General features: G+C 65.0%; 52 protein-coding genes and 1 pseudogene (1 of these 53 cut by a window edge). 39 read left to right on the forward strand and 14 right to left on the reverse strand.

The window, feature by feature from the left end; genetic code table 11:
• The first annotated feature begins 104 nt into the window (after positions 1-104).
• The 6 genes from G3N94_RS12900 (at position 105) to G3N94_RS12925 (ending at position 5,600) form a co-directional block, all read left to right on the forward strand.
• Positions 105-434: a hemerythrin domain-containing protein gene (locus tag G3N94_RS12900; protein ID WP_241021801.1), complete on the forward strand. Its 330-nt coding sequence runs from the start codon at positions 105-107 to the stop codon at positions 432-434.
• Between the two features lie 18 nt (positions 435-452).
• Positions 453-1,433 (forward strand): quinone oxidoreductase, encoded by a 981-nt coding sequence (locus G3N94_RS12905; protein WP_205792773.1) that lies wholly within the window; start codon positions 453-455, stop codon positions 1,431-1,433.
• A 10-nt stretch (positions 1,434-1,443) separates the two neighbouring features.
• Positions 1,444-2,292 carry a TauD/TfdA family dioxygenase gene (locus G3N94_RS12910; RefSeq protein WP_205792774.1) on the forward strand — a complete coding sequence of 283 codons (849 nt, stop codon included), beginning with the start codon at positions 1,444-1,446 and terminating at the stop codon, positions 2,290-2,292.
• 158 nt (positions 2,293-2,450) lie between these two features.
• The gene (locus G3N94_RS12915) at positions 2,451-3,506 is read left to right on the forward strand and encodes a 3-keto-5-aminohexanoate cleavage protein (protein ID WP_205792775.1); all 1,056 of its coding nucleotides are present in this window, start codon (positions 2,451-2,453) and stop codon (positions 3,504-3,506) included.
• A 149-nt stretch (positions 3,507-3,655) separates the two neighbouring features.
• On the forward strand, positions 3,656-4,999 hold the full coding sequence (locus tag G3N94_RS12920) for an MFS transporter (protein ID WP_205792776.1): 1,344 nt from the start codon (positions 3,656-3,658) through the stop codon (positions 4,997-4,999).
• A gap of 25 nt (positions 5,000-5,024) precedes the next feature.
• Entirely contained in the window at positions 5,025-5,600 is a 576-nt protein-coding gene (locus G3N94_RS12925; protein WP_205792777.1) for an alpha/beta fold hydrolase, read from the forward strand.
• 93 nt (positions 5,601-5,693) lie between these two features.
• Here G3N94_RS12925 and G3N94_RS43195 read toward each other — a convergent pair whose 3' ends face one another.
• Positions 5,694-7,409: a prolyl oligopeptidase family serine peptidase gene (locus G3N94_RS43195; RefSeq protein WP_205792778.1), complete on the reverse strand. Its 1,716-nt coding sequence runs from the start codon at positions 7,407-7,409 to the stop codon at positions 5,694-5,696.
• Between the two features lie 462 nt (positions 7,410-7,871).
• Here G3N94_RS43195 and G3N94_RS12935 point away from each other — a divergent pair, with 462 nt between their 5' ends.
• From G3N94_RS12935 to G3N94_RS12955, 5 genes are all read left to right on the forward strand, one after another.
• The gene (locus G3N94_RS12935) at positions 7,872-9,038 is read left to right on the forward strand and encodes an extracellular solute-binding protein (protein WP_205792779.1); all 1,167 of its coding nucleotides are present in this window, start codon (positions 7,872-7,874) and stop codon (positions 9,036-9,038) included.
• A gap of 122 nt (positions 9,039-9,160) precedes the next feature.
• The gene (locus G3N94_RS12940; RefSeq protein WP_205792780.1) at positions 9,161-10,240 is read left to right on the forward strand and encodes an ABC transporter ATP-binding protein; all 1,080 of its coding nucleotides are present in this window, start codon (positions 9,161-9,163) and stop codon (positions 10,238-10,240) included.
• Complete coding sequence (locus tag G3N94_RS12945; RefSeq protein ID WP_205792781.1) at positions 10,237-11,112, forward strand: sugar ABC transporter permease; 876 nt, start codon at positions 10,237-10,239, stop codon at positions 11,110-11,112. The genes G3N94_RS12940 and G3N94_RS12945 overlap by 4 nt, the downstream gene beginning before the upstream one ends.
• On the forward strand, positions 11,112-12,062 hold the full coding sequence (locus G3N94_RS12950; RefSeq protein ID WP_205792782.1) for an ABC transporter permease: 951 nt from the start codon (positions 11,112-11,114) through the stop codon (positions 12,060-12,062). The genes G3N94_RS12945 and G3N94_RS12950 overlap by 1 nt, the downstream gene beginning before the upstream one ends.
• 150 nt (positions 12,063-12,212) lie before the next feature.
• Positions 12,213-12,659, forward strand: a complete 447-nt coding sequence (locus G3N94_RS12955; RefSeq protein ID WP_205792783.1) for a hypothetical protein — start codon at positions 12,213-12,215, stop codon at positions 12,657-12,659.
• A 146-nt stretch (positions 12,660-12,805) separates the two neighbouring features.
• On the opposite strand, the gene gcvA is transcribed toward G3N94_RS12955, so the two are convergent.
• Positions 12,806-13,723, reverse strand: coding sequence for a transcriptional regulator GcvA (gene gcvA, locus G3N94_RS12960; RefSeq protein WP_205792784.1), 918 nt, complete (start codon positions 13,721-13,723; stop codon positions 12,806-12,808).
• Between the two features lie 176 nt (positions 13,724-13,899).
• On the opposite strand from gcvA, the gene G3N94_RS12965 reads away from it, so the two are divergent.
• The 5 genes from G3N94_RS12965 (at position 13,900) to G3N94_RS12985 (ending at position 17,243) form a co-directional block, all read left to right on the forward strand.
• A complete protein-coding gene (locus G3N94_RS12965; protein WP_205792785.1) occupies positions 13,900-14,673 on the forward strand; it encodes an SDR family oxidoreductase in 774 nt (257 codons plus the stop codon).
• 60 nt (positions 14,674-14,733) lie between these two features.
• Positions 14,734-15,075: a carboxymuconolactone decarboxylase family protein gene (locus tag G3N94_RS12970; protein ID WP_205792786.1), complete on the forward strand. Its 342-nt coding sequence runs from the start codon at positions 14,734-14,736 to the stop codon at positions 15,073-15,075.
• 74 nt (positions 15,076-15,149) lie between these two features.
• Positions 15,150-15,830, forward strand: a complete 681-nt coding sequence (locus G3N94_RS12975) for a hypothetical protein (RefSeq protein ID WP_241021802.1) — start codon at positions 15,150-15,152, stop codon at positions 15,828-15,830.
• A gap of 189 nt (positions 15,831-16,019) precedes the next feature.
• Positions 16,020-16,232, forward strand: a complete 213-nt coding sequence (locus tag G3N94_RS12980) for a hypothetical protein (RefSeq protein ID WP_205792787.1) — start codon at positions 16,020-16,022, stop codon at positions 16,230-16,232.
• A 723-nt stretch (positions 16,233-16,955) separates the two neighbouring features.
• A complete protein-coding gene (locus tag G3N94_RS12985; RefSeq protein WP_205792788.1) occupies positions 16,956-17,243 on the forward strand; it encodes a DUF4148 domain-containing protein in 288 nt (95 codons plus the stop codon).
• Positions 17,244-17,306: 63 nt separating this feature from the next.
• Here G3N94_RS12985 and G3N94_RS12990 read toward each other — a convergent pair whose 3' ends face one another.
• Complete coding sequence (locus tag G3N94_RS12990) at positions 17,307-17,939, reverse strand: 5-formyltetrahydrofolate cyclo-ligase (protein ID WP_205792789.1); 633 nt, start codon at positions 17,937-17,939, stop codon at positions 17,307-17,309.
• Between the two features lie 267 nt (positions 17,940-18,206).
• Here G3N94_RS12990 and G3N94_RS12995 point away from each other — a divergent pair, with 267 nt between their 5' ends.
• The 4 genes from G3N94_RS12995 to G3N94_RS13010 all read left to right on the forward strand — a co-directional run bounded on the left by G3N94_RS12995 (position 18,207) and on the right by G3N94_RS13010 (position 20,361).
• Positions 18,207-19,133, forward strand: coding sequence for a LysR family transcriptional regulator (locus G3N94_RS12995; RefSeq protein WP_205792790.1), 927 nt, complete (start codon positions 18,207-18,209; stop codon positions 19,131-19,133).
• Between the two features lie 124 nt (positions 19,134-19,257).
• Entirely contained in the window at positions 19,258-19,632 is a 375-nt protein-coding gene (locus G3N94_RS13000) for a GFA family protein (RefSeq protein WP_205792791.1), read from the forward strand.
• Positions 19,629-19,787 carry a hypothetical protein gene (locus tag G3N94_RS13005; protein ID WP_205792792.1) on the forward strand — a complete coding sequence of 53 codons (159 nt, stop codon included), beginning with the start codon at positions 19,629-19,631 and terminating at the stop codon, positions 19,785-19,787. The genes G3N94_RS13000 and G3N94_RS13005 overlap by 4 nt, the downstream gene beginning before the upstream one ends.
• 106 nt (positions 19,788-19,893) lie before the next feature.
• A complete protein-coding gene (locus tag G3N94_RS13010; protein ID WP_205792793.1) occupies positions 19,894-20,361 on the forward strand; it encodes a MarR family transcriptional regulator in 468 nt (155 codons plus the stop codon).
• Between the two features lie 285 nt (positions 20,362-20,646).
• On the opposite strand, the gene G3N94_RS13015 is transcribed toward G3N94_RS13010, so the two are convergent.
• From G3N94_RS13015 to G3N94_RS13025, 3 genes are all read right to left on the reverse strand, one after another.
• The gene (locus G3N94_RS13015) at positions 20,647-20,988 is read right to left on the reverse strand and encodes a DUF4148 domain-containing protein (RefSeq protein WP_205792827.1); all 342 of its coding nucleotides are present in this window, start codon (positions 20,986-20,988) and stop codon (positions 20,647-20,649) included.
• Between the two features lie 89 nt (positions 20,989-21,077).
• The gene (locus G3N94_RS13020; protein WP_205792794.1) at positions 21,078-21,497 is read right to left on the reverse strand and encodes an organic hydroperoxide resistance protein; all 420 of its coding nucleotides are present in this window, start codon (positions 21,495-21,497) and stop codon (positions 21,078-21,080) included.
• A 234-nt stretch (positions 21,498-21,731) separates the two neighbouring features.
• Positions 21,732-22,196, reverse strand: coding sequence for a RidA family protein (locus G3N94_RS13025; protein ID WP_205792795.1), 465 nt, complete (start codon positions 22,194-22,196; stop codon positions 21,732-21,734).
• A gap of 303 nt (positions 22,197-22,499) precedes the next feature.
• Here G3N94_RS13025 and G3N94_RS13030 point away from each other — a divergent pair, with 303 nt between their 5' ends.
• A complete protein-coding gene (locus G3N94_RS13030; RefSeq protein ID WP_205792796.1) occupies positions 22,500-23,432 on the forward strand; it encodes a LysR family transcriptional regulator in 933 nt (310 codons plus the stop codon).
• 50 nt (positions 23,433-23,482) lie between these two features.
• Here the strand turns inward: G3N94_RS13030 and G3N94_RS13035 are convergent, their stop codons facing one another.
• Positions 23,483-24,190 carry an SDR family oxidoreductase gene (locus G3N94_RS13035; protein ID WP_205792797.1) on the reverse strand — a complete coding sequence of 236 codons (708 nt, stop codon included), beginning with the start codon at positions 24,188-24,190 and terminating at the stop codon, positions 23,483-23,485.
• 287 nt (positions 24,191-24,477) lie between these two features.
• Here G3N94_RS13035 and G3N94_RS13040 point away from each other — a divergent pair, with 287 nt between their 5' ends.
• On the forward strand, positions 24,478-25,524 hold the full coding sequence (locus G3N94_RS13040) for a methylated-DNA--[protein]-cysteine S-methyltransferase (protein ID WP_205792798.1): 1,047 nt from the start codon (positions 24,478-24,480) through the stop codon (positions 25,522-25,524).
• A 56-nt stretch (positions 25,525-25,580) separates the two neighbouring features.
• Here G3N94_RS13040 and G3N94_RS13045 read toward each other — a convergent pair whose 3' ends face one another.
• The 4 genes from G3N94_RS13045 to G3N94_RS13060 form a co-directional block, all read right to left on the reverse strand.
• Positions 25,581-26,765 carry a thiolase family protein gene (locus G3N94_RS13045; protein ID WP_205792799.1) on the reverse strand — a complete coding sequence of 395 codons (1,185 nt, stop codon included), beginning with the start codon at positions 26,763-26,765 and terminating at the stop codon, positions 25,581-25,583.
• A 129-nt stretch (positions 26,766-26,894) separates the two neighbouring features.
• Positions 26,895-27,803 (reverse strand): LysR family transcriptional regulator, encoded by a 909-nt coding sequence (locus G3N94_RS13050; RefSeq protein ID WP_205792800.1) that lies wholly within the window; start codon positions 27,801-27,803, stop codon positions 26,895-26,897.
• A gap of 114 nt (positions 27,804-27,917) precedes the next feature.
• Positions 27,918-28,370: a MaoC family dehydratase gene (locus G3N94_RS13055; RefSeq protein ID WP_205792801.1), complete on the reverse strand. Its 453-nt coding sequence runs from the start codon at positions 28,368-28,370 to the stop codon at positions 27,918-27,920.
• A gap of 360 nt (positions 28,371-28,730) precedes the next feature.
• Positions 28,731-29,342, reverse strand: a complete 612-nt coding sequence (locus tag G3N94_RS13060) for a TetR/AcrR family transcriptional regulator (protein ID WP_205792802.1) — start codon at positions 29,340-29,342, stop codon at positions 28,731-28,733.
• A 118-nt stretch (positions 29,343-29,460) separates the two neighbouring features.
• Between G3N94_RS13060 and G3N94_RS13065 the strand changes: the two genes are divergently transcribed.
• From G3N94_RS13065 to G3N94_RS13120, 12 genes are all read left to right on the forward strand, one after another.
• Positions 29,461-30,213, forward strand: coding sequence for an SDR family NAD(P)-dependent oxidoreductase (locus G3N94_RS13065; protein WP_205792803.1), 753 nt, complete (start codon positions 29,461-29,463; stop codon positions 30,211-30,213).
• A 484-nt stretch (positions 30,214-30,697) separates the two neighbouring features.
• Entirely contained in the window at positions 30,698-32,305 is a 1,608-nt protein-coding gene (locus G3N94_RS13070; RefSeq protein WP_205792804.1) for a multicopper oxidase family protein, read from the forward strand.
• A gap of 66 nt (positions 32,306-32,371) precedes the next feature.
• A complete protein-coding gene (locus tag G3N94_RS13075) occupies positions 32,372-33,997 on the forward strand; it encodes a multicopper oxidase family protein (protein ID WP_205792805.1) in 1,626 nt (541 codons plus the stop codon).
• 17 nt (positions 33,998-34,014) lie between these two features.
• The gene (locus tag G3N94_RS13080) at positions 34,015-42,597 is read left to right on the forward strand and encodes an Ig-like domain-containing protein (RefSeq protein ID WP_205792806.1); all 8,583 of its coding nucleotides are present in this window, start codon (positions 34,015-34,017) and stop codon (positions 42,595-42,597) included.
• Positions 42,594-43,097: a hypothetical protein gene (locus G3N94_RS13085; protein ID WP_205792807.1), complete on the forward strand. Its 504-nt coding sequence runs from the start codon at positions 42,594-42,596 to the stop codon at positions 43,095-43,097. Before G3N94_RS13080 ends, G3N94_RS13085 begins: the two co-directional genes overlap by 4 nt.
• A 63-nt stretch (positions 43,098-43,160) precedes the next feature.
• The gene (locus G3N94_RS13090) at positions 43,161-44,000 is read left to right on the forward strand and encodes an outer membrane lipoprotein-sorting protein (RefSeq protein ID WP_205792808.1); all 840 of its coding nucleotides are present in this window, start codon (positions 43,161-43,163) and stop codon (positions 43,998-44,000) included.
• 5 nt (positions 44,001-44,005) lie between these two features.
• Positions 44,006-44,842 (forward strand): hypothetical protein, encoded by an 837-nt coding sequence (locus tag G3N94_RS13095; RefSeq protein WP_205792809.1) that lies wholly within the window; start codon positions 44,006-44,008, stop codon positions 44,840-44,842.
• Positions 44,839-46,536, forward strand: coding sequence for a c-type cytochrome (locus G3N94_RS13100; RefSeq protein WP_205792810.1), 1,698 nt, complete (start codon positions 44,839-44,841; stop codon positions 46,534-46,536). Before G3N94_RS13095 ends, G3N94_RS13100 begins: the two co-directional genes overlap by 4 nt.
• Before the next feature lie 161 nt (positions 46,537-46,697).
• Complete coding sequence (locus G3N94_RS13105; protein WP_205792811.1) at positions 46,698-48,083, forward strand: cytochrome C; 1,386 nt, start codon at positions 46,698-46,700, stop codon at positions 48,081-48,083.
• Between the two features lie 156 nt (positions 48,084-48,239).
• Positions 48,240-48,911 carry a c-type cytochrome gene (locus G3N94_RS13110; protein WP_205792812.1) on the forward strand — a complete coding sequence of 224 codons (672 nt, stop codon included), beginning with the start codon at positions 48,240-48,242 and terminating at the stop codon, positions 48,909-48,911.
• A gap of 154 nt (positions 48,912-49,065) precedes the next feature.
• Positions 49,066-50,304 (forward strand): c-type cytochrome biogenesis protein CcsB, encoded by a 1,239-nt coding sequence (ccsB, locus tag G3N94_RS13115; protein ID WP_205792813.1) that lies wholly within the window; start codon positions 49,066-49,068, stop codon positions 50,302-50,304.
• Positions 50,305-50,480: 176 nt separating this feature from the next.
• The gene (locus G3N94_RS13120) at positions 50,481-50,990 is read left to right on the forward strand and encodes a DUF1269 domain-containing protein (RefSeq protein ID WP_205792814.1); all 510 of its coding nucleotides are present in this window, start codon (positions 50,481-50,483) and stop codon (positions 50,988-50,990) included.
• Positions 50,991-51,084: 94 nt separating this feature from the next.
• On the opposite strand, the gene G3N94_RS13125 is transcribed toward G3N94_RS13120, so the two are convergent.
• Positions 51,085-51,717, reverse strand: a complete 633-nt coding sequence (locus G3N94_RS13125; RefSeq protein ID WP_205792815.1) for a lytic transglycosylase domain-containing protein — start codon at positions 51,715-51,717, stop codon at positions 51,085-51,087.
• Positions 51,718-52,265: 548 nt separating this feature from the next.
• Here G3N94_RS13125 and G3N94_RS13130 point away from each other — a divergent pair.
• Entirely contained in the window at positions 52,266-53,051 is a 786-nt protein-coding gene (locus tag G3N94_RS13130; protein WP_346778691.1) for a response regulator transcription factor, read from the forward strand.
• Positions 53,052-53,066: 15 nt separating this feature from the next.
• Here G3N94_RS13130 and G3N94_RS13135 read toward each other — a convergent pair whose 3' ends face one another.
• On the reverse strand, positions 53,067-54,197 hold the full coding sequence (locus G3N94_RS13135; RefSeq protein WP_205792816.1) for a histidine kinase: 1,131 nt from the start codon (positions 54,195-54,197) through the stop codon (positions 53,067-53,069).
• Positions 54,198-54,367: 170 nt separating this feature from the next.
• The gene (locus tag G3N94_RS13140) at positions 54,368-54,976 is read right to left on the reverse strand and encodes a hypothetical protein (protein WP_205792817.1); all 609 of its coding nucleotides are present in this window, start codon (positions 54,974-54,976) and stop codon (positions 54,368-54,370) included.
• 67 nt (positions 54,977-55,043) lie between these two features.
• Between G3N94_RS13140 and G3N94_RS13145 the strand changes: the two are divergent.
• The 4 genes and pseudogenes from G3N94_RS13145 to G3N94_RS13160 all read left to right on the forward strand — a co-directional run.
• Positions 55,044-55,514 (forward strand): annotated as a pseudogene (locus G3N94_RS13145) (SCO family protein); the annotation flags it as partial.
• A gap of 99 nt (positions 55,515-55,613) precedes the next feature.
• Positions 55,614-56,288 carry a response regulator transcription factor gene (locus G3N94_RS13150; protein ID WP_241021804.1) on the forward strand — a complete coding sequence of 225 codons (675 nt, stop codon included), beginning with the start codon at positions 55,614-55,616 and terminating at the stop codon, positions 56,286-56,288.
• 183 nt (positions 56,289-56,471) lie between these two features.
• Entirely contained in the window at positions 56,472-56,921 is a 450-nt protein-coding gene (gene gspG / locus G3N94_RS13155; protein ID WP_205792830.1) for a type II secretion system major pseudopilin GspG, read from the forward strand.
• Between the two features lie 53 nt (positions 56,922-56,974).
• Positions 56,975-57,427: the 5' end (the start) of a type II secretion system F family protein gene (locus G3N94_RS13160; RefSeq protein WP_205792819.1), read on the forward strand. Its footprint extends 750 nt past the window's final position; only the first 453 of its 1,203 coding nucleotides appear in the window; it begins with the start codon at positions 56,975-56,977; its stop codon lies beyond the right edge, outside the window.

Genomic DNA, 57,427 nt, shown 5'->3' on the forward strand with positions numbered 1-57,427 from the left:
TCCTTCTTATCATCATGATCCCGCTCCCACCGCGATCTCCCCCCGTTCCGACCCTCTTTCCCTACACGCCGCTCTTCCGATCTGGCGCGGGCGCCGAGGCACGATTGTTCGCCGCGTTGCGCTCGCGCACCGAAAGCGTCGAGGCCGAACTGGACGAACTCGACCGCCAGCATCGCCGCGATGCGCAAGCGCTCGACGCGCTCGCGCGGATGGCCGACGCCGCGCTGCCGTCCGCCGCGTTCGACACGGCGCTCGCCCGCTACGCGCGCGGCGTGTTCGAGCAGATGGGACGCAAGGAAGGCGTGATTTTCCCGGCGGCGCGCCGCTACCTGAGCGACGCCGACTGGACGAAACTGGACGAGGGCCCGGCGGGCGACACAGCCGCGACGCCGGGCACGGATGAACCCGAGGGTGCGCAACGCGCATCCGACTGACATACCACGGAGAAACACATGGCACATGCAGTGCGATTCCATCAGACCGGCGGCCCGGAAGTGCTGCGCTGGGAAACCGTCGAGGTCGGCGATCCGGGGCCCGGCGAGGTGCGCGTGAAGCACGCGGCGGTCGGCCTGAACTTCGCGGACACCTATTTCCGCAGCGGGCTTTACCCGGTGCCGCTGCCGTCCGGCATCGGCGTGGAAGCGGCGGGCGTGGTCGAGGCGATCGGCGACGGCGTGACGAATGTCGCGGTCGGCGACCGCGTGACCTATACGGGCTTCATCAACACGCTCGGCGCGTACAGCACCGAACGCCTGGTGCCGGCCGCGCCGCTCATCAAGCTGCCCGACGCGATCGCGTGCGACACCGCGGCCGCGATGACGATGCGCGGCCTCACGTCCGCGTACCTGATGCGCCGCATCCATCCGTTCAACGCAGGCGACAGCATTCTGCTGCACGCGGCGGCCGGCGGCGTGGGCCTGATCGTGTCCCAGTGGGCGAAGCTGCTCGGGCTGACCGTGATCGGCACGGTGTCGAGCGAAGCGAAGGCGGAAGTCGCGCGGGCCAACGGCTGCGACCACGTGATCCTCTATCGGCAGGAAGACATCGCGGGCCGCGTGCGCGAGCTGACGGACGGCAAGGGTGTCGACGTCGTGTTCGACAGCGTCGGCAAGGACACCTTCGACGCGTCGCTGGATTCGCTGAAGCGCCGCGGCCTGATGGTGTGCGTCGGCACCGCGTCGGGCCCGATCCCGCCGTTCAATCCGCAGCTGCTCGCGATGAAGGGCTCGCTCTATCTGACGCGCCCCGCGCTCGCGGACTACATCGCCGACCCGGCCGAGAAGGCGGCGCTGGCCGGCGAGCTGTTCGATCACGTCGCCGCGGGCCGCATCCGGATCGAGATCAACCAGCGCTACGCGCTCGAGGATGCCGTGCGCGCGCACCGCGACCTCGAGGCGGGCAAGACCACGGGTTCGTCGGTATTCGACGTGTGAGGAGCCGGCCATGCGAGTCGAACAACTGACGTATGCGATCGGCGCCGAACTGTCCGGCGTCAGCCTCGCGGACGCCGTGCACGACGACGGCCTGTTCGCCGAGATCCGCGCGCTGCTGCTGAAGCACCGTGTGCTGTTCCTGCGCGACCAGGACATCACGCGCGCCGAGCACGTCGCGTTCGCGCGGCGCTTCGGCGAGCTGGAGGACCATCCGGTCGCGGGCAGCGATCCCGAGCATCCGGGCCTCGTGCGGATCTACAAGTCGCCGGACCAGCCGAACGACCGCTACGAGAACGCGTGGCACAGCGACGCGAGCTGGCGCGTGGCGCCGCCATTCGGCTGTGTGCTGCGCTGCGTCGAGTGTCCGCCGGTGGGCGGCGACACGATGTGGGCGAACATGGTGCTCGCATACGAGAACCTGCCCGCGCACGTGAAGCAGCAGATCGAGGGCTTGCGCGCGCGCCACAGCATCGAGGCGAGCTTCGGCGCGGCGCTGCCGATCGACAAGCGGCTCGCGCTGAAGGAGAAGTATCCGGACGCCGAGCATCCGGTCGTGCGCACGCATCCGGAGACGGGCGAGAAGGTGCTGTACGTGAACGGGTTCACGACGCACTTCACGAACTTCCACACGCCGGAGCGCGTGCGCTTCGGGCAGGACGCGAACCCGGGCGCGGGCCAGCTGCTGCAGTACCTGATCAGCCAGGCCTATATCCCCGAATACCAGGTGCGCTGGCGCTGGCAGAAGAACAGCGTCGCGATCTGGGACAACCGCAGCACCCAGCATTACGCGGTGATGGACTACCCGCGGTGCGTGCGCAAGATGGAACGCGCGGGAATCGTCGGCGACGTGCCGTTCTGAGCCCGCCAGCGCCACGCATCCGGCACGAAACACAAAACACGAAACGCGAAACGCGAAATACGCAATCCGCAATACAAGGCACGAGGCACAAGGCACGAGGGACACGGCGCGACGCAATGACGGCGCGGCGTTCACAACGATTCAATCTGGAGGACGACATGCAATTTCTCGACGATTCGCTGCACCCGGAGAACCAGGACAAGGTAGTCATCACGGTCGCGCCGTACGGCCCGGAATGGATGCCGGAGGATTTCCCGGAAGACATTCCGGTGACGATGGACGAGCACGTGCAGAAGGCGGTGGACTGCTACAACGCGGGCGCGACGGTGCTGCACATGCACGTGCGCGAGCTGGACGGCAAGGGCAGCAAGCGGCTGTCGAAATTCAACGAGCTGCTCGGCCGGCTGCGTGAAGTGGTGCCCGACATGATCCTGCAGGTCGGCGGCTCGATCTCGTTCGCGCCGGAAGGCGAGGGCGCCGACGCGAAGTGGCTGTCCGACGACACGCGCCACATGCTCGCCGAGCTGACCCCGAAGCCCGACCAGGTGACGGTCGCGATCAACACCGTGCAGATGAACATCACCGAGCTGATGAACCGCCAGGAGATCGCCGGCACGTCGCTGAACGAAGCCGCATACTGGGAAGCGTATCGCGAGATGACGGTGCCGGCCGGCCCCGGCTGGGCCGACGAGCATCTGCGCCGGCTGCAGGCATCCGGCATCCAGCCGCACTTCCAGCTTACCGGCATGCATGCGCTCGAAACGCTCGAACGGATGATCCGCCGCGGCGTGTACCGCGGCCCGCTGAACGTCACGTGGGTCGGCATCGGCGGCGGCTTCGACGGCCCGAACCCGTACAACTTCATGGAGTTCGTGCGGCGCTGCCCGGACGGCTCGTGCATCACGCTCGAAACGCTGATGAAGAACGTGCTGCCGATCAACACGATGGCCATGGCGATGGGCCTGCATCCGCGCTGCGGGATCGAGGACACGATCATCGACCAGAAGGGCAACCGGATGACGTCGGTGCAGCAGGTCGAGCAGTGCGTGCGGATCGCGCGCGAGCTGGGCCGCGACATCGCGACCGGCAAGGAAGCGAAGGCGATCTACAAGATCGGCGTGCAGTACGACAGCGTCGACGAGACGCTCGCGCAGCTCGGGATGGCGCCGAACCGCCGGCCGGGCCAGGTGAACGTGCCGCTTCGCGCGGCCTGACGCGTCGCGCAGCCGGACGGCGGCTCGCGAGCGCCGCCGTCCGCCGATCGAATACTCCATGGCGCGCCCGCGACTCCGGCCAACGGAGCAGGGTGAACCGAGCGGCGTCACGAAGCGCCGCCGCGCGCCGGACACTGGAGGAGACATTCATGCTGATTCATCACGCCGAGCCGACGATGCAGGACGTGCCCGCGCAACGCAGCCGCACGTCCGCGTTCGCCTGGATCGTGTTCGGATTGACCGTCGGGCTGCTGCTGTCCGATTACATGTCGCGGCAGGTGCTCAATGCCGTGTTTCCGCTGCTGAAGCACGCGTGGGGGCTGTCCGACACGCAGCTCGGCTCGCTGAGCGGCGTCGTCGCGCTGCTGGTCGGCGTGCTGACGTTTCCGCTGTCGGTGCTTGCCGACCGCTTCGGCCGCGTGCGCAGCATCGTGCTGATGGCCGCGCTGTGGAGCGTTGCCACGCTCGGCTGCGCACTGTCGACCAACTACACCGAAATGCTCGTGTCGCGCGGGTTCGTCGGGCTCGGCGAGGCCGCGTACGGCAGCGTCGGGATCGCGCTGATCCTGAGCATCTTCCCCGCGCATCTGCGCGCGACGCTGACGGGTGCGTTCATGGCCGGCGGCGCGTTCGGCTCCGTGTTCGGCATGGCGCTCGGCGGCGTGGTGGGCGCGCATCTCGGCTGGCGCTGGTCGTTCGGCGTGATGGCCGCGCTCGGGATCGTGCTGCTCGTCGCGTACCGCGGCGTCGTCACCGAGCAGCGCCTCGCGGCCTGCCGGGTCGAGCCGTGCCGGCGCGACGCGGCTGCCCACGTGCATGCGCCGCGCGGGATGCGCGGCAGCCTCCGCGTGCTGATGTCGGGCCTGTTCTCGTCGCGTTCGGTGATCTGCGCGTATGTCGGCAGCGGGCTGCACCTGTTCGTGCCCGGCGCGATGTTCGCGTGGCTGCCGAGCTACCTGAACCGCTATTACGCGATGGCGCCCGACCGGGCCGCGGTGAGCGCGGCGGGTTTCGTGCTGCTTGCCGGCGTCGGCATGGTCACGTGCGGGATCGTCACCGACCGGATCAGCAAGGCCGACGGCGCGCGCAAATGGATGACCGCGATCGCGTACTGCCTGCTGACGTGTTGCTGCCTGGCGATCGCGTTCCGCCTGCCGCCGGGGCCGCTGCAGCTCGCGCTGATCGGTGTGGGGATGATGGTCGGCGCGGGCGCGTCGGGTGCATCCGGCGCGATGGTCGCGAACCTCACGCCCGCCGCGATCCACGCGTCGGCCTTCGCGACGCTGACGCTCGCGAACAATCTGCTCGGCATGGCGCCGGGACCGCTGCTGACCGGCTGGGTGGCCGATCACGTCGGGCTCGTCGGCGCGCTGCAATGGATTCCTGCCGTGCCGCTCGCGGCTGCCGTGATCTTCGTGATCGGGCGCGCGAGCTATGCGGCCGATCTCGGGCGTCTGTCGCAGTTGCGGCAGGTGCCGGTCAATTCCCGTTGATTCCCTTTGGATTTTTGGAGGCAGCATGACCTTGGCGAACCCGCCCACCATCCTGATCGTGCCCGGCTTGCGCGATCACGTCGAAGACCACTGGCAAACCCATCTCGAACGGCACCTGCCGAACGCGCGCTCGGTCGCGCCGCTCGAACGCGACAAGCTGAGCCGCGACGCACGCGTCGCGGCGCTCGACGCGGCGCTGGCGGCGATCGACGGCCCGGTCATTCTGGTGGCGCACAGTGCCGGCGTGATGATCACCGTGCACTGGGCGCAGCAGGCGACGCGCCCGATCCTGGGCGCCGTGCTCGCGACGCCGGCGGATCTCGAGACGCCGCTGCCCGCAGGCTATCCGACGCCGGAGGCGCTCGCCCCGCACGGCTGGACGCCGGTGCCGCGCCGGCCGCTGCCGTTTCCGAGCATCGTCGCGGCGAGCCGCAACGATCCGCTCGCGCGCTTCGAGCGCGTCGAGGCAATGGCGGCGGAGTGGGGCAGCGGGCTCGTCGACCTCGGGGAGGTCGGGCATCTGAATCCGGCGTCAGGCTATGGCGAGTGGCCGGGAGCACTTGCGTTGATCGCCGAGGTTCAGGCGGTGAGCGCGGGTTGAGCGGCAGTCGCGCGCGGGGCGGGTGGCTCGCCGCGGCGCGGGCCGGGTCGCCTGCCCGACGACGCCACGCGCCAGGCGGTGGTCGCGGATTGCCTAGGCGACCGAAACCGGACTCAGCGCCTGCAACCACGCGACGATGCGTCCGAACGCGTCGCGCACGTTGGCCGGACTCGCGAAGATGTGCTCCTCGCCCCAGTAGCGGATGAACTCGACGGGTTTGCCGAGTCGATGAAGCGCATGAAACATCGCTTCGGACTGCGTGATCGGCGGATACGAATCGAGATCGCCATGCAGCATGAGCAGCGGCGCGTCGATCGATGCGGCGCGGAACAGCGGACTGTTGCGGATGTAGGCGTCGGCATGTTGCGCGGGCGGCCCGGGGAGCGCGAAGCTGTTCTCGCAGGGTTCGTCGAGCGCGATTGCGTCGCAGCGGTCCCGGTAACGCCAACGGCCGTCCAGTTGGCCATGCAGCGCGATCAGATCGGAGAACCCCGCGAGCGAGATGCCTGACCGGAATCTCGCCGTCATCGCCAGCAATCCCATCGCCGCCCATCCGCCCCGGCTGTGCCCGAGTACGTGAACGTGCGCGCGGTCGATCAGGCCGGCTTCGGCAGCGGCGTCGAGCGCCGGTTCCACACCCGCGGCAAGCGAATCGATCAGATCGGACTTGCCGTCGCGACAGAAGGGCAGGCTCGGTTCGAGCACCACGTACCCTTGCGCCGCCAGAAGATGCAGATTCAACCATCCGGGCTGGTCCGGCATCCGGTGCTCTGGCGACCCGACGTGGCGGCAGATTTCCGGATAGACGAACACGATAGCCGGACGCCGTTGCCCCTCTTGCCAGTCTGGCGGCAGGATGCAGCGGGTCACGGCGGTTGAGCCGTTTTGCAGGCGATAGGTCAGATCCCGAACGGCGCTTTTCCGGACATCGGCCAGATGGACATTGCACCGGATCAGTGCGAAGTCGTCGCTCGCGCCGCTCGGGCGCCACTTCAGTGTGGTCGTGCCGTCCCCGGACCGGGCGACGCTCAAGACCTGTCCGGTCGCAGCATCCGAGAACAGGATTCTGTCCTTTGCGTGGAGGTCCTCGATCTGCGCATCCACTGATGTGAACGGAATCGGTCGATTCGCAAAATCTGCCACCGCATCCGGCATCGCATTTTCGTCGGGGAACGACTCGATCGAGCCTGTTGCAATGTCGATCACCGTGATGTCGCCGCGCTCTTCATCGGCGCCCATCTGTAATGCGCTGGCTGTCGCCTGCTGCCCCTGATGTTGCTGACGCCACGCAGCAGACGCCCGTTTGCGCGTGTCGTGCGTCAGGTGAATCGCGTCGATCTGCGCGCCGGGCGGCAACAGCCGGCAGACGAGTGCGGCCTCGCTGATCCAGCGCATTCCCGCCACCGGGCTGAAGTCGATGCGCAGATCCTGCTCGCCGAGCAGGCGAGCGTGTCCCGATACGACGTCCACCACGCAGAGCCGCGTGCTTTCGCCGTTCGATGCGGCCGCGGCAATCCGCGTTCCGCGGGGCGACCAGACCGGCGAAAAAAGGCTGTAGCCGTCGGGGCCGTTCAGATGCCGGACCTCGCGCGTCGTCAGGTCGATCACGCACAGGTGCGCTCGATCGACGCCTGTCAGCAGCGGCGGGCTGGCACGCGGCACGGACGATAGCCCGCCGGTCAGTGCAATTGCCACATGCGTTCGGCACGGGGAGAAATCGAACAGCGGGCCGTAGGTCCGGCTGAATCCTTCGATCGCGAGTACGTCTTCGACATCAAGTACCCGCGCGGGCATGTTTGTATGGGTCACCGTGTATCCATCCGGTCGGTTGGGCAGGGCAGCGGAACACGGCGCCGTTCGTCAGGCGCCCGAAGCGGCAACGGTGTGCCTGACGTTTCGCTTTCGGCGAGCATAGCGTGTCGGTGCGCGCGGACTCAAGGTTGACGCAGTTGCGCAGCCGAACGCCGACGAGCGCCGTGCGAACGCCACCACGGACACGCGCGCAACACCGTGCCGATGCCGTCGTCACACGACGAAGCTGAACCGGTTCCACATCGACGCCTTTGATGTCTGACGTCTTAACACATCGATTCATCCGCGACCAACGCTGCGCGAATTACGTCCCGAACGTGAATCATCACACGGCGGAAGGGTTTTTGTTAGGGAAACTCCCGCCCCGTTCGTCACGGTTTTTTGTTGACCGACATCGTATAACAAAGTCATGATTTCCCGAAAGAAAGGTCCCATCCACCTGACCGCAAGAGAGGAGACATGAACTCATCCAGGATCGCGCGCCGCATCCGCCGCATCGCATTGGCGCTGGGCTTCACGCTGTCGGCCGCCGCGGCTGTCGCCGCGCCGGTTTCGATCAACATCGTCGACGTCGCAGGCAATCTGCAGCTCACGCAAAAGGCGATCGAGGCGTTCAGGGACAAGAACCCGAATCTCGTGTCGACCGTCACGTTCACGAACGCGCCGGCGCCGCAGCTGCCCGGCAAGATCAAGGCGATGCAGGCGGCCGGCCGCTCCGACATCGACCTTGTGCTGACCGGCACCGACGCGCTCGCGGCCGGCATCGAGCAGAACCTGTGGCTGAAGCTCCTGCCCGACAACGCGGGCGCGTTCCCCGGCGTGCTCGACAAGTACGCACCAGGCCCGCGCAAGATGCAGGACCTCGCGCAGGGCTTCGGCCTCGAAGTCACGTATATGCCGGCCGGGCCGCTGCTCGAATACAACCCGGCGAAAGTCAGCGATCCGCCGAAGACGCCCGCGCAACTGCTCGCGTGGTGCAATGCGCATCCGAACAAGCTGATCTACGCGCGCCCGGCGAACTCGGGCCCGGGCCGCACGTTCCTGATGGGGCTGCCGTACGTGCTCGGCGACAAGAATCCGCAGGATCCGATCAACGGCTGGGACAAGACGTGGGCGTTCCTCAAGCAGCTGAACGACTGCATCCCGTATTACCCGGGCGGCACGTCGGCCGTGATGAAGGAGCTCGGCGAAGGCACGCGCGACATGACGGTGACCGTCACCGGCTGGGACCTGAACCCGCGCGCGCTCGGCATCGTGCCGGCCGACTTCAAGGTCCAGGCGTTCGACAACATGACGTGGGTCAACGACGCGCACTACATGGTGATTCCGAAGGGCGTGCCGAAAGAGAAGCTCGACGTGCTGTTCAAGCTGATGACCTTCCTGCTCGAACCGCCGCAGCAGGCGATGACCTACGACGACGGCTACTTCTATCCGGGTCCGGCCGTGAAAGGTGTGACGCTCGAAATGGCGCCCGCGCACAGCCAGGAAGCCGTCAGGAAATTCGGCCGTCCCGAATACGCGAAGCTGCTCGCCGACCGTCCGCACGTACAGCCGCTCAACGCGCAGGCGATGGTCGCCGCGTTCCAGAAGTGGGACCGCGAGATCGGTTCGCAGAAATCGAAATAGCGCACTGAAGTCATGCGCTGAAGTCATGCATTGAAGTCACGCAGCGAAGTCACATACCGAAGCAGATACCACCTGGCGGGCGCTGCGGCGCCCGCGTCATCGGAGGCAGTCAGGAACCCGTGATGAAGCACACTTTCGAACAGCTGCGTCTCGATTCGGTATGCCGCAGCTTCACCAATACGGAAGGCGCGCAGCTCGCAGCGCTGAGCGGGCTCGACCTCGACATCCGGCGCGGCGAGTTCATCGCGCTGCTCGGCCCGTCCGGCTGCGGCAAGTCGACGGCGCTCAACTGCATCGCGGGCCTGCAGCCGCTCACGAGCGGCGGCATCTGGCTCGACGACGAACGCATCGACGTGCTGCCGCCCGAGCGCCGCGGGTTCGGCATGGTGTTCCAGAACTACGCGCTGTTCCCGCACATGTCGGTGCTCGACAACGTCGGCTTCGGCCTCAAGATGCGCGGCGTGTCGAAGCAGGCAACCCGTCAGCGCGCGCAGCAGGCGCTCGAGCTCGTGCAGCTCGTCGGCCACGAGCGCAAGCTGCCCGGCCAGCTGTCGGGTGGTCAGCAGCAGCGCGTCGCGATCGCGCGCGCAATCGTGATCGAGCCGCCGCTCGTGCTGATGGACGAGCCGCTGTCGAACCTCGACACGAAGCTGCGCATCGAGATGCGCGCGGAGATCCGCCGCATCCACACGCAGCTCGAACGCGCGACGATCTATGTGACGCACGACCAGGACGAGGCGCTGTCGATGGCCGACCGGATCGTCGTGATGAAGGAGGGTGTCGTGCAGCAGGTCGCGTCGCCGAAGGAGGTCTATACGCGGCCGCACAACCTGCACGTCGCGCGCTTCATGGGCTATCGCAACGTGCTGCCGTTCACGCTCGAAGGGATGGCCGGCGACTACGTGACAGTCGCAGCTTCAGGCGTGCGGCTCACCGGCGTGCCGATGGCCGGGTTCGACCGCAAGGATGTCGCGGTCGCGCTGCGCCCCGACGATTTCGCGCGCGCGGACGCGGCGGACGACAATGCGTTCGACGCGATGGTCGAGACCGTCGAGTACGGCGGCCGCGATTCGCTGCTGCGCGCGGTCGCGCCGTTCGGCAAGATCTGGGCGCGCGTGGCCGGCGAATTCGGCGAAGGCGAGCGCCTGCGGCTGCGCGTGGCGCCGGAGCGCACGCTGGTCTATGCAGGAGAAACTGAATGAGCACGCTCCTCGCGCCCGGTGGCGCGCCGCGCGACGCGAAAGGCTGGCTCGTCACGCCCGCGCTCGGCTTCATCGTCGCGCTGTTCATCTATCCGTTCGCGTACGGTCTCGTGCTGTCGTTCCAGCCGATGAACGGCGGCGGCGCGCTCGCGAACTACGTGCAGTTCTTCACCGACACCGCAATGTGGCCGACCGTGATCGTCACGCTGAAGCTCGCGGTGCCGGCGACGCTGATCAACGTCGGCGTGTCGGTGCCGGTCGCGTTCGCGCTGCGCCGCAGTTCGCCGTACCAGAAGCTCGTGACGACGCTGCTCGTGATCCCGGTCACGCTCGGCACGGTGCTCGTCGCGGACGGGATGCTCACGTACTTCGGCCCGAACGGCTGGTTCCCGCAGGCGCTGCAGGGGCTGCATCTGTACACCGACGAAGTGCGCCTCACGCACAACTACTGGGGCGTGCTGCTGTCGCTGATCGTATCGGGCTTTCCGTTCGCGTTCCTGCTGATGCTGTCGTACATCAGCGGCATCGACCCGACGCTCGCACGCGCGGCCGCGACGCTCGGCGCGAACCCGTGGCAGCAGTTCCGCCGGATCTACCTGCCGCTCCTCGTGCCGGGGCTCACGATGGCCGCGTGCCTGTCGTTCGTGCAGGCATTCTCGGTGTTTCCGTCGGCCGTGCTGCTCGGCGCGCCGGCCGGCCCGACGCGCGTGATCTCGATCGCCGCAGCCGAAGCCGCGTTCGAGAGCTACGACTATTCGCTCGCGTCGGCGATCGCGATCGTGATGGGTTTCGTGCAGTTGCTGGTGGTCGCGTCGATGCTCGGCGCACGCCGCTTCTTCTATACCGGGCCGGTGACGGGAGGCAAGGGCTGATGGCAACCGACAATCATGCCACGCGGACGTGGCCTTCTCGGCACGGCCAGCACGGCCAGCACGAAGTGCGACGCGACGACGGCACGCGGCCCGTCAACGCGATGAAACCGCAAAAGGTGCGCGGCAACGCGGGCGCCCGCGCGTGGAAGGCGCTCGTCTGGGGCGTGATGGCGTTCTTCCTGCTGAACGTGATGCTGCTGATCGCAACCGTCGCGGTCAATTCGGTCGCGACGCGCTGGTTCGGCACGCCGCTGCCGCAGGGCTTCACGCTGCACTGGTACGCGAAGGCCTGGGAGGACTTCCAGCTCGCGAGCGTGCTGTGGGTGACGGTCGAAGTGGTCGGCGCGGTCGTGCTGCTGTCGATCGCGCTCGGCGTGCCGGCTGCCTATGCGCTCGCGCGCGCGCAGTTTCCCGGCAAGCGCTTCGCGTTGCTCGTGTTCCTGCTGCCGCTGATGGTGCCGCCGGTCACGTACGGGATTCCGATGGCGACCGTGATGTACAAGGTCGGGCTCGCGGGCACGTTGTCCGGCGTGATCCTCGCGAACCTCGTGCCGGCGCTGCCGTTCGTGATCCTCGTGATGACGCCGTTCATCGAGCAGATCGACCCGAACCTCGAATCGGCGGCACGGATCTTCGGCGCGAACACGTGGCGCTATTTCCGCTACGTGCTGCTGCCGTTGCTGGTGCCGGGCATGCTCGCGGCCGCGCTGCTCGTGCTCGTGCGCACGATCGGGATGTTCGAGCTGACGTTCTTCACGGCCGGGCCGAGCACGCAGACGCTCGTCGTCGCGCTGTATTACGCGGTGTTCTCGACCGGCGTGCGCGCGCCGCAGTCGATCGACGCGATGGCGATGATCTACATGGCGATCACGCTCGTGTGGGTCGTGATCGCGCTGCAGTTCGTGAGCCCGACGCAGCTCGTGAGCCGTGTGAAGCAGGAGCGGCAGTAACGGGCTGCGTGCTTCGTGCAATTGGTTACAAATGGATACCGCGTACGGGGCGCGATCGTTGCAGACTACGCGACATACCGGCGCACGGCCGGCGTCTTGCGGGGCGCGGGCGCGGTGCGCTTTCCGACGCTCACCGAATCACGAACAACCATGAAGCTCCACACGCTGCTGACGCTTGGCGTCTCGACGATGCTCGTCGCCGCCTGCAACCTGTTCCATGACGGCCCCGGCACGCGCGACATCGACGCGGCCGTGCGCCGCTCGCTCGAAGCCGAAAACCACGGTGGCCTCAACGCGCTGCTCGGCCAGCCGCTGCCGGTGTCGGCCGACGTCGTGTCGATCCAGCCCGACGGCGACTGCAAGAAGGTCAGCGAGCGCACCTACACGTGCAACGTCGTGTTCACGTGGCGCGACCCCGACAACGCGCCGACGCACGCGCAACTGACGTTCGTGCAGGGCGCCGACGGCGCGTGGCAGACGTCGAACGTCGACGCGGCGCTCGCGACGGGCGCGGCGAAATCGCTGATCGACCGGATCGGCAAGGCGTGGCCGGGGAACGCAGCGAGCTCGGCGAGCTCGGCGACTGCGCCGCAGTAAGCAGCCGAGCCGCGCCGGCCCGCGACGAACACGCGAGCGCATCGCCGTTGACGGGGGCGGGCGCGTGAGGGCTTCCCACCCGGTTCGGCGCATAGAGGATCGCCCGACTCGTGTCGGTTTTGCGCGAGGCTTCTCCAGTGTGACGCTCAACCGCTAAACATCGCTTCTTTCAGCAACCAATTGCGAAAGGCCACGAGTTTCGCGAGGCCGGAACACTCGTCGCGATACACGATGTAATAGGCCAACGGCGAAGCGAACGTTATTTCCGGGAAAAGTCGCACCAGACGCCCGGTTGCCAGATCGTCGCGCGCCATGACGCTACGCGCGAGCGCGACGCCGTGGCCGTCGATGGCGGCCTGCAGGACCGCCGCGGAGTTGTTGATCTGCATCCCGCGCCCGGTAGCGACATCCGTCACGCCGGCTTTCTGCAGCCACGTATCCCAGGCGGGAAAGCCCGTACGGCTATCCATCGACAGGTCGTGGATCAAGGTCTCCCGGGCCAGGTCAGCCGGTTTTTGCAGGCGCGAACGACCGCGCAGCAACGCGGGCGAGCACACGGGATAGACATCTTCGTCCATGAGCTTGTCCGCGACGAGCCCCGGCCAACTGCCCGTTCCGTAGCGCACGCCGATATCGATCTGCTGGGTAACGAAATCCACCGGTTTGAGGTTGGTGTCCAGACGCACATCCGTATCGGGCCACGCGTTCTGAAAGCTTTCGATCCGCGGCAACAGCCACTTGGCTGCAAAGGCCGGGCTGACCGCCACGGTGAGTACCCCGCTCGCGGATCCCTCCTTGAGCCGTTCCAGACCGACCGTCAGTCTGTCGAAACCTGCACGGATATCCGGCAGCGCGCGTTCGGCCGCCTCGGTCGGCACGAGTCGAAGGCGCCCGCTGGCGCCGCGATGGAACAGCGGCGTACCCAGCCAATCCTCCAGCGCACGGACCAGTTGACCGACAGCGGCAGGCGTCACATGAAGTTCGGCCGCAGCCGCCGAAAAGCTCCGATGACGGGCACTGGCCTCGAACGCACGCAATGCATTCAGGTGAACGGGCGACTTCATATCGGCAAAGATTTTCTTTCAATTGAGAACACATTATCTCGTTTGCCGGCGAAAGTGAACCAGCGAAAAATCCACGATGTACTGGTTGCCGGCCCTACAAGGTAATGGATAGATCCGCAGCATGATCCAACCCCGGCCATCTTCATCAATAGCTTTTCTTCCAAACGGATTTCACCATGAACAATCAATTCAACGGCAAGAAGCTGCTGGTCGTCGGCGGCACGAGCGGAATGGGGCTGCAAACGGCCCGTCTGGTTCTCGCCGAAGGCGGTAGCGCGGTCATCGTGGGGCATCGGGCGGACAAAGCCGAAGCGGCGCGCAAGGAGCTGGCCGCGCTGGGCCCGGTCGTGGCGCTGACGGCGGACCTGTCCGGCGACGACGGCCTCGCGGCACTGCTCCAGACCCTCGATGAGCAGCATCCGGACATCGACCTGCTGGTCAACGCCGCGGGCGTGTTCTTCCCCAAGCCGTTCCTCGAGCATCGGGACGCGGACTACGACCAGTACATGAAGCTGAACAAGGCGTTCTTCTTCATTACGCAGAAAATCGCCGCCAATCTGGTCGCCAACGACCGCCCGGGCGCGATCGTCAATATCGGCTCGATGTGGGCGAAACAGGCGATCGCAGCGACGCCGTCGTCGGCGTACTCGATGGCGAAGGCGGGCCTGCACTCGCTGACCCAGCACCTGGCCATGGAGCTGGCCCCGAAGCGCATTCGCGTCAACGCGGTATCGCCAGCGGTCGTCCAGACGCCGATCTACGAAGGCTTCATCCCGAAGGCCGACGTGCACGACGCGTTGCAGGGCTTCAACAGCTTCCATCCGATCGGCCGGGTCGGCACGCCGCAAGACGTTGCGGAAGTCGTCGCGTTCCTGTTGTCGGAAAAGGCGAGCTGGGTCACCGGCGCGATCTGGGACGTGGACGGCGGCGTAATGGCCGGCCGCAACTGACGGATGGCGAACAGAAGCACGACTCGCCCGCCTTCAACTTAATTGGGATACCTTGACAAGATGAACGACTGGAACGCTTACCGCGCTGCCCTGCTGGAGCGCGTCGGCGACTACGCGAAACAAAGCCCCGACGTGGTGCGCGGCCTGACGGCGATCGACAACGCCGCCGCGAAAACAGGCCGTCTGGATCCGAGGATCCACGAACTGATCGCCCTGGCCGTGGCCGTGACCACCCGTTGCGACGGCTGCATTTCCGTGCACACCAAAAAGGCGGTCGAGCTCGGCGCCACACTGGAGGAAATCTCCGAGGCGCTGGGTGTCGCGATCGCGCTAAACGCGGGGGCTGCGCTGACCTACTCGGCGCGCGTCATCGAAGCCCACGCGCAACTGTCCAGTCAGTAATTCGCACTGCGGTCCGCCAGCTGCCGATTGCCGGTGGGCCGGCCACGTGCCCATCAAGCCCAGGAACAACATCCATGCTCATCAACGCCGATTTCTCGCGCCGTGTCGTTGGCGCGGGCCTGAGCGGCCTGAGCGGCCTGTCCGCGGCCTTCCTGCTGGAGAAGCAAGGCATCAGCGACTACGTGCGCTCGACGCGCGCGATGTCACGGTCAGAAAATGAAATCGGGCGATGTCAGATTCCGCATGGTGCTCACGATGACCCACGAGCCGTCATATGGAACAAGCAATGGCCCGCTGCGGGAACAGGTATGACAAGCACGAGACAGATGACGATTCCAGCGTCGCACTTCGGGATGGTTCTGGGTCTTGCCGGCCTCGGGCAAGCATGGCGTGCAGCCACGCGGCTATGGGCACTGCCGCCGCTCGTGGGCGAAACGCTTCTGGCGGTGGCGGGATTGACCTGGGCCGTACTGATCGCCGGCTACATGTGGCAGGCCATCCCTCGCTTTGAGCAGGTGCAGGCCGAATTCCTGCATCCCGTGCAGGGCGGCACGCCAGCATTGGTGTCGGCTGCAACTTCGCTCGTCGCGATGGCGGCCCAGCCCTATTCGACGACCGTGGCGTGGATTCTGTCCATCATGGGCATCGGGTGGCACGTGGGATTCAGCCTGTGGCACACGGGCACGCTCTGGCAAGGCGGGCGGAATTCGAAGGACACGTTGCCGACCGTGTATCTGCCTGGCGGCGGTGAGTGATCAGCGTGTGGCGCTTCTCGGGGAGCGTGTCATTCTTGAGCGCCGATGCATCGAGCGCAATCGCTTGCTGCGCGAGCGAGCGCAGCTACGAGGCGGGAATTCCGCATCCTGGCCGAATGGCACGGCGCCCAGCGTCAGGGAAAACCCTTATTTTGAGATATAATGTCGACCTAGAAGAAAGGTCGAATCATGCCAGAACGTTTCCAAGCCATTGAAAGAATTGCTTTTTCGCTGATCTGCATGTCCGCGGTCGTGTGTTCCGCGTTCCTCGCGTACGCGCAGCATCCGGAGATCAAGGATGCGTTCCACGAGGGTGAAGCGCTGATGCGCGAAAGCGCGAAGTATTCCGCCGTTTGCGCACCGACTTCGGTCGATCCGTGCGTCGAGATGTCCGCGTACTGACACCGATTGCCTGATTCCCGCGTGTGCGCCGGCTGACGCCGGACCTGCGCACGCAGCGCCGCCGCGTGCCAGGCAGCACGCGGCATCACACAGCGGCGATCGTTTCCCGCCGACGCGTCGCACATGCGCGACGCAATGCTCGGCACACTGATCGAGCGCGTTTCCGCTCGATTTCTACCGATTCCGTGCGCCGCAGCGACATGCCTGCGCATCGGTCCGACGCACCCTCATTGCACTCCGGCGGCCCCGCGGCGCGCGCAGCCCCGTCAACTCGCTTGCACGGATCGACGGCCTTATCGTCTGCAATCCAGACTATCTCGCCCGCCGCGGCACACGCTTCATCCAGATCGAACCCCTTCGCCACGCGCTCCCCGCTGCGGCCTCGGTTTCAATTCACGGGCCGGGCGCGGCGGCATCGCGCCGTGGACGGTCGCGAGTTGCGTGCGGATGACGCTGTTGCCGAGGTCGTACAGCTGCGTTCGGCGAGCGTGTCGGTCGACAGCCCGAGCTGCAGGATTGGCACCGTCGACGCGTTGTACGTGATGAATCCGAGCGCGGCCGGCCAGATTGCGAAATCGTCATCTTGCGGTCAGCGTGGCGCCGGGGCCGCTCGCCACAATGAACGTGTCGGCCGAGGCACCGCACACGCAGCCCCGCCGGCCGCGCATCGACGATGCGTGTTCATCGACTCTTCGCTTCGACACCTCATTGGGGAGCTTCATCATGAAACGCAAACTGATGGCAGCGGCCGCGCTGCTTACCGTCGCGATCGGCATGCCGGCCGCCACCTTCGCACAGACGACTTCGCCGGAGGGCGTGACGCGCGCGCAGGTGATCGCGGACCTGATCCAGGCGCAGCGCGACGGCACCGTGCCCGCGCCGAGCTGGGACTACCCGCCAAACCAGCAGACGATCGAGCGCAATCGCGAGCTGTACGCGATCGCCCACGGCGAAGCCGACGTCACGACCCGCCACGCGTCGGCGTCCGCGCCGACGTCGGGCGCGCAGTGACGCGAGGGCAGGCACGACATCCGCGCAACGGCGGCCGTGTCGCGACGGATATCGCTGCCGGCCTTACCACGCGATGATCATGACCGTCAGCGCAATCGGGAACAGCGCGAAGCCCAGCAGCCCCAGCGCGCCGTCCGCGGCCATCGTGATCGGCGACAACGCGAGCTTCGCGCCTTCGCCGACCGCAGTCGGCTTCTCCGTCACCGTCACCTCGTACGCCTGGTTGAACGCCTGCGGCACCGATGCCGCCGTCACGTTGTTCGGCAGATAGCGGGTGCCGCTGATCGAGCCTTCGTCCGTGAGGCGATAGCCTTCATCCTTGAACCCGTCGGCCAGTGCAAGCGCGCGGATGTCGTCGGATTCGGGCGGCACATTGGCACGGTCCAGCGAGATCCGGTAACGCCCGCCGATCTTGTCGCCTTGCGCCACGAAATCGATGAACGCCGTACGCAGCTTCGGCCTGTACGGGCCCTTGAGCACCGCACCGAGTTCGGGCGGCATGTCGAAGATGTAGTGGTATTTCTGGCCGAGCACGACCAGCTTCTTGCCGTCGGCGGTGATCAGGAACGCGGACAAGGTTTCCTGGTATTTCGAATCCTTGAACCACGCTTTCGTGACCGGGCCGAAATTCTTGCACCCGGCCAGGAGGCCAGACGCGCTCGCGCCGGTCAGCGCGAGAAAGTGTCTTCTTTTCATGTGAGCTGCGTTAGGTCTTGTTATACAGCGGAACCGCTTGAGTGCCGGGCGGGTCGTTGAAGAACCCGATCGCCCGGACGGCCGGAATTGCGGTTTGTTTTCCGCGTATTGTAGGGTCGAAAGCGATACCGCGAAATATCGATTCGCGAGGAATCTCCGTCGCAACGGGCGTTCGCCGGCCGGTTCGGCGCGTGCAGCGCATGCCCGGCCGCCTTCACTCCGTGCGGTAGACTGCACGCTCGAATGTTCTGCCGACCCTGACCCGACATGGACCGAATCGATGCGATGAAAGTGTTCGTCGCCACGCTGGACGAGGGCAGCCTCGCGGGCGCAGGCCGCCGGCTCGGCCGCTCGCCCGCGGCGGTAAGCCGGGCGATCGCGTTTCTCGAGGCGCACACGGGCACCGCGTTGCTGTACCGCACGACCCGGACGATCCGGCTCAGCGAGACCGGCGAGCGGTATGCGGCCGCGTGCCGCCGCATCCTCGCGGACCTCGAGGAAGCCGACATGCTGGTGGCCGACGAGCAGTCGGCGCCGCGCGGGCTCCTGACCGTGACGGCCCCGGTCGCCGCCGGCGAGGACGTGCTGCGCCCGCTCGTCGACGAGTTCATCGATCGCCATCCGGCCGTGTCGATCCGCCTGCAACTGCTCGACCGTCCGGTCAGCCTGATCGACGAGGGCATCGACGTCGCGCTGCGCATCGCGCACCTCGCCGATTCGACGCTCGTTGCGATTCCCGTCGGCGCGGTGCGGCGCGTCGTGGTTGCGTCGCCGGACTATCTCGCGACGCATCCGCCGATCAACGCGCCGGCCGATCTCGCACAGCACCAGATCGTGTCGATGACGCACTTCGGGCTCGATTCATGGAGCTTCCCGCAGTCGGGGCAGGCCGCGATCCCGCAGGTGGTCCAGTTCACGCCGCGCTTTATCGTCAACACGATCCGCGGCGCGATTGCGTCGGCGGTCGCCGGCCGCGGCGTCACGCGGATGTTCTCGTATCACGTTGCCGACCAGGTCAACGCCGGTACGCTGAAGATCGTGCTGCGCGACAGCGAGCATGCGCCGCTGCCCATTCATCTGCTGACGCCGCACGGGCGGCTGTCGGTCCCGAAGGTCAGGGCATTCGTCGATTTCGCGGCGCCACGGCTGCGCGAGCACTTCGCGCGACTCGCGTCGATCACCGACGGCGTCTGAAGCGTGTGCGTGAAGACAGTCGAATTGAATAGTGGTGTATCCCTGCGCGGCGGAGATACATTGCGATACATGACGATCCACCGCCTGCGCTATAACACAGGCTCCACCTGATACGGAGTGCACCATGCAAGAAGCTGCCTGGCTCAAAGGGTCCTGCCACTGCGGGGCCGTGAAATTCGAAGTCCGCACCGCCATCACGCCGGCGGGCCGCTGCAACTGCAGCCTGTGCCGCCGCAAGGGAGTGCTGATGAGCCCGATGTTCGACGGCAGCAACCTCAGGATCCTGGAAGGCGAAAGCGCGCTGACGCTGTATCAGTTCAACACGCGCGTGGCACGGCATTATTTCTGCAAGCATTGCGGGATCCATCCGTTCCATCAGACGCGCAAGGATCAGGCCCTCTGGCGCGTCAACCTCGGCTGCATCGATGGCGTCGATCCATACGCGCTCGACGCCACGGTCGCGGATGGCGCGAGCCTGTCCGTCGTGGACGACGCATGAGGCGCCTGCTCGCCATCGTCCTGTTCGTCGCGGGCGGGTTCGCAACCGAGATTGCCCATCCGGCGCAGTGTTCGCTGATTTCCGCAAGCTGCACTCGGATCGGCGGAACAGCCAAACGCACCGACGAACGCGGGAAGCGATCGCACGCGCATTGAACCGCCTGCGCCGCAGTGCCCGGTCGAATTCCAATTGCTTCCGATAAGATCGCACGCGACATATAATGCCGATATTCGCGAGCCATCTTTGTAGAGGAGGACGCCCATGAAATCGACCGACGCGAATCCGCGCACCACCCCGAAGCTGTCCGACTTCCTGTGTTTTGCCGTCTATTCGGCAAACCTTGCGTTCGGCAAGGCCTACAAGCCCATCCTCGAGGAACTGGGCCTCACGTACACGCAATACATCACGATCATTGCGCTGTGGGAAGAAGACAACCAGACCGTCGGCAGCCTCGGTGAAAAACTGTTCCTCGAATCCAATACGCTGACGCCGATCCTCAAGAAGCTCGAGGCGATGGGCTATCTGGAGCGCCGGCGCGATCCCGCCGATGAGCGGCAGGTGCTCGTCAGCCTGACGAAAAACGGCCGGCGCCTGCGCGAAAAGGGCCTCAACATGGACCTCGTCGAAGCCACCGGCCTGAAGCCCGATGAATTCGCGAAGATGCAGAAGGGCATCGTCACGCTGCGCAACAACCTCATTCGTTCCGTCGAAGAGCAGGAACAGGCGTGACGCGGAGCGGCGGGCAGCGGACATCCCCGGTCCTACGCGTGTAAGCCGGGGATTTTGTTGAAGGGAAGTTGCCTGCCAAGGAAAGGCAGGTGAGGGGATGTCCCCGGTTCGACATGCGTAAGCCGGGGATTTTAATGATGCGAAGTGACTCGATTAAATATCGTATGCGATCACATCGCATGCGATATTTATGCCGGACTTCAGCGAAACCATTGCTTGCGAGACGACATCCCGCTCGATCATTCGCAACCCGTCCTGACAGCGTTTGCCAAACCGGCGATCCGCTCAATGACCGAAGTAGATCGAACGTTCGGCGCTGCGGATCACATTCGGGCGACCGCCTTCCGTAACGGCACCGCCGTTGCCGCCATAGCCGGACGCGGATGTATCGTCGGCCACGGCGTCGCTCGCGTGAATCTGCCGCAGCGCTGCCTGGATATCGTCCGGATAGTGCGGATCGTTGGGGCGGTTCGGCCGGAAGCCCGCCTCGGCAAGCTGGGCCAGTTCCGCGCGGACTTGCGCGCGGGTGACCGTGCCGGATGACGCGCCATCACCGTTGGCGAACGCGGGCGTGGTAACGGACGCCGCTGCGGCGACGAGAACGGCAGCAATCAGTTGGATCTTCATGGTTGACCTCGACAGGAGAGTTTCGGTTGCATTCGCGCCGACGGGCCGGGCCGGCAGGCCGCGGTCGTCCGGCAGGTTCATGGAAATGCTCAGACGATGTTGATTGCGACGTCGATGTTGCCGCGCGTCGCCTTCGAGTACGGGCAGGTCTGATGCGCGGTGTCGACGATGCGCTGCGCGACGTCCCGATCGAGACCCGGCAGGCTGACGTTCAGGCGCGCCTGGATGAAATACGCGCCGCCGGCCGTGCCCAGATCCACCTCGGCATCGACCGCGAGATCCGCCGGCAGCGTGACCTTCGACGCACGCGCGGTGAGCTGCATCGCGCCGATGAAACAGGCCGACCAGCCTGCGGCGAACAGTTGTTCCGGATTGGTGCCGCTGCCGGCGCTGCCCGGCGACGACAGCTGAAGATCCAGCCGGCCGTCGGAGCTGCGCACCGCGCCGTCACGGCCGCCGGAAGAGGTATGCGTCTTGCCCGTGTACAGCACATTTTCGATCCTGCTCATCGTGGACTCCTAGGGGGAAGAAAGGTTTTTAACGCATGCGATTTGATCGCATGCGATGCATATTGATCGAGAAGAACAGCGATGTCAAGCGCATTCAAATAAATCGCATGCGATTTAAATCGGGTTCGAAACGAAATGGGCAGGGTGCGTCGCTCGCACGCACTGTGCGCGCATCCCGGAGAGAAGGGCGTCGCGCCCCGCGGCACGTGCGTCCGCCGCGTGGGCGCGCGGGTTTCAGGCCGGCAGGATCTGCGCGATCACGACGATCTCGATCGCGGCATTGCCGGGCAGTTGAGCGTGCGAGAACGCGGAACGCGCATGTCCGGCCTTGTCGCCCAGCGCGGCCGCGAACAGATCCGACGCGCCGTCGATCACCGCAGGCTGGCCGTGGAATCCTGCCGCGGAACTCACGTGGCCTTCGACGCGCACGATGTGATGCAGGCGATCGAATCCGCCCAGATGCCGGTCGATCTGCGCCAGCACGTTCAACGCGGCGAGCCGCGCCGCGTGCTGGCCTTCTTCGACGGTCAGCTGCTCGCCGACGCGTCCCGTATAAGCGATCTTCCCGTCCGCGAGCGGCACCTGCCCGGAGATGAACAGCAGGTTGCCTGCTTCGCTGACGGCCGTGTAGTTGCCCATCGGTTGCGGCGGAACGGGCAGGGTGTAGCCGAGTTCGGCGAGTTTTTGGTGGACAGACATGTCGTTCTCCTTTGCGGTATGGAAACAAACTTGATCGGGGTAAAGCGGTGTGCTGCAGGCCGAATGCCTGTCAGTCACTGTAGTTGCGCGACCGCCGGCGGTAAATGTCATCGGTGCAAAGGTATCGGGACGCGATGTAACGAATGAAGCGGAACCCAGCGTCGGCGTCGCGTCGGTCATGTCGGCGGCGGCTTTATTCGCGCACGATCTTCGTGCACACTCAGCGGACGCGCTCGCGCGTGCCCGCGTTGCAATTCCGGCGGACGCGCGCCGGCATGCACCTGAGACGCCACGGAACAGCGCATGCAACGAAAATTCGACGACCTGCTGCTCGGCAGCATCGAGCTGTTCTGCCTGGCGGCGGAACTCGGCAGCTTCACGCTGGCGGCGACCGCTGCGAGCGTCACGCCGGCGGCCGTGAGCCGTTCGGTTGCGCGACTGGAGGAGCGCCTCGGCGTGCGCCTGTTCGTGCGCACGACGCGGCAGATTCGCCTGACCGACTCGGGGCGGCGCTATTTCGAGCAAAGCCGGCAGGCGCTGTCGCAGCTCGTCGATGCGGAGCGCGAAGCGACGGGCCAGCAAACCACGCCCGCCGGCGTCGTCCGGATCAGCATGCCGACGCCTTACGGACACTATCGCGTGCTGCCGCTGCTGCCGGCGTTCCGTGCGCAGTATCCGGACGTCGAAGTCGAAGCCCACCTGAGCAACCGCAACATCGACTTCGCCGACGAAGGTTTCGATCTCGCGATTCGAGGCCGTGCGCCGGACGACTCGAGCCTGATCGCGCGCAAGCTCGAAGATGCGGAGATGGTGGTGGTCGGGACGCCCGGCTACCTGAAGCGCGCGGGCAAGCCGAAATCGATCGACGATCTGCAGTCGCACGACTGCATCCAGTTCGAACTGCCGAGCAGCGGCCGCAACCTGCTGTGGGCGTTCCAGGATGCGTCCGGCGAGCTCGACGTTGTGACGAAAGGTGCGTACGGCACGTCCGGCGACGTGTTGTCCGGCGTGACGCTCGCGCGTAGCGGTGCGGGGCTGTTCCAGACGTACCGCTTCATCGTCGAACAGGACCTGCGCGACGGGCGGCTCGTGGAGGTGCTGGCCGACTACGGCGGCCGGTCACGACCGTTCATCCTGCTCTATCCGCATGCGCGCTATCTGTCGTCGCGCGTGCGGGTGTTCGTCGATTACCTCGTCGAGCAGCTGGCGCGCGCGCCGGGCAAGCCGGCGCGCTGAGGCTGAGCGGCAGGCCACTCACGCCGCGCTCGAATGCCGCGCGGCCGTGCTCAGTGGCCGGCGCTCTGGCCGCCATCGACGTGCAGGATCTCGCCGGTCACGAACGGTGCCGAGTCGAGATAGAGCAGCGCGCCGACGATGTCGCTCATCTCGCCCATCCGGCCGACCGGATGCAGCGAGGCCAGCGTCGGATGGCTTTCGACCGCGTGCATCGGCGACTTGATGATGCCCGGCGCCACGGCATTGACGCGAATGCCGGCCTTCGCATACTCGATCGCGAGCGATTTCGTCGCGGCGTTCAGGCCGCCCTTCGTCAACGACGCGAGCACCGACGGCACATTGCTGTTCGCGTGATCGACGAGGCTCGTCGTGATGCTGACCACGTGGCCGCCGCCGTTCTTCTGCATCGCGTCGATCGCGCGCTGCGTGATGTAGAAGAAGCCGTTCAGGTTCACGCTGTTGATCGCTGCATATTCTTCCGCCGTGTATTGCGTGAACGGCTTCGCGATGAAGATGCCCGCGTTGTTGACGAGCGTGTCGACGCGGCCGAAACGTTCGATCGCGGTCGCGACGACACGGCGCGCGGTGTCCGGATCGCCGATGTCGCCGGCGACGGTGGCGAGATCGGGATCGTTCGACGGTTCGATCGAACGGGACGTCGCGACGACGCGATAGCCGCGTGCGCGGAACGCCTTCACGGTTTCGGCGCCGATGCCTTGCGACGCGCCGGTGACGATGACGACTTTGGATGCGCTCATGATTTGCCTCGATGGTTCAATGGGTTTCGGCTTCAGTGCCGACCGGATCAACGAATCCGATGGAATGAAATTTAGGCGCATCGGGAGCGGCTACGAAGACCCACCATGGAGCAACAGTCTTGCGTCGCGGTAACAAATCAAAATTTCGATGAGGTTGCAGTTTTCGAGGCCGACGGATACCGGGAGAAGTAGCGCAGCTGGTCGAGAAAAATGGTTGTCTGGTTTTCGGTTGTGGCGTGATCGACTGGAAACCCATACTTTCAGCATGTCCAACCGAGGAACACACCATGCTGGTCACTGACACCCGACAAATCGACGCCTACTACCGCGCGCTGGTCGAGCGCGCGGAGGATCATGTCGGCATCTTCTACGTCGGGGTGAAAACCACGGGCGTGTTCTGCATTGCGACCTGCCGGGCGCGCAAACCCAAGCGCGAAAACGTTGTGTTCTACACGGACCTCAGGGAAACGCTCAATGCTGGCTACCGGCCCTGCAAAGTGTGCAAGCCGACCGAGAACGCTCATGCGGCGCCGCCGGAAGTGGCCGAAGCCATTGACTGGGTGCGCGCCCATCCGAAGGAGCGCCTGAGCGACTATCTCCTCAGGCAGCGCGGTCTCAGCCCGGAGAAAATCCGCCGGTGGTTCCAACGGCACTACGGGATGAGTTTCCACGCGTTCCAGCGGTCTCTACGGATCAACACGGCACTGGAGGAACTGAAGGCAGGTCGTCGCACCATCGACGTCGCGCTCGACAGCGGCTACGACTCGCTCAGCGGCTTCGGCTACACCTGCAGGAAACTGACGGGGCGCGCACCGACCGAAGCCGCAAATATCATCCTCATCCACCGTTTTACGACGCTCCTGGGGCCGATGTTCGTATGCGCCACCGGGCATGGCGTATGTTTGCTCGAGTTCGTCGATCGGCGGATGCTGGAGACCGAATTCAAGGATCTTCAGCGACTTCTGCGGGCGCGCATCCTGACGGGAGAAAACGTGCACACGCGCCAGGCCGAGCGCGAAATCGGCGAGTACTTCGCCGGCTCGCGCAAGCAGTTCGATCTGACGCTGGACACGCCCGGCAGCCAATTCCAGCAATCGGTATGGCAGGCGTTGCAGGCCGTTCCCTATGGCAGCACAGCCAGTTATGGCGAGCAGGCGGACAAACTTGGCAAACCCCAGTCGGTCCGCGCCGTGGCCGGCGCCAATGGCGCCAATCGGGTGGCAATTGTCATACCCTGTCATCGGGTGATCGGGAAGGACGGCGCACTAACCGGTTATGGTGGCGGGCTGGCGCGCAAGCAGTGGCTCCTGGAGCATGAGAAGCGCCATGCATAGCGGGCGCTGCCGCATTCCCGGCCCATCTTCCGGCCCATCCCGCAGGCTGATCCGCGTCACAGCACTTCGATCGCGAGCGCGATGCCCTGGCCACCGCCGATGCAAAGCGTCACGACGCCGCGCTTGATGCCGTCGCGCTTCATCGAATGGATCAGGCGGGTCGTGAGCACCGCGCCCGTCGCGCCGATCGGATGACCGTGCGCGACCGCACCGCCTTCGACGTTGACGATCTCCTCGTCGATGCCGAGCTGACCGGCGACGGCAATCGGCACAACCGCAAACGCTTCGTTGATCTCGAAACGCCCGACATCGCGCAGCGCCCAGCCGGCCCGCTCGAGCGCGATCTTCACGGCCGGCACGGGACCGAGACCGAACATGCCGGGTTCGACCGCGGCGACGCCGAACGACACGAGCCGGGCGCTCGGCACGATCCCGTGCGTATCGGCGAACGCGCGATCCGCAACCAGCATCGCCGATGCGCCGCTGTTGAGACCCGGCGCGTTGCCCGCGGTAATCGTGCCGTCCGGGCGGAACGCGGGCTTCAGTTTCGCGAGGGTGTCGAGCGTCGTATCGGGGCGGGGCGTCTCGTCCCGGGCGAACGCAATGCGCGCCTTGCGCTGCTGGATGTCGACCGGCACGAGTTCGGCATCGAACTTGCCGTCCGCGAGCGCGGCAGAGAAGCGCTGCTGGGAGCGCAGCGCCCAGCGGTCCTGACGGTCGCGCGAGATCTCGAGCTGGCTTGCGAGATCCTCGGTATGCCACCCCGAATGCTTGTCGGAGAACGCATCGACGAGACCGTCGCGCAGCATGCTGTCATGGATCGGCGCTTCGCCCATCCGGTAGCCCCAGCGCGCGCCGTCGAGCAGGTACGGCGCACGTTCCATGCTCTCCATGCCGCCGGCGACTGCCGCCTGCGCGAAGCCCAGCATGATCTCCTGCGCGGCAGTCGCGATCGCCTGCGCGCCGGATCCGCAGACCCGATTGACCGTCAGCGCGGGAACCTGCACGGGCACGCCCGCGCCGATCGAGGCCTGCCGCGCGGGGTTCATCTTGTTGCCGGCCTGGATCACGTTGCCCATCACGACCGTATCGACAGCCGCGCCGTCGAGGCCGCTGCGCCGCAGGGTTTCGCGCACGGCGATCGAACCGAGCTCGGTCGCAGGCGTGTCCTTCAGAGAGCCGTTGAACGTGCCGATTGGCGTGCGGACGGGGTGGCAGATGACAATTTCGCGTGTACTCATGATGCGTTCCTCGCTTGCGTTGACGGGTGCGCTGACCGGTGGACTGCATGTGACGGATAGTTACCTATGCATATGCATACTGTCAACGTGGAATTCGCGGCTGCGCAGCAGAAGGGCGGCTGAACGCCGTTAGCGCTTCAGGTGTTCGTCGCGCTCGAACAGCGCGACGACCCAGTCGATAAACACGCGCACTTTCGCGCTGAGATAGCGGTTTGGCGGATAGATGACGTTGATCGGGCCGGCCTGCGGCACCCAGTCTTCGAGCAGCGGCACGAGCGCGCCGGCCGCGATCGCGTCGCGCACCGCGTACGTCGGCGCCTGGATGATCCCGAGGCCCGCGAGTCCCGCGGCCAGGTACGCATTCGTGTCGTTGACGACAAGCTTGTGATTCAGCAACAGTTCGCTGTTCGTGCCATCGCGCGAGAACCGGAACGGCCGCGCGCGGCTGCCGCGCGACGCATTCATGCCGACGGTCGGCAGATCGTACAGCTGGTCCGGCGACGCAGGCCTGCCGTGCCACTCGAGATACACGGGGGTCGCGCACGTCGTAAAGCCGAAGCTGCCGATCTGCCGCGCGACGAGGAACTGCTCGTCGACGCCGCCGGCCCGGATCGCGCAGTCGATGCCGTCGGCGACCAGGTCCGTGCGCCGGTTCCCGATGTCGAGCTCGATCTCGACGTCGGGATAGGCCGCGTAAAAATCCGCGAGCGCCGGCACGAGCACGAGCGTGCCGATCGCGGCCGCCGTATCGACGCGAATCCTGCCGGACGGCTTCGCGCGTGCGTGCGCAGTCGACGCTTCGATGTCCGTGAGGTCGGCGAGCAGGCGCACGACGCGCTCGTAGTAGAGCGCGCCCTCCGGCGTGACCGTCAGCGCGCGGGTGGTGCGATGCAGCAACCGGACCTTGAGGTCGTCCTCCAGTCTCTGCACGAGCCGGGTCACCGTTGCCTTCGGCAAGTCGAGGGTGTCGGCCGCTTTCGTGAACGTCCCGGCCTCCACGACGCGGACGAATGCGTTCATCGCATCGATGCGGTCCATGATGCGTGCCTCCATTCCCGACAGGGGACACACTATTAGACCGCAATGCCGAGGTCTGCGCGCTAGCGCCCGCTGAACGCCATCATCGCGCTGAATGGGGTCGGGCGATCAGCATCACGCGGGGCGGCGCTCGACGATCATCCTGGCGGTCAGCTCCTGCACGACTTCGCCATGCTGGTTGATCGTCTTGCAGCGCAGCGCCAGCGTCCCGTAGTTCGGTCGCGAGCGGGAAGGGGTCAGTTCAGCCACTTCGCTTTCGACGTGCAGCACGTCGCCGGCGCGCGTCGGCAGCTTCCACGCGATCTCGACGCCGGTGCCGAGCATCCCGTTGGCCAGCTTCGGTCCACTGGCGACCAGCAGCCGCATCGTGATGGCCGCGGTATGCCAGCCGCTCGCGGCGAGCCCGCGGAACATCGTGTCGCGCGCGGCATCTTCGTCGAGGTGGAACGGCTGCGGGTCGAATTCCGCCGCGAAGCGCTTGATGTCCGATGTGCTCACTTCGTGTGCGCCGGTGACGAAGGTGTCGCCGAGCGCGAGATCGTCGAAATAGAGAGGCTGTGGGTTCATGGGCAGATCCGTTTCAGAGGGAAAGGCGATCCGGACGGCGGCGCTGGCGCGCTGTCGTTCCGGGCGTTTGCCAACTTGAGCGACTTGGGCAACTGTAGGAAACGTTCCGCAGCGCAGGAAGAGGGGCGCGCGGAATGAGGAATTCCTGATCCGTCAATAATGAGCGCGTAGTCACGCAGGCGCCAGTGACTCGAATGAACACTCGAGATGCAAAACGCTGGTTTCGTGCGTCCGGCGCTAAACATCTGCCAGTCCGGAGCCGGGGCGCGGCACTGCGGCACCCGCTCGGGTGGGGTCGCCTGGCTGGCGATATCGGCGTTTTCGTAATGTTCCGACGCTTCGTCCGGCTTCACTCGACACTCATTTCGAGACGCGGGCGCCCGCACCATAACGCAATCCGTCGATAAACAGCGCCACTAACCGCCTGGCGTCGGGCGGCTCGGGACATTCGAGCGGGCCGCAGAGCGCGCCCACCGCGCACAAGAGCTCGTCCGGCTGGATACCTGCGCGAATTTCCCCCGCAGCGATCGCCACATCGAGGAGATGCTGAACGACGGGGCGCAGTCGCTGCAGGAAATACAGCGGCACGGCCTTGAAAGCGGGGTCGCCCGAATTCAGAACAGCCGCGAGACCTCGCCTCTTCGTCACGAATTCGACGTAGTGATCAATCCATTCCGTGAGCGCCTTGCCAGCGTCGAGCGTTCCAGCGAGCTCAACGCCGGCGTCCGCACAAATATCGACTTCGCTGCACAACGCAGCGACAACAAGATCCGAACGTTTCGGAAAGTGGCGATAAATCGTGCCAATCCCAACGCCGGCCCGTTGGGCAATCTCGCGTACCGGCGCGTCCACGCCTGACGTCTCGAACACCTCGAGGGCCGTTCGAAGGAGTGTGTCTATATTCCGTTGCGCATCTGCCCGCACGGCGCGCGGTGCGCTTTCCTCCGCGATCGGGCTCGTCTTGCTGCTCAATTCATTTCCCCTTGATAAGCGGAACAATGTTCCGTATATTCCGTAACCGGAGCGACGTTCCGTTTGGAATTCTAGCGGACGGGGACTGCTCCGACCCAACATTTTTCACGGAGCAGACATGCACAGCACACCCGTCGCACTCGTCACCGGTGCAAACAAAGGCATTGGCCTTCAGATTGCCAAGGAACTGGCCTCGAAAGGCTTCACGGTACTCGTTGGCGCACGCAAGCTGGACCTGGGCGTGGTAGCAGCAAAAGGCGTCGGAGCTGAGGCCCTGACCATCCAGCTCGATGTGACGGATCACGCATCGATTGCCGCAGCGGCCGCACAGATCGAAGCGACGCTCGGGCGTCTCGACGTACTGGTCAACAACGCCGGGATCTCGCGGCCGATCAAGGCCGGCACGTCCATTGAAGCAATGCGGGACGGCGACAAGGTGAGCCGCGCCTCCGTCGACGATATGCGAGTGGTGTTCGAGACGAACGTGTTTGGGGTGGTCGCCGTGACGCAGGCGATGCTGCCGCTTCTGCTCAAAGCGCCCGCCGGGCGCATCGTCAATATCTCGAGCGCGGGCGGCTCCCTCGCACTGAAGGACAATCCGGCGGATTACTCGCGCGGGTATGTCGGCGTCTACCAGGCATCGAAAACCGCGCTCAACGCGGTGACGCAAGCGTTCGCCATCGAACTCGAGGGCACCAACATCAAAGTCAACGCCGCTTGCCCGGGCTTCACGGCGACCGATTTGAGCAACCACGCACCCGGAGCTGGAACCGTTGAGGATGCGGCACGCGAGCCGGTCCGCCTGGCCCTGCTAGGCGCGGACGGCCCGACCGGAACCTTCTCGAACGCGGACGGCCCGCTCCCGTGGTGACAGGGCCGCGGGATTTCGGGACGGATCAGTTTGCGATTCAATCACCCACTTTAGATAAGTATTCTTATCAATACAGCACGATTGTTGTACCAAACTCGGCGATCGGAAAACGCGTCTGGTCTCGATACCGCGTGACGAAGCCGAACGTTTACCCGAACGTCTAGCGCGGACGCGGAATTTCCAGACGTGCATCCGCTTCCCGAGCCGCCGAGCGGCTCACTCGCGCTGGTATGACGAAAGCCCGCGTCGCTCCCGACACCCGCGACAGCCCGCCGGCACCGCGCCAACCGCCGCGCGGAGCAAAACGCCTCCCCATTCGCTAGGCTCCCCCCTATTCAAAAGTAGGGGGGTGACCCATCCCGGCCTGTCGCGCCTATCTGCAGAATCCAGATACGGGTCAGTGCGAAGAAGTCACCAGCCCGCGTTCGCAGCAGAGCATGACGTTCAGCGCGTATCGCTGGTTGACCCCAAGGATGGAGGTCATATGTTCAGTACCCGCATGGTTTGCAGCAGTGTGGCGGCACTGCTGTGTCTGATGTGTGCCGTTCCGTCGTTCGCGCAGTCGTTTCGCGTGCAGTGTCCGTTCACCACGCCGTCCCATCCGACTGCGCTGGCGCCCGGCGTAGGCGAGCCCGACTACACCAAGCCGACCTACACCGGACCGAACTCCAACAAGACCGGCACCGTGAACGGCGCGATCAAATGCCAGCAGATCTCGGGCGGCGACGGTTACGCGACGATGGCCAACGGCGTGCAGACCTATCTGTTCGCTTTCGGTCCGCTGTCCGGGCTCGCGGACATCCAGGCCGGCCTGCCCGGCACGGAGCTCGCGTCGGTGTTCAACACTGTCGGCGATCCGAAATCGGGCACCTACAACGGCGCGGTCGGCCTTGCCCCCGACCCGGATGCCGCCGCCGCCGGGCTGACCGGCAATGCCCTGCTGACCGGTCACGTCGATCCGCGCCAGATCATGGACACCGGCGTGATGAACGGCAACGAGCCGGCGCCGCTGATGGCGATCGACGAAGACGACGAGTTCTTCCTCACGCTCACGAACGTCGGGATGATCATGCGTCCGGACCTGTTCGAAAAGCACACGGTGCACTTCCACGGCTATCCGAACGCGTCGTCGTTCTATGACGGCGTGCCGGATGCGTCGGTCGCGATCAACATCGGTGCGAGCTTCACTTACTACTACTTGGCGCCGGACGCGGGCACCTATTTCTGGCACTGCCACATCACGCCGCCGGAACACCTGCAGATGGGCATGGTCGGCCAGATCTACGTGCGGCCACGCCAGGACCGCGTGCCCCAGAACCAGTCGCTATACCAGTCGCTGCTCACCCAGCAGCAAGACTTGCGGACCGCCTGTGGAAAAGGCGACATTCTGTGCTCGACGCCGCTGCCGCCGCAAAACCCGGCCGCGCGCATACCCAACGCCAACATCACCGTGGCTTCGACCGCTCCGACGCCGCAACTGCCGCTTTACGCGTACAACGACGGCGACGGCTCGACTGCGTACGACGTCGAATATCCGGTCCAGATACACGGTTTCGATCCGAACTTCCACTTCGTCGGCATGACGTTCAATCCGGAGCCATTCACCGACATGAAGGACAAGTTCTTCCTGCTGAACGGGCGCAGCTATCCGGACACGGTGACCGAAGGGCCGATGCAGACGCCCTCATCGGATGCCGCGATGCATTTTTCGCAACCGTTGCCGTCGGTCATCAACATTCCGGCCGGTGGCAGGGCGCTGTTGCGGATCTCGGATCTTGACGTCACCGAATACCAGACGCTGGCGTCGCTCGGCATCCCGATGCATGTGATCGGGATCAACGCCCGCCTGCTGCGTGACATGGCCGGCAACAACATGGCTTACGACACGAACTCGATCACGCTCGGTGGCGGCGAGTCGCTCGACCTGATTCTCGATGCCAGCGACAAGTCGAAATACCACGCAGGCCAGGTGTTCTATCTGTACACGCCGAATCTCGATCATCTGTCAAACGATCAGGAAAATTTCGGCGGATTGATGACCGAGGTCCACGTCTGCAATTCGGTGGATCCGAGCTTGAAGCTTTGCAATTGATGACCATGGCCCGCCCGCGTCATCGGGCGGGCCAGGCCGGGAAGTCCTGCACTGAGGAGAAAAGCCGTGGGACACATCACTCACCGCGCGTGGACAGCGACGCTCGCGCACCTTGGACGGCTCGCACGCGTCGGCGTCGCAACGCTTGTCGCGTTGCTGTCGCTGCACGCGCAAGCCGCAGCGCCGGGCATTACCGGCAAGGTTTTCAACCTCACTGCCGAGGAAGCGCGCATCACGCAGCCCGATGGCTCCAGCGTCTATTCGTGGGGCTATGGCTGCGCGACGACCAACCCGGCGCCGATCGTCTATTCGCCTTCGACGATGCCCGGGAAATGTCCGACGATGCAGATTCCCGGTCCGACGCTAATCGTCAGGCAGGGCGACACCATCACCGTGACGCTCACCAATAACCTGCCTGAGGCTGCCGGCAACACGTCGATCCTCTTTCCGGGGTTCGTCGTGTCCGCCACCAACGGCGTGCCCGGGATGCTGACGCAGGAGGTGGCGCACGGCGCAACGGTCACCTACACGTTCACGGCCACGACGCCAGGTACACATACGTACTACAGCGGCACGCAGGGCGACTTGCAGATCGAGATGGGGCTGTACGGCGCGATCATCGTATTGCCAAATACGTCGGTCAACACGGCGGGCTGCATGGCGTTCCCGGATTCGGGCCGACCCTTCAATCAGCTCGATTTCCGCAATGCGCCGGCGGCGTTCGATAACAGCGCGGCCTGTTACGATCGTGAGTATCTCTTTCAGTTCTCCGAAATGGATCCGAAGATCCACCAGCAGGCTGAGCAACAGGTTCTGGCGAATCCCACATGCAAGCAGCCGAACGGCTTGAGCCGCCCGACCGGCTGCATGACCGTCGAGACCGAGCCTTATCACCCGGCGTACTTCATGGTAAACGGCCGTTCGATGCCGGACGACATGGATCCGAACTACGCGCCGCAGTATCCGCACCAGCCGTACAACGGCAACCCGCACATGCATCCGGGCGAACTGGTGCTGCTGCGGATCATCGGCACGGGCCGCTGGCAGCATCCGTTCCACGAGCACGGCAATCACGTGCGCGTGCTCGCGCGCGACGGCAACCTGCTGCTGAGCCCGGTGGATCCGAAGAACCCGACGAAGCCGCCGATGCCGGCCGGCCCGCTGCTGTTCACGACGACCACGACGCCGGGCCTGACGATGGACGGGATCTTCTACTGGACCGGCAAGGGCCTGAACTGGGACGTCTACGGGCACGGCTACCCGGGCGATACCAGCGTCTGCGTGCCGGACGCGAACGGCTACTACACGACCGCCTCGGGGGCCCCGCGCAACGCGCTGAACTACTACGAGTGGTGCCAGGACCATGGCAAGGCGCTCGAGAAGGCGCCGTTCGGCAAGGTCGCCAGCGGCGGGCCGGTCACGCTGCCGGACTCGAACATACTGACGAACGGGTTCTGGTATGGCGGCAGTCCGTATCTCGGACCGGACGCGACCGTGCGCGCGACGGGGCCGAACGGAACGTCGCCGCCCAGCAGCACGGTCCTGAACTCGCCGTCACAGGAAGCAGGCTTCGCATTCATGTGGCACTCGCATAACGAGCGCGAGATCACGACGAACAACATCTTCCCGGGCGGAATGATGATGATGATGCTCGTCGATCCTCCGGTATTTCCGATCGACGAATCCAATTAAAGGTGGGGAGAAAGGCGATGAGGTCCACCAAGCTCACAGCGACGCTCCTTGATCTGTTCAAGGCGGGGGTCGCGGCATCCATGTTGCTGACGGCCGGCGAGGCATGTTTCGCGCAGACGGCCGCCCCGCAGCCGCCGGTCGTCAATCTGACGGCGAAAGCCTCCACCGCGCTGTTGCCGGACGGACAGTCCGTGCCGATGTGGGGCTACACCTGCACACAGGCTGCAAACAATGCCACCTGTACATCGGCGAATCCGAAAGCCGGCGCGAACTGGTCGCCGGTGGTGATTACCGTGCCGGCCGGGCCGTTGCAGATCAACCTGACGAACAACCTGCCGACCCCGGTGCCGACGTCGCTGGTCATCGTCGGGCAACTCGGTGGCGGGCTGGGTGACCATGCGACGTCCGTAGCGAGTCCGGTGCATCCGACGCAAACCGCGACGACCTGGCCGATCGTCTCGTCCTCCACGGCCGCCCCGACGCCGTACTCGACGCCGCCCGCGGCATTCAAGCCGCCCTCGCAAGGGCCGCGTGTCCAGTCGTTCGCGACCGAGGTGGCGCCGACGACCGGTTCGACGGCGTACACGGCGCTCACGTGGGCGAACCTCAACCCCGGCACCTATTTGCTCGAATCGGGCACGCACCCGTCGATCCAGGGGCCGATGGGCCTTTACGGCGTGCTGGTCGTGAAGAGCCCGAGCGTCGCCACCACGACCTGCAAATCGACGATGGTGGCCTATCCGAAACCGGCGACCTCGAATACGACGACCTGCTATGACGCCGACGTGCCACTCGTCATGAGCGAAATCGATCCGGTGCAGAACGCGGCAGTCGCCGCGGCCGTCGCGACACCTGGCTTCAGCGAAACGGCCGCGTGGTCGGGGCAGCCCGGCGGGTGCGGCGATTCGAAGTCCGTGTCGTTCGGTACCTGCTATCCGCCGGCGGTGAACTACGATCCGCGCTATTACCTGATCAACGGCGTCGCTTTCGACCGCACGAGCCCGAACTTGTCGGCCTTTCCGCCGAGCGTGAACGTGTCGCCGACGACCGGGCAGATCCTCGTGCGCCTCGTGAACGCCGGCCTGCGCATGCACATTCCCGCCGTGGTCGGCGCGCAAACGGGCAGCCCGTCGTCGGTGCCCGGGTTCTCGCTGATCGCCGAGGACGGCAACCTGCTGCCTGGTAATCCGCGCATCCAGAATTCCGTGTTCATGGCCGCCGGCAAGACTAGCGACGTGATCGTGAACGCGCCGGCCGCAGGGCCGCTGCCCGTGTACGATCGCGAGCTGAGCCTGTCGACCAACAATATGCGTGACGGCGGCATGCAAGGCTACATCGCGGTCAACAACGCGATGCCGTCGGCAACCGCAGGCATCGGTGAAACCCCGTCTACCACGACCGCAAAGTACTTCTTCGTGCAAAACGTGACCCTGACGGTCTCGGACCCGGCCAAGGGGGTGATCGCGAACGACTCCGGCGTATACGGTGTGAAGATCGCGACCCCGCCTGCCCATGCAGCCCTAAATTCTTTCAACCTGAACACTGACGGCACGTTCACCTATCTTTCCAACGGCACGACCGACGATCAATTCACCTATCAGGTGACGAACGGCGCGAACCCGGTGACGGGGCCGGTGACGGGAACGGTGCTGCTGAAGGCCTGCACCCAAAGCAATGGTTGCATGTCGACGCCAACGGCGAACGACGCCAAATTCACGAGCAACATCGCATTGCAACTGCAGGTTGGCGCGCCTGGCGTGCTCGCCAGCGCGAGCGATCCGGCCGGGTTGCCGCTCACAGCGCAGCTCATTCCGACCAACGGCGTGAGCGCCACTAACGGCAACGTGACGCTGAACCCGGACGGTTCGTTTACCGCAATGCCGACGAAGCCGCTTACCGGCAGCGGTGCGTCCACGCAGACGGTAACGTTCCAGTACAAAGTCACCAATACGCAAAACGTGCAAAGCACGACCACGGGGAAAGTAACAGTCACCTTCAATCCCGGCAGCGGGCTCGTGGTCAACGTGATGGATGCGCCGAGCATGGCGCCGGGTGCCATACCGGTCAAGCTCACCGACTATCGGTGGATCATCGAGGAAGACCGCACGATGCAGATCGATCCGGCCTGCCAGGTGAATTCGTCGACGGGGCGGCCGTCTTACTGTCCGCCACTGCCAGTCCCAAGTCTCGGCACGAACTTCCATACGAGCTACATGCCGGTGGTGGCCGCCGGCTGCGTCGGCGCGGTCGCGTGCGAGTCCGGCCAGATGGTGTATGACCAGGCGTCCAAGACGCATATGGCAGCCGTCTGCGACGTCGGCAACGGCGTGTGCCGCACCACCGGCCCGAACGCCACACAACAGGCGCAGGTCGATCCGATGTACGCCGCGCTCGATCCGACCAAGCACTACTACATCTCGATCCTGCCTGGCGACGCCGGCAACACGTTCACGAACGGCGGCGGCGTTCCGTACAACGGCAAGAGGCAGTTCAGCATCGCGCAGGACTGTCCGTCGGGCCCGGGCGGCGCGGATTTTGCGCCGGGCAGCGGCAAGTGCGGGCACAGCATGGGCGGCGCGCCGATCACGCCCGCGCAGATCGCGGCCGCGCAGGCCGCGCCGGCCGGACAAGCAGGGCAAGCAGGACAAGTCAACGTGCTGCTGACGGAAACGCCGTATCAGACCGCCAAGCTCTCGGTGTTCGTGTTCGAGGACGACGCGCCACTCAACGGTGAAGTGGACGTCAGCGGTGGATCCGACGGCTTCGGCACGGCGCGCGAGCCGGGCCTCGGCGGGTTCGAGATCAAGCTCTGGGACGACGCCGGCGGCACGGGCGACCCGACCGGGCAGATGACCTACGACATGTTCAACATGCCGCTGTCGAATGCGCTGCAAGGCACCATCGACCCGCTCACCGGGCTCAACGCGTGCCCGATCACGGCGGCGGCCGGCGGCCTGGTCGGCATGATCCCGACCTGCCCGAAATACGAGTCGGACGGCAAGACGCTGTCGCCGCTCGTCGGTCAGGCCGTCATTGCGAACCTGATGCCAGGCCGGTACGGCGTGATCGCGACGCCGGCGGCCGACCGGATCGGCCGCGGAGAGGAATGGCTGCAGACCAACACGCTCGACGGACAGAAGGCGCATGACGCGTTCATCAAGGTCGGCGGGCCCGCGTACTTCCAGGAGTTCGGGCCGGCGGGCTATCACGTGTCGATCGGCTTCGCGAATCCGCAGATCATCAACGCACGGCGGACCAATGCGGGGAAGACAGGACTGTGCGACACGGGCCCGTGCCCGAACACGATCACGGGCACCGTCACGAACCTGCACTACAGCCGTCCACCGAACGAAAACCTGTACAGCAGCGGGTCGCACGATTCGCTGGCGTTCTCTCAATGCTACGTGAGCGTCGGTGACCCGGACGGCGAGGATTACGGCTTTACGAAATGCGACGACAAGGGCAAGTTTACGATCAGCAACCTGCCCAGCGGCACGACGCGCATCACGATCTTCGATCAATGGAACGACCAGATCGTCGACGGGCTCGCGAAGGCGGTGCAGCTTCCTGCCGCCAACGGAAGCACGACGGTCGACCTTGGCGAGATTCCGGTGCTGCAGTGGCAGACGAACCTCTATACACGGACCTTCATCGACAAGAACCTCACCGGCATCTGGGACGAAACTAAAGACGCGCCCATCGCACTGGCTTCGGTCAACCTGCGGTTCCGCGACGGCAGCTACTCGGGCTTCAATGCAACCGACGCCAACGGCGTCGCGCCGTTCAACGAAGTGTTTCCGCTGTTCAACTGGTACGTGGTCGACGACGACATGACGCGCTACGCGACGACAGGCACGCACGTGGTCTATGACGCGGGCGGCGTGGTCGACAGCACCACGGCGCTGGGAGCCCGGACGTCGAAGATTGCCGCGAACCTCGCGAACACGACCGAGAGCTTCTCGCTGCCGGCGAACCTGCGGGTGCCGGGTGCCCGGTATTGCTCGGACGCGGACTGCAGCAACACTGGCACCGGTTCGACCGGCCGGGTCGATCCGCCGTGGGTGACGTCGGAGGCGTGGCAGGGCTTCTCCGGCCAGAACTCGTTCATCGAGTACGGCAAGAGGCAGTTTGCGCCGACCGAGAACGGCGGGATTCGCGGCGAGGTGATCTACGCATCGACGCGGCCGTTCGACGATCCGACGCTGCTCATCCATACGAAGTGGACGCCCAACGTGCCGGGCGTCACGGTGAACCTGTACCAGGAAGGCTCGGCGATGGACGGCACCACGAACCTGACGCTCGTCGACACGACCAAGACGTCGAGCTGGGACGACTGGGCACAGGGCTTCCGCGCCGACAACGTGACGCCGAACATGAACTGCCCGGGACAGGATCCGAGCGACCCGTTCATCTTCACGCTGCAGAAAACCACCAACTGGCTCGATCCGCAGCATCGTCAGTTGCCTTCAAGCGCGCAGTACAAGTGCTATGACGGCATGCACGTGTTCAACCAGATCCAGCCGGCGCCGTATGACGGTGCGTACAAGTTCCCGAGCGTGACGGCGACGGATTCAAGCGGCAAGCCAACGGCAACGGGGACGAACTGCAAGATTTGCACGACGAACCTGAATCCCGTCGACCATACCCCGATGCTGCCTCCGGGCAAGTACGTGGTCGAGATCATCGTGCCGCCGGGCTATGAACTGGTGAAGGAGGAGGACAAGAACATCCTGATCGGCGACAACTACATCGCGCCGGTGACGCAGCAGTTCGGCGGGATCGGCAACGTGTACATCCTCCCCGACCAGGCTGCGGTGAACTCGACCTACAACATCAACAACCCGCAGAACATGACGACGAACCTCGGTTCGACGCCGCATGCCGAGGGCGACACTGGCAGCGTCGAGCGGTTCTGGCCGTGCGTCGGCGAGCTGCGCATTGTGCCGGACTACATCAGCCTGTTCCCGGGATCGCAGGAAGTCGCGCCGTTCGCGGGTGCATCGCGGCATCTGTGCGATCGCAAGGAAGTGGTGCTCACGAACGAGGAATCGGTGCTCGCGAAGTTCTGGATCTTCAGCTCGACGCACGTCGCCGCGCACTACACGGGCTTCATGCTCGACGACTTCTCGTCGGAGTTCGACCCGTATTCGCCGCAGTTCGGCGAGAAGTTCGCGGTGCCGAACGTGCCGGTTTCGTTCAAGGACTTCTCCGGCAACGAAGTCGCTCGCACCTATTCAGACCAGTGGGGCATCTACAACGGCCTGACGTTCTCGACCTGGGAAGTGAACCCGCCGAACCCGACCGGCTATGCACCGACGATGATGGTCGCGTGCATGAACGACCCGGGCCCGATCCCCGATCCGAAGAACCCAGGCAAGACGATCAACGATCCGTTGTACAACCCCGCGTACAGCCAGTTCTGCTACGAGATTCCGTTCATGCCTGGACAGACGCAGTACATGGACACGCCGGTGGTGCCGGTGCAGGCCTTCGCTGACGGATACAACCAGCCCGACTGCGCGTATCCGGATGCGACGCCCGCGATCTCGAGCGCGAACGGCGACGGTGTGGGCCCGTGGGTCAGCGCACCCGGCAATACGCTGACGATCAACGCGCTGGGCGACCAGCAGGTGCCGAACAACGCGTACTCGGGACCGAGCACGCCCACGCCGCCGTTCAACCAGAAGTTCGTCACGCGGCACTACGGCTTCGGCGATAAGCAGGGAACGGGATCGGTGACGATCGCGGGTGTCAACGCGCACGTCGTATCGTGGAGCGACCAGACGATCGTCGTTAATGTGCCCGACCTGAGCATCCCGCTCCCGCCGACGATGGAGGCGCCCTCGACCTGCACGATCGCGCAGATGGGCTTGCCTGCGACCACGCTTGCGGCCCAATGCGGCGAGCTCGTGATCACGGCCGGCAACGGCAAGCGGTCGATCGACACGGTCACCGTGACGATCGGTGGCAACCCGCCGACCCACGTCAACGGCGAGAACGGCACGAACGACGCGATCCAGAAGGCGATCGACAGCGCGAACGCGGGCGACCTGATCGTCGTCGGTCCGGGGACGTACAACGAGATGCTGGTGATGTGGAAGCCGGTCCGGCTGCAAGGTGTCGGCGCGCCGTCGGTGACGGTCAACGCGAACACGCATCCGTCGGGCAAGCTGGATCCGTGGCGCAGGCTGATCGCGTGCCTGTTCGGCACGTCGCTGGACGGCGGGCCGATTACTGCCCCCAACTACGTCGCGGGAACGCCGGTCACGCCGAAAAACAACCCGTACGATCCAACCCTCACCTATCAGTGCGGGCCGGAAAAGCTGGGCCACGCGGATCCGATCCCGTTCGAGCCGACCATTGGTTGGGACAGCATGCAAAACGGCAACCTCGGTGAGTTGCTGATGGAGCCGTCGCTGATGGGGGCATACGAAGGCGCGGGCATCACGGTGCTGGCGAAGGGCGTGCAGCCGAGCACGGACTGCACGGCAAACGGCATTTGCCAGCCGCTCAAGAAGAGCGATTGCACGACGGACAAGAACAACCCGAACTACAGCAGCTTCATCTGCAATCCGTCGCGCATTGACGGGATCACGTTCACCAACAGCTCGCAAGGCGGCGGCGGGATCTTCCTGCACGGCTGGAACCATTACACGGAGGTGTCGAACAACCGGGTGACAGGCAATGCAGGCACGCTGACGGGAGGCATTACGGTCGGCCAGGTGGAGGTTCCGGACGGGATCATCGGGCCGGACGGCGTGACGCAGGAGCCGTTCCTGTACAACAAGTACGTCAACGTGCATCACAACGCGGTCACGTCGAACGCTTCGTATGGGGACGAAATCAATTCGACCACGCCAGCGTCTGCCGGTGGCGTGACCTTCTGCTCGGGTGCCGACTACTACCACTTCAACTACAACTGGGTATGCGGTAACGTCAGCGGCGGTGACGGCGGCGGCGTCGCGCACTTCGGGTTCAGCTACAGGGGCGACCTGTCGCACAACGTGGTGTTGTTCAACCAGAGCAACAACCCGACGCTCCCGACGTATGGCGGCGGCATGATCGTGGAAGGCGTGCCGCCTGACGGCACGTTCTGCGAGAACTCCACCGTCGACGTCGATTGCGCGCCGCAACTCTCCGACGGCGTCGGCCCGGATATCATGGTCGATGGCAACCTGATCATGGGCAACACCGCTGAAAGCGGGAAGGGCGGCGGCCTGCGGCTGCAGAACGTCAACGGCACGGATGTGCAGCGCAACCTCGACCACCCGAGGAAGTGGTATCAGGTCACCGTGATCAACAACATCATCGCGGACAACGTGGCAGGCTGGTCGGGCGGCGGTGTATCGCTGCAGGATGCGTTGCGCGTGAACTTCATCAACAACACGGTGATCGCGAATGATGCGACGGCATCGGCGGGCGTGCTCTTCAATACGCCGGCTGCGTCGCAATCGAACGTACTGCCACCGGGATGCACGACCAGCCCGAACAGCGCGGAAACGACGTGCACGAGCTACATCGAGAAGTCGACGCCGCAGCCGGCCGGGCTGGAAACCGCACCCAATTCGCAGCTCCTCGTGGCCGCGCTCACGCCGCCCGTGGGCTTCAACGGGACCGTCGGGTGTCCGGTGCCGCACGACCTGACCTGCCTGAAGTTCTCGAACCCGGTGCTGACCAACGACCTGTTCTGGCAAAACCGCTCGTTCTATATCTCGGTGAGCGCGACGCCCGACCCGACCATCCCGGGCGTGCAGAACGCGGTCACGTTGAATCCGGTGCTGAACCAGAAGGGAACGTCGACCGGCTTCTGCGTGACGGGTGGCACGACTCCGCCCGCCTACTGGGACATCGGTGCGTACGGCGATACGGGACCCGCCAACCACAGTTCGGGGCTGACGATGAACCCGCAGCACTCGATCATGACCAGCACGGCAGGTTACGGTGGGACCAACATGGCGAAGGACCCGCAGACGATCGGCCAGTACTGCAACGGCTCGCGCGTGCCGCCGGAACTCAATGGAAACGGCTTTGCCGTGCCGCCCGGGATTGCCGACGCGGTGCTGCCGAACCCGTTGTTCGGGTTGATGCCGACCGCGACGCCCGATGAAGGCAACCAGTGGATCAACATGTCGTACGGACCGTTGTCGCTGTTCAACGAGGCGCTCGTGGCGGGCAAGCCTGGCTATAACGTGATGATGGGCAACTACTCGATCCAGAGCACGTCGCCGGCGATCGGCGCAGCCACGGGAGCCGGCGCGCCGAATCACGACATCTTCGGCACGCCACGTCCACAAGGCTTGCAGGCCTTGCAAGTCCAACAGGGGCAACAGGGACAAGACAGCGGTTACGACATCGGCGCGGTCGAGTTCGTGCGGTCCGGGGCGCTCGGCGCCTTGCTCGGCAGCAACCCGATCGATCCGCTCGCGTTGGGGAGTCAGCCGTCCGGCCTGGCCGGCCTTCTCCCGCAGATCCTCGCGCCAGTGGCAGCACCGCTCAACAACGCGCGGCTTCCGGCGCCAGCGGCGTTGCCGGTCATTAACGTGCCGGCCCCCGCGCCATTGCCGGCCACGCTCAACAACGTATTGGGAAATCTGCCATGAATCGCCCGCCGGTCCGCACCGCAACGGCGCTGCTGCTCGCGGGCGGCGCCTGCCTCGCCGCGGTCCTGCCCGAGCCGGCCGCGGCCGGGCAGACCGGGCAGGGCACGCAGGCCGCTCGCGTGCACTCGCCGTACGCGCCCGTGAGCCTGCCGCGAGAGGCGAAGGCGTATTACCAATTGGCGAAAGGCATCAGCGACCTGCACGTGCGCAGCACCGCGTCGGGCAACCTGATCCGCTTCAGCTACCGGGTGACCGATCCGCAGAAGGCGCAGCAGCTCGCCGACCCCAAGGCAACCGCCTATCTGTACGGGGAAGCGAGCCACGCGATGCTCGTGGTTCCGGTGATGGACCAGATCGGTGCGCTGCGACAGTCGGGCCAGCTGGAGGCTGGTCAGGAGTACTGGATGGTGTTTTCCAACAAGGGAGGGCCGATCAAGCGCGGCGACCGGGTCAGCGTGCTGGTCGGTTCGCTCCATATCGACGGTCTGGTGGTCGAGTAATCACACCCAAGCGCAGCAGGCCGCACGGCGGGGGCCGGCGGATTGCCTGCGAGGAGACAAGTCATGAACCGGTTTCTTTTCAAGTCGATCCCGGCGGCGTGCGTCGCCGGCATTTTGGCTTGCAGCCAGGCCGCCTTCGCGGCATCGGCAGCGGGGAATGCCCAGGCGCCATCGGCATCGCATCTGAGCGTGGCGCAGATCGTCGAACGCAATGTCGCGGCCCGCGGAGGGCTGCAGGCGTGGCGAGCAGTGTCGTCGATGAAGATGACGGGCGAGCTCGATGCGGGCGGCAAAAAGAACGTCAAGCTGCCGTTCACGCTGACGTTGAAGCGTCCGCACAAGAGCCGGCTCGAAATCCAGTTCGAGCAGCAGACGGCGCTGCAGGTGTTCGACGGCGCGCAAGGCTGGACCGTCAGACCGTTCCTCGGACGTAACGAGGTCGTGCCGTATACGCCGGCGCAGCTCAAGTCCGCCGCCGCATCCGCCGAGCTCGACGGCCCGCTGATCGACTACGCGAACAAGGGCACGACGATCCAGGCGCTCGGCACCGAGCAGGTGGAAGGTCACCGCGCATACGTGCTGAAGCTGACGACGAAGGAAGGCGCGGAGCGGCGCCTGTGGGTCGACGCGGCGAGCTTTCTCGAACTGAAGATCGAAGGCGAGCCGCGCGTGCTCGACGGCAAGACGCACAGCGTTGCCATCTTCTATCGCGATTACAAGAAGGAAAACGGTGTTGTCGTGCCGCATACGCTCGAGACTGTCGTCAGCGGCGTCAAGCAGACGCGCAAGATCACGATCGAACACGTCACGATGAACGAGACGGCCGACGACACGCTGTTCGGCAAGCCGCCGCTCACGTTTGCCAAGGCGACGAACCACGCGTCCGATGTCCGGACGAGGTGATCGCCATGAGACGAATCGGATCGTGGGTGGCCGCCGCCTGCGTGATGGCGGCCCTGTGCGCGTGCGAGCAGATACAGGGGCAGGGTCTGAGTGCGGACCAGGTCGTCGAGAAGAACATCGCGGCGAGAGGCGGGCTCGACGCGTGGCGCAAGATCCAGACGATGGTCTGGTCGGGCCATGTGGACAGCGCGAACTCGCCGGTGCGGGACATGCCATTCATCCTCGCGATGAAACGCCCGAACAAGACGCGCTTCGAGATCACCGTGTACAACCAGAAGGCCGTGCGCGTGTTCGACGGCCACGAAGGCTGGAAGCTGGGCGCGCGCAGCGGGGGCGGCGCAAACGTGCGGCCGTATACCGTGGACGAACTGACGTCCGCGCGCGACGAGCAGGTGATCGACGGGCTGCTGATCGACCATGACGCGAAGGGCGTCGGCGTGACGCTGGACGGCGTCGATCAGCTGGACGGGCACAGTGCGTACCGCCTTGCGGTGAAGCTGCCTTCCGGCGCGATTCGCCATCTGTGGATCGACGGTCAGACGTTCCTGGACGTGAAGGCCGACCGCCAGGTACGCAGCCCGCGCGGCCTGGTCACGGTCGAGATGACCTACAGCAACTACAAGCGTATCGACGGGTTACAGATACCGCTGAAAATCGAAAGCGGTACGGCGGCGTCGCCGAACAAGGACACGCTGTTCATCGACAAGGTGACGCTGAACCCGCAGCTCGACGACATGATCTTCGCCCGGCCCGCATCGCCGGGGCAGCGCCGCCCGGTTTCGATCGATGCCAACGCGGCGCCGGCGCAGCCGGCCACCGGCCACCCGACGCCACGGCCATGAACGGCATCCGCATGCGACTGCGCGCCCTCGTGGGCGCGCGCCCGCTCGCGTCGCGCATGCTCGTGCGGTGCCTGCTGCTGGCCGCGCTGAGCGTGCCTGCGGGCGAGGCGGCCTGCGGCGAGGCAGCGGCGAGCATCGCGCCGCTGGATGCGGGGGAAGCCATTTTCCAGCGCGGCATCCTCGGCTCGGGCGAGCCGCTCGAAGCGGTGCACGCAGACGGCGTGCGCCTGCACGGCGCCGCCGCCGCGTGCATCAATTGTCACCGGCGCAGCGGTCTGGGCTCGAAGGAAGGCAACAACACGATCCCGCCGATCACGTGGCGCTACCTGGTTCATCCGCGTGCGCAAACCGCGGAGGATCTCGACATTCCGTATGTTCCGGGCATGCGCACCGATCGCGAGCCGTACACGCAAGAATTGCTCGCGAGAGCGATACGCGAAGGAATCGATTCGGAAGGCAGGCCGCTCGGCAACCTGATGCCGCACTACGCACTCAGCGATGCCGACATGGCGGCGCTGACCGGCTATCTGCAACGCCTCGACCAGCACAAGCCGTCGGGCGTGACGGACACGGTGCTGCATTTCGCGACGATCATCACGCCCGATGCGGATCCGGTGAAGCGGGCGGGCATGCTCGACGTCCTCCAGCATTACTTCGCGGAAAAGAATACGTTTCCGTTCGGCACGACGCCGGCGCTGCGCTCGACGCGAAAGATGATGTTCATGGTCAATCGTCGCTGGGAACTGCACGTGTGGGAGCTCAAGGGCCCGCCCGACACGTGGCATGAGCAGTTGAGACAGTTTCTCGCGCGGCAGCCCGTGCTGGCCGTCGTGTCGGGACTGGGCGGCCGGAACTGGGCGCCCGTCCACGACTTCTGCGAACAGGAGGCCGTACCTTGCCTGTTCCCGAACGTCGAAGTGCCGGTCGGGACGGATCACGACTTCTATTCCGTGTACTTCTCGAGGGGCGTGCTGCTCGAGGCCGACCTGATCGCGAAGCGCATTCTCGACGAAGCCGATGCAAGGCCGGCGCAGAAAACGGTGACGAAGGTCTGGCAGGTCTATCGCGCGGGCGACAACGGCGAGCGAGGCGCACAGGCGCTGGCTGCGGCGCTGAAAGGTCGCGGCATCGCGGTGTCGAACCACGTGCTCGCCCGCGGCGACAGCGTCGCGCACGCGTTGCATCGGATATCGCGCGACGACGTGCTGGTGCTATGGCTGCGGCCGCCTGACATCGCGGCGCTCGACCATGTGCGGCCCGTGTCGGACACGGTCTTCATGTCCGGGCTCCTCGGCGGGCTCGACAACACGCCGTTGCCGACGAGCTGGCGCGGCGTGACGCGGCTCGCGTACCCGTTCGACTTGCCCGAAGGACGGCGCGTGCGCGTCGACTATGCGTTCGGCTGGTTCACGATCCGGCAGATCCCGATGGTCGCGCCGCAGGTGCAGGCGGACACGTATCTCGCGTGCGGCCTGCTTGCCGAGACGCTCAGCCATCTGGTCGACGCGTTCGTGCGCGAGTACCTCGTCGAGCGCATCCAGGACATGCTCGAACGCCGCATCCTGACCGGCTACTATCCGCGCCTGACGCTCGCGACCGGACAAACCTTCGCATCGAAGGGCGGTTATATCGTGCGGTTCGCCGGGCCGGATCGCATGAAAGTCTCTGCTGACGGGGACTGGATCGTCCCCTGAGCAGCCACGTTGCGCGCGCATCGGGTAGAAATCAGATCGTAATAAGAGGGGGTTGCCCCATGCCGTCTTCGGTCGGCTGCTCGCACAATGAAGACACCATGTGACGTTCGAACGTCACGCCGGAGCGTAACGACACAGGGCGTTGGGGGAGGGAATCAGCCATGACAAGCATTCTTGTCAGCCATGGCACACGTCATCACTGGCTACGTCGTAGCTGGACGGTCGTGCTCGCGGCGCTCGCATTACTGCAGGTGTCCGTCGCACAGGCACTGCCGATCTTCGCGCGCCAGACCGGACAAAGCTGCGTCGCGTGCCACGCGGGCGGGCAGTTTCCGGAACTCACGCCGTACGGGCGCATGTTCAAGCTGAACGGCTATACGATCGGCGAGCGGACGATTCCGATCGCCGCGATGGCCATCGGCGACCTGAGCAAGACGCGAGCGAACAGCGACGCGACCGGCAATCCGATCAACACGAAGAACGGCCTGCCGATGTTCGACTTCGCGAGCGTGTTCCTCGCCGGCAAGATCACCGACAAGATCGGCGGTTTCGCTCAGTTCACCTATACGAACTACGATCACCAGGACGATAGCGGCAAGTGGAAAGGGCACTGGGGATCGGACAACACCGACTTCCGCTTCGTCGACCGGATCATGACAAGCGCGAACGATCTGATCCTCGGCATCACGGTGCACAACAACCCTACCGTGCAGGACGTATTCAACTCCGCGCCTGCATGGGGATTCCCGTACATTTCGTCGACGATCAGCCCCGTCGCGAAGATTCCGAACCTGCCGGTGATCGAAGGCGCCCTCGCGAGCCAGGTCGTCGGCACGGGTGCCTACCTGTACTGGAACAAGCTCGTGTACGCCGAACTGACCGCATACAGCACGGCCGACGGCATCTGGTCGTTCCTGAGCCACGGCAACGACGAAGGCAACCCCGTGCACCCGCAGGTCTACCTGCGCGGCTACAACCCGTATGCGCGCGTCGCACTGACACGCGACTGGGGGCCGCATAGCGTGATGGTTGGCGCGTTCGGGATGAGCGTGAACATCTATCCGAACGACTCGAACAACTTCCCGATCTTCGGCACCGGTGTCACGCGCTTTCGCGACTACGGCTTCGACGCGCAGTACGAGTACCTGTTGGAACCGCATACGGTCACCGCGCAGGCGCGCTACGTGCGCGAGAACATTCACGATCCGAACAACTTCGTGGTGGCCGACAACACGGCGGCGAATCTCAACTCGCTGCGGCTCAAGGCCGGATATGTGTACCAGGACAAGTATGGCGTCGCGCTGTCGTTCTTCAATACGACCGGTACGCCGGACAGCGCGCGGTATTCGGCCAGTGCGAATTTCCATCCGAACACGCAGGGCTGGATGCCGGAAATCTTCTGGATACCCGTTCAATACGTGCGCGTCGGCCTGCAGTACACGCATTTCACGAAGTTCCTCGGTGCGACCACCAACTATGACGGCAACGGGCGCAACGCGAGGGACAACGACACGCTGTTTCTCTATCTATGGGTCGCTTCGTTCTGACATCCCGTCCGGCGTTTCCCGTGCGCCCGGCCGACTGGAGCACGCGTAACGAGCGGGCGGCGCGCATCTCGCATCGCGTGTCGATGCGCATGCGCACCGCCGCCGAACGGGATCGAACGAGGGCGCGGCAAAAATTGCGGCAAGGAGGTACGTAACATGAACAGGGTGGCCCATATCGTCTCGCTTGCGATGCTGCTGGCCGGATCGGCCTGTCACGACCTGGAGCGGTCGCGGCAAGTCGACAACCCCGACGTGCCGGGCAAGACCATCGCGCTGCAGGTGTGCTCGAACTGCCACGGCGCGACCGGCGTGTCGGTGTCGCCGATGTTTCCGAAGCTCGCCGGACAGCGCAAGGAATACCTCGTCGACCAGTTGACGGATTTCAAGAATCACGCGCGTTCCGATCCGAATGCGAAGCGGTTCATGTGGGGCTTCACGCATCTGACCGACACCCAGATCGACGAGCTGGCGACGTATTTCTCAAGTCAGCCAGTGACCCTCGGTGAAGCCGACGATCGCGCGCTCGTCAACGCGGGCAGGGAGATTTTCGTGTCCGGCTTGCCGGACAAGGGCGTCGCCGCGTGCATCGCGTGTCACGGCCAGCATGGCGAGGGGATGAACCGGTTCCCGCGTCTTGCCGGGCAGCATGCGGACTATGTGATGAAGCAGCTCACGATCTTCCGCGAAACCGACACACGGCCGCGCGGCGCGGTGATGAAGAGCGTGTGCGCGAACATGTCGGAGCAGGAGATGCGTGCCGTCGCGGCTTACGTCGAGGCATTTCCGCCGGAGGCAGAGGTATCGGCGAGCCCGCCGGCCGATCAATGATCGCACTGCACCGAGCCAGCGCCGCCTGCGGCACGCGCTGCAGGTCGTACGGCGAACCAGCGCTGGCGGTGATCGTTTCGGTGTCTCGTCTCCCCCGGGGCGGGGCACTGTTTTTTTATTCCGGCAGTACGCGGTTCCATCCTGGTGAATGACCATGAAGGCGATTCAATCCTCTCGTGGCGGAGCGGCGCCAGTCGGCAGACCGCCACATCAGCGACACGCCGCGTCGGGCACCGTTCGCGCATCTGCGCCGGACGACGCGCGTCAATCCCGTGTGCAGCAGTTCCTCGCGCGCGTGTCGCCGCTCGACTGGCTGTTCGCGCTTGCAACGGTCGCAGGCGCAGGCTTCGCGCTGTCGCGCTATTACGCGTCCATGAACGACTACGACAGGCTCGTGCTCGCGTGCGCGGTGCCGGCGCTCGTCACGCTCGGCTGGCGCTGGAAGCCGGCGCAGCTGCTGATGGCGTCGATTGCGGCGCTGTCGCTGCTGTCGATCCGGATCTACCAGGGCGACCTCGCACGTGCGGATTCGGCGTTCTTCCTTAAGTATTTCCTGTCGAGCCAGTCCGCGATCCTGTGGATGAGCACACTGTTCGTGCTCGCGACGATCTTTTACTGGATCGGCACGCTGGCGCGCGCGGAGTCGGGTGGCGCGATCGGCCAGAAGCTCACGTGGGCCGCGGTGCTGATGGGTTTCACCGGGTTGATGGTGCGCTGGTACGAGTCGTACCTGATCGGCAGCGACGTCGGCCACATTCCGATTTCGAACCTCTATGAAGTATTCGTGCTGTTCTGTGTGATCACCGCGCTCTTTTACCTCTACTACGAACAGCACTACGGCACGCGCGCGCTCGGCGCATTCGTGCTGCTGATCATCAGCGCCGCGGTGGGCTTCCTGATGTGGTATTCGGTCGCGCGCGATGCGCAGCAGATCCAGCCGCTCGTGCCGGCGCTGCAGAGCTGGTGGATGAAGATCCACGTGCCGGCGAACTTCATCGGCTACGGCAGCTTCGCGCTGTCGGCGATGGTGTCGGTCGCGTACCTGGTGAAAGAGCATGGCATGCTCGCCGATCGCCTGCCGGCGCTCGACGTGCTCGACGACGTGATGTACAAGTCGATTGCGGTCGGCTTCGCGTTCTTCACGATTGCGACGATCCTCGGCGCGCTGTGGGCGGCCGAGGCATGGGGTGGCTACTGGAGCTGGGACCCGAAGGAAACCTGGGCGCTGATCGTCTGGCTGAACTACGCGGCATGGCTGCACATGCGCCAGATGAAAGGGCTGCGCGGCGCGGCGGCCGCATGGTGGGCGCTGACCGGGCTCGTCGTCACGACGTTCGCGTTCCTCGGCGTCAACATGTTCCTGTCGGGGCTGCATAGCTACGGGCGACTTTGAAGCGTGCGCGAGGTGGTATCGAATGCGGGTGCCTACCGCACGCGCCTACTGCGGGCATCTACTGCGTTCTACCCATGCATTTCGGCGAGTCTTCCCACTACAAGCGGGGGGCGCGCCGGACCAGAATGTCTTCAGGACCATCCAGGCATTCCTGACGCACGGTAGGGGTCGTAGCCATGAGACGCGTATATTTCCTGTTGCCGACGCCGCAATGCGCGCAGTCGGTCGTAACCGAGCTGCTGGTGCAGCGAGTCGAGTGGCGACACATCCATGTGATCGCTAACCACAGCGTGATGCGCGACGGGTTGCCCGAGGCCACGCTCGCGCAACGCAGCGACCTGCTGCCGTCGCTTGCCCGAGGCACGGCGGTCGGCTGCGCGACCGGCATGCTGGTGGCGCTGATCGCGCTGGTGTTTCCGCCTGCCGGGCTGCCGATCGCCGGCGGCGCCTTCGTGACGATCACGTTGTCCGGCGCCGGCTTCGGCGCATGGGCGGCGTCGATGATCGGCGTCGATGTGCCGAGTTCCCGCCTGAAACGCTTCGAAGAAGGGATCGAGCGCGGCGAGCTGCTGATGATGATCGACATTCCGAAGGACCGCGTCCACGAGATCGAGGATCTGATCAAGCATCACCACGCTGAAGCCCATCTCCAGGGAGAGGACCCGACCATTCCTGCATTTCCTTGAGCCGTCAGCCGGCCTGAGCCGATCGGCACGCGTTGTCGAACGTCGCGCCATTGCGATGCTCGACAACGCTGTTGCGCGCCGACAGCCCGCGCAATCAGTTCGACGCGAGTAGCCGCTTGTAACGCGCAAGCACGCGCGGGACATACTGGCGTGTCTGCGGCAACGACGGAATGCGATAGCCGGCGCGAATCACCGCGTTCTCTCCGGCGTTGTATGCGGCCAGCGTGAGCTCGACATTCTCCTTGAACAGGTCGAGCAGGAAGCGCAGATACCGCGCGCCGGCCAGCACGTTGTCGCGCGGGTTCAGCATGTTTCCGCTCGAAAACCGTCGCGCGGTGCCCGGCATCAGCTGCATGAGCCCGAGCGCGCCTTTATCCGACACCGCCTTCGGGTTGTATCCCGATTCGACGTCGATCACCGCGCGAAGGAGTTCGGACGGAACGTGAAATGCGCGGCTCGCTTCGTCGATCACGTCCGCGAACGAGGACAGCGCGGCGGCGCCAGACAGCTTCGACGCCTCAGGCTTCGCACCGGGCTCGGCGGGCGGGTCGCCTGCGACGATCACCTTCAGGCCGGTGTTGCCGGGCTGGTTCGTCAGGACGATTGCGCCACTGTGCGTGACCGTGCCGAATATCTGTGCATGCGCAACCGACGACCATGCCGAGCCGAGCCCCACGCATGCGGCAACGATCGCGATTCCCAGTCGGGATGAAGAACAGTCGTGCATCTTCCAGGTCTCCTGCACCTGGATTGTGGTTCATGGAAAATCGGATCGGCAATGGGGCGCCTCCCTACACTTCGATTCCGGAATGTCCGCCGCGCAAAGCGGTGCAAGTTTGTTACATTCGAAATGGGCAGTAATCGATGGTAATAAAAGCAAATTGACAATCCTTACGACGCGCCGTTTTTTTCTTCTATTTCTGGCGTCGCGGCAGCCAAATTCTTTTCCTGAATCTTGAAAGACGAGCGGCATTTCCGCTATCGGTAGTCACACTGACGCACCCGAAAAGGTCTACTGATTCAATTCTGAAACACTCCCGACGGGCTGCACCGGTTCGTGGCGGGCACGCCTGAGCCCTGTCCCTGCCGCCACTGGTTCGCAACGCAATGGCACGAAGCTTGCGAATGCCAACCGCATAGCAGTCGGTTGTCGGAAATTTCACTTACTAAATTGCGCCGGGAAAACACCCGGCGAGAATTCCGGAACTGCGCAATCACGTGTCCACAATGAGCGGAGCGCAGCAGCCCGGGGGGTGGCAACCGGGAGTTGAAGTCGTGAATACCAAATGTCGCGTGGTTATCGCAGAGGACCATGATCTGTTGAGAAATGGCCTGCGATCGATGCTTTGCGCGCAAGGCGATTACGACGTCGTCGGCGAAGCAAGGGATGGCAAGGAGGCGTGTCATCTGGCGATGACGCTCGCCCCCGATCTGATCCTGATGGATCTGTCGATGCGCGGGATGAACGGCATCGATGCGAGCGCAACGATCAAACGACGATCGCCGCACGTGCGGATCGTCGCGCTCACGGTTCACCAGAGCGAAGAGTATGTGCGGGAAGCGTTGCGTGCGGGCGTCGACGGCTATGTGCTCAAGGACGTGTCGTTCGACGAGCTGCTGCTCGCGATGCGCACAGTGATGCTGGGCAAGAAGCACCTGAGCGCGGACGTGTATGGGTACATGGTCGACTCGTTCGTGACGGGCCGGGAGATGCCTGCGCCGAGAAAGGCGTGGGACGTCCTGACCGCGCGCGAGCGCAGCGTGCTGAAGCTGATTGCCGAAGGGCGCACCAACAGGCAGGTCGGTCAATACCTGAACCTGAGCCCGAAGACGATCGAGAAGTATCGTGCGAGCATGATGCACAAGCTTCATATCGCGAACCTGACGGAGCTGGTGCTCGTCGCGATGAGCATGGGCATGTTGACCACGCTCGCGGCGAAGTGCGCGGAGCCGAATGCGGACGACGTGCCCACGCACTCGACCGACAACGGCGCTCAGACGGTCGCCGCCGGCGCGCGCATGCAGCTGGACGATTATCCGCTCGGCGAGGCGAAGGGCTGAGCGTGATCGCATGCGTCAGAGCGCCCAGCGCGCCGAGACGAGCGTGCCGGCCGTGGCCGACGACGCGATCGAAAACGTGCCGCCTTGCGACTCGACGCGGTGCTGCATGCCGATCAGGCCGAGTCCGGACGTGTGCGCGTCTTCGGTCGTCAGCGGGCGGTTCTCGTAGCCGATGCCGTTGTCCTGGATCGTCAGCAACAGGCCGCCCGCGTCGTGTCGCAAGCCGAGCGCGATTTCGGTGGCCTCCGCATGCTTGACGATGTTGTTGAGCGCTTCCTGCGCGACCCGGAACATGTCCGCCTTCAGATGTTCCGGCACGTCGTCGTCGTCGACGTCGCAATCGAACTCGACCGACAGCATTTCCGCGTCGCGCTCGATGCGCCGGCACAGCGACGCCAATGCCGCGGGCAGGCCGAGCTTGTCGAGCATCGGCGGGCGCAGTTCGCCGCATATCTGCCGCACTTCGCCAATCGTCTCGCGGATCCGGAAGACGGTGGCATCGAGCAAGTTCGCGGCTTCTTCGATCTCGCCGCGGCGAATGCGCATCAGTGCGTCCTCGTTCATCAGCTTGACGAGCGTCAATGCCTGACCGAGGCCGTCGTGCAGTTCCGCGGCAAGCCGGTGGCGTTCCTTCTGCTGGCCCATCAGCAGCCACGCCTGGCACGTGCGCGCGCTCGCATCGGGCAGCTCGGCCGCATCGGGCGGATCGGGCTCGAAGGCGAGGGGTTCTTCGAACAGTGTCAGCAACAGCCCGATGCCTGCTCCCGTGTCGGGAAGCACTTGCTGATGCAGCATGAGGTGGGCGGGATTGCCGGTTCGGCCGCTGAGCGTCGCCTCGAACGAATGGCACTGGCAGGCGGCGCTCTTCGACAATTCGTCTGCCAATTCGGCGCGGGCGTCGTCAGGCGCCATGTCGAACAGATGCTTGCCGATCAGATCGGTGCTCGAATAGCCCAACAGCGCCGCGGTGCTGTGATTGGCCGATATGAAGATTCCGTCGGCCGTGAGAATCGCAAGCGCTGCCCCGCGCGCATCGGTCACGACGGCGCCGCGATCGCTCGAACCGACCGCGCTGCGAAGCTTGCGCATCGCATCGATCAGATCGAGCAGCTTGATCTGCGGCCCGTCAGGCTGGCGTTCAATCATGGGAGCCCCCTGCGCGCGGTTTTTCAGGAAAACGTAAGGTTCTGCCATTCTAGGACGCGATCCACGCAAGTCGCAACAGGGTGATTGCGGAGTCGTCATGCGGGGATCTCCCCGCAGCACACAGCGGGTATTCCAGCAAGCGGACATACCCTACCGGCGTTTGGGGGGCGTCATCCCATGACGCATTCGTCCGAATTCAGGACACTGCTTTTGCGAGGTAATGAAACCGTCACGGTGTTGTGTAGCGCCAGGGAGGCCGACATGAAAAGGATTGCCAGATCGACGATGGGGGCGTTCGTAGTCGCGGGCGTCACGCTCGCCGCGAGCGCAGCATGGTCCGCGACGACCGACAGCGCCATCGAAGGCGCGAGCGAGAACGCCACCGCGAATGCTGCCGCGAACGTTGCCGAAAATGCGGCCATGAGTGCCGGCGCGAACGCCACGCAGGCCACTGTCGAAGGCGTCGTCGAGAAGGCCACGGAGAACGCTGTCGAGAACCCCGCCGCGAAATCCGATGAGGATGCGACCGAAAGCGCGACCGAAAGCACCACCGGGAACGCGGCCGAAGGCGCCGACATGCAGATGTCCCACGATGGCATGCCGGGCATGACGCACACGCCCGAGAACGCCGGCGACGACAACGACAACACACCGAGCGCCAAGCCGAACGCGACGCCGAACACCACCGACAGCGTCAGCGAGAAAGCTACGGAGAGCGCGACCGGAAAATCCGACGGCGACGCCGCTGAAAACACCGTCGCAGGCACCATGGTGAACACGACCGAAGATGCCCACATGCACATGCATCACGCCGTGATGCCAGGCACGACGCACATGATGGCCCAATACACTCTGCCATCGGTCCAGCTCGTGCGTGACGACGGCAAGGCCGTGTCGCTGGTCGATGAAGTGAATGACGGCCGGCCGGTGATCCTGACTTTCATCTACACGACCTGCACGACCATCTGCCCGATGATCAGCCAGACGCTCGAGCAGCTGCAGAGCGAGCTCGGCCCCGACCGTGACAAGGTGCACATCGTGTCGATCTCGATCGATCCGGAAGAGGACACGCCCGCACGGCTCAAAGCATATGCGGCGCGCTTCGAGGCCGGCCCCGAGTGGCAGCACTACACGGGCACGGTCGACGCGAGCATCGCCGCGCAGCGCGCGTTCAACGTCTACCGCGGCGACAAGATGAATCACACGCCGGTGACGTTCCTGCGGGCCGCGCCCGGCCAGTCGTGGCTGCGCATCGACGGCTTCGCGACGCCGTCGGAACTGCTCGACGCGTATCACGACGTCGTCGCTTCCAACTAGGCCCTGTTCACGCTGATAAAAATCGGGCTTGCGCCGGCCGCCAGAGCGGCCGCGCGCGAGGAATCCCACGCGCAACGCGTCCGGCAAGGAGCAGCGAAATTGGACAAGAAGCATCGCGTGCTGATTGTCGAGGATCAGCATCTGCTGCGCATCGGCCTGAGCCGCATGGTTTCCGAGCTGGACGACTACTGCGTCGCCGGCGAGGCGAGCGGCGGGATCGAAGCCTGCCGTCTCGCCGCGCTGACGCTGCCCGATCTGATCCTGATGGATCTGTCGATGCCGGGCGGCAGCGGCTTCGAAGCGATCGCGACGATCAAGCGCGATACGCCGCACACACGGATCATCGTCCTCACCGTTCACCACAGCGAAGACAACGTGCGGGAGGCGTTCGCCTCCGGCGCGGACGGGTACGTGGTCAAGGATTCGTCGTTCGCCGATCTGGTCCGCGAAATGCGTTTCGTGATGCAGGGCAAATGCGTGGTCAGTCTCGACGCATACCGTTCGCGTGTCGGCCTGCATGGACTGCGCGACGAGAACGCGCACAAGGCGCGATTGTGGAATACGCTGACGAGCCGCGAGCGCACGGTGATGCGTCTCGTCGTCGAAGGGCACACGAGCCGGCAGGTCGGCGAGTGCCTGCAGATCAGCCCGAAAACGGTCGAGAAGCATCGCGCGAACCTGATGCACAAGCTCGGCATCACGAACCTGACCGGCCTTGTCCACTTCGCGATCGACATCGGCGTGCTCGCGTTGACCGACGACGGGCGTGTGTGAAAACCCTCCACGAACGGGTCGGGCAACTGGGGGGGCTTTACCCATGTCGATGGACGGCACTCCCTACTTCTGGCCCGTATCGACCTGAACAAGAATGCATTCAACGGCTTCAGCATTGCTGACGCCGCAGGTCGATACAGGGAGGGGGCCGTGCAAGACGAATTGTCCTCGATCCAGCCCGGCATGCCCGGGCATCCGCGGCGTAGCGCCGAATGCGCCCGCCGCGCACGCGCAAGCCGCGGCTTCACATTGCTCGAACTGCTCGTCGTGATGGTCATCATCGGCCTGCTCGCGGGTCTCGTCGCGCCACGGTATTTCGAACAGGTCGGCAAATCGAACGTGAAGGTCGCGCGTGCGCAGATCGTGTCGCTCGGCCAGGCGCTCGACCAGTACCGGCTCGATGTCGGCGCGTATCCGTCGACCGAAGAAGGTCTGGAAGCGCTCGTGACCAAGCCGCAGAACGAGCCGCGGTGGAGCGGCCCGTACCTGCAGAAGGCCGTTCCGGTGGATCCGTGGGATCGTCCGTACCAGTATCGTTCGCCGGGCGAGCATGGCGACTACGACCTGTATTCGCTCGGCAAGGACGGGCGCGGCGGCGGTACCGGCGAGAACGTGACGATCTCGTCGTGGTAGGGATGCGTGGCGTCGCCACGCAAGTCGTGAGCCAGTCTGCAAGGAGAGTCGACGTGAAGTTCGTGCTGCGTGTCTTCGATACGAATGGCTCGGTCCAGACGCTTCGCATCGACAGCGATTCATCGGCGAGCGCGGCAGCGCTTGCGCGCTCGCGCGGCCTTCGCGTCGTCTCGGTGAGCGCGGACGCCCGCCGGCAGCAGCGCAGCTCGAGCCGGCTCCGGATGCCGGGCGCGCGGTTCAACGTCGAGATGTTCGCGCGCGAGCTCGCGGCGCTGCTCGAGGCTGGCGTAGGCGTCGTCGACGCGTTGCGCACGCTCGGCGGCAACGCGCGACGCGAAGCATCCGCGCAGGTGTATCGCGATCTGCTGCGTCAACTGGAAGAGGGGCAGTCGCTGTCCGCGGCGCTCGAGCATGCGAGCCACATCTTCCCGCCGGTGATGGTGGCGTGCGTGAAGGCGAGCGAACAGACCGGCGGCCTTGCCGATAGCCTGACCCGCTACTCGCGC

Origin of the sequence: Burkholderia sp. Ac-20353 (genome assembly GCF_017104785.1) — a bacterium.
Taxonomy (GTDB): domain Bacteria; phylum Pseudomonadota; class Gammaproteobacteria; order Burkholderiales; family Burkholderiaceae; genus Burkholderia.

What these genes read in the sequence shown, in the direction of transcription:
- G3N94_RS12940 (WP_205792780.1), top strand. Translation starts at nt 9,161, where the DNA reads ATGAAGCACACTTTCGAACAGCTGCGTCTCGATTCGGTATGCCGCAGC.
- G3N94_RS12925 (WP_205792777.1), top strand. Translation starts at nt 5,025, where the DNA reads ATGACCTTGGCGAACCCGCCCACCATCCTGATCGTGCCCGGCTTGCGC.
- G3N94_RS13040 (WP_205792798.1), top strand. Translation starts at nt 24,478, where the DNA reads ATGCTGGTCACTGACACCCGACAAATCGACGCCTACTACCGCGCGCTG.
- G3N94_RS13030 (WP_205792796.1), top strand. Translation starts at nt 22,500, where the DNA reads ATGCAACGAAAATTCGACGACCTGCTGCTCGGCAGCATCGAGCTGTTC.
- G3N94_RS13050 (WP_205792800.1), bottom strand. Translation starts at nt 27,803, where the DNA reads ATGGACCGCATCGATGCGATGAACGCATTCGTCCGCGTCGTGGAGGCC.
- G3N94_RS12990 (WP_205792789.1), bottom strand. Translation starts at nt 17,939, where the DNA reads ATGAAAAGAAGACACTTTCTCGCGCTGACCGGCGCGAGCGCGTCTGGC.
- G3N94_RS13015 (WP_205792827.1), bottom strand. Translation starts at nt 20,988, where the DNA reads ATGAAGATCCAACTGATTGCTGCCGTTCTCGTCGCCGCAGCGGCGTCC.
- G3N94_RS12915 (WP_205792775.1), top strand. Translation starts at nt 2,451, where the DNA reads ATGCAATTTCTCGACGATTCGCTGCACCCGGAGAACCAGGACAAGGTA.
- G3N94_RS13045 (WP_205792799.1), bottom strand. Translation starts at nt 26,765, where the DNA reads ATGAGTACACGCGAAATTGTCATCTGCCACCCCGTCCGCACGCCAATC.
- G3N94_RS13020 (WP_205792794.1), bottom strand. Translation starts at nt 21,497, where the DNA reads ATGAGCAGGATCGAAAATGTGCTGTACACGGGCAAGACGCATACCTCT.
- G3N94_RS13055 (WP_205792801.1), bottom strand. Translation starts at nt 28,370, where the DNA reads ATGAACCCACAGCCTCTCTATTTCGACGATCTCGCGCTCGGCGACACC.
- G3N94_RS13095 (WP_205792809.1), top strand. Translation starts at nt 44,006, where the DNA reads ATGAGACGAATCGGATCGTGGGTGGCCGCCGCCTGCGTGATGGCGGCC.
- G3N94_RS13110 (WP_205792812.1), top strand. Translation starts at nt 48,240, where the DNA reads ATGAACAGGGTGGCCCATATCGTCTCGCTTGCGATGCTGCTGGCCGGA.
- G3N94_RS13120 (WP_205792814.1), top strand. Translation starts at nt 50,481, where the DNA reads ATGAGACGCGTATATTTCCTGTTGCCGACGCCGCAATGCGCGCAGTCG.
- G3N94_RS12995 (WP_205792790.1), top strand. Translation starts at nt 18,207, where the DNA reads ATGGACCGAATCGATGCGATGAAAGTGTTCGTCGCCACGCTGGACGAG.
- G3N94_RS12985 (WP_205792788.1), top strand. Translation starts at nt 16,956, where the DNA reads ATGAAACGCAAACTGATGGCAGCGGCCGCGCTGCTTACCGTCGCGATC.
- gcvA (WP_205792784.1), bottom strand. Translation starts at nt 13,723, where the DNA reads ATGAAGTCGCCCGTTCACCTGAATGCATTGCGTGCGTTCGAGGCCAGT.
- G3N94_RS13065 (WP_205792803.1), top strand. Translation starts at nt 29,461, where the DNA reads ATGCACAGCACACCCGTCGCACTCGTCACCGGTGCAAACAAAGGCATT.
- G3N94_RS12935 (WP_205792779.1), top strand. Translation starts at nt 7,872, where the DNA reads ATGAACTCATCCAGGATCGCGCGCCGCATCCGCCGCATCGCATTGGCG.
- G3N94_RS13070 (WP_205792804.1), top strand. Translation starts at nt 30,698, where the DNA reads ATGTTCAGTACCCGCATGGTTTGCAGCAGTGTGGCGGCACTGCTGTGT.
- G3N94_RS12970 (WP_205792786.1), top strand. Translation starts at nt 14,734, where the DNA reads ATGAACGACTGGAACGCTTACCGCGCTGCCCTGCTGGAGCGCGTCGGC.
- gspG (WP_205792830.1), top strand. Translation starts at nt 56,472, where the DNA reads ATGCCCGGGCATCCGCGGCGTAGCGCCGAATGCGCCCGCCGCGCACGC.
- G3N94_RS13035 (WP_205792797.1), bottom strand. Translation starts at nt 24,190, where the DNA reads ATGAGCGCATCCAAAGTCGTCATCGTCACCGGCGCGTCGCAAGGCATC.
- G3N94_RS13085 (WP_205792807.1), top strand. Translation starts at nt 42,594, where the DNA reads ATGAATCGCCCGCCGGTCCGCACCGCAACGGCGCTGCTGCTCGCGGGC.
- G3N94_RS13010 (WP_205792793.1), top strand. Translation starts at nt 19,894, where the DNA reads ATGAAATCGACCGACGCGAATCCGCGCACCACCCCGAAGCTGTCCGAC.
- G3N94_RS13105 (WP_205792811.1), top strand. Translation starts at nt 46,698, where the DNA reads ATGACAAGCATTCTTGTCAGCCATGGCACACGTCATCACTGGCTACGT.
- G3N94_RS13100 (WP_205792810.1), top strand. Translation starts at nt 44,839, where the DNA reads ATGAACGGCATCCGCATGCGACTGCGCGCCCTCGTGGGCGCGCGCCCG.
- G3N94_RS13080 (WP_205792806.1), top strand. Translation starts at nt 34,015, where the DNA reads ATGAGGTCCACCAAGCTCACAGCGACGCTCCTTGATCTGTTCAAGGCG.
- G3N94_RS12950 (WP_205792782.1), top strand. Translation starts at nt 11,112, where the DNA reads ATGGCAACCGACAATCATGCCACGCGGACGTGGCCTTCTCGGCACGGC.
- G3N94_RS12980 (WP_205792787.1), top strand. Translation starts at nt 16,020, where the DNA reads ATGCCAGAACGTTTCCAAGCCATTGAAAGAATTGCTTTTTCGCTGATC.
- G3N94_RS13025 (WP_205792795.1), bottom strand. Translation starts at nt 22,196, where the DNA reads ATGTCTGTCCACCAAAAACTCGCCGAACTCGGCTACACCCTGCCCGTT.
- G3N94_RS12955 (WP_205792783.1), top strand. Translation starts at nt 12,213, where the DNA reads ATGAAGCTCCACACGCTGCTGACGCTTGGCGTCTCGACGATGCTCGTC.
- G3N94_RS12945 (WP_205792781.1), top strand. Translation starts at nt 10,237, where the DNA reads ATGAGCACGCTCCTCGCGCCCGGTGGCGCGCCGCGCGACGCGAAAGGC.
- G3N94_RS13090 (WP_205792808.1), top strand. Translation starts at nt 43,161, where the DNA reads ATGAACCGGTTTCTTTTCAAGTCGATCCCGGCGGCGTGCGTCGCCGGC.
- G3N94_RS13005 (WP_205792792.1), top strand. Translation starts at nt 19,629, where the DNA reads ATGAGGCGCCTGCTCGCCATCGTCCTGTTCGTCGCGGGCGGGTTCGCA.
- ccsB (WP_205792813.1), top strand. Translation starts at nt 49,066, where the DNA reads ATGAAGGCGATTCAATCCTCTCGTGGCGGAGCGGCGCCAGTCGGCAGA.
- G3N94_RS12965 (WP_205792785.1), top strand. Translation starts at nt 13,900, where the DNA reads ATGAACAATCAATTCAACGGCAAGAAGCTGCTGGTCGTCGGCGGCACG.
- G3N94_RS13125 (WP_205792815.1), bottom strand. Translation starts at nt 51,717, where the DNA reads ATGCACGACTGTTCTTCATCCCGACTGGGAATCGCGATCGTTGCCGCA.
- G3N94_RS12975 (WP_241021802.1), top strand. Translation starts at nt 15,150, where the DNA reads ATGCTCATCAACGCCGATTTCTCGCGCCGTGTCGTTGGCGCGGGCCTG.
- G3N94_RS12920 (WP_205792776.1), top strand. Translation starts at nt 3,656, where the DNA reads ATGCTGATTCATCACGCCGAGCCGACGATGCAGGACGTGCCCGCGCAA.
- G3N94_RS13000 (WP_205792791.1), top strand. Translation starts at nt 19,258, where the DNA reads ATGCAAGAAGCTGCCTGGCTCAAAGGGTCCTGCCACTGCGGGGCCGTG.
- G3N94_RS12905 (WP_205792773.1), top strand. Translation starts at nt 453, where the DNA reads ATGGCACATGCAGTGCGATTCCATCAGACCGGCGGCCCGGAAGTGCTG.
- G3N94_RS13135 (WP_205792816.1), bottom strand. Translation starts at nt 54,197, where the DNA reads ATGATTGAACGCCAGCCTGACGGGCCGCAGATCAAGCTGCTCGATCTG.
- G3N94_RS12910 (WP_205792774.1), top strand. Translation starts at nt 1,444, where the DNA reads ATGCGAGTCGAACAACTGACGTATGCGATCGGCGCCGAACTGTCCGGC.